The sequence below is a fragment of the Streptomyces sp. NPDC048441 genome (genome assembly GCF_043200235.1).
Taxonomy (GTDB): domain Bacteria; phylum Actinomycetota; class Actinomycetes; order Streptomycetales; family Streptomycetaceae; genus Streptomyces.
The window spans coordinates 394,549-452,219 of sequence record NZ_JBICXM010000007.1 but is presented as its reverse complement, the minus strand read 5'-3'; the positions used below and the strand labels follow the sequence as shown (position 1 = coordinate 452,219).

Genomic DNA, 57,671 nt, shown 5'->3' with positions numbered 1-57,671 from the left:
CTTCGGCCTTGGGGGCACCAGCCTGACGGCGCTGCGGATGCTGTCCCGCCTTGAACTGGAGGCGGGTGTACCCGTCGCTGTCTCCGCCTTCTTCGAGGCGCCGACGGTACGGGCTTTGGCGGCCCGCTGCGCCGAGGTCTCCGAGCGGCCCGCCCCGGCTCCCGCGCTCGCCGCCCCGGAATCCATCCCCCGTGACGACCCCGACCGGCCGCTTCCGCTGTCGCCGGGGCAACTCGGTGTGTGGCTGGCGTGCGCTCGTGGCGAGACGGGTGCCGCGTACAACGTCCCCCGCTGCTTCGAACTGACGGGTGCCCTCGATGTCGACGGTCTCCGCGCCGCGGTGTCCGACCTCGTGCTTCGGCACGGGGCTCTACGGACGACCTTCACCTCCCAGCGGGGCACGCCGGTACAACGCGTCCACCCGGAGCCCCTGACGTCCCTGGAGATCCTCCCGGCGCCCGCGACCCCCGCTGAGCGCACGGCTGTGATCGACACCCTCTGCGCCACCCCGCTCTCGCTGGAGACAGGTCCCCTGCTGCGCGTCGTCCTCGTCGAAGGGGAGCGCTCCAGGACACTCGTCGTCATCGCTCACCACATCGTGTGCGAGGGGTGGTCGATGGCACTGCTGCTGGATGACCTCGCGGCGCTGTACGAAGCCCGCACCCGGGGAACCGCGCTTCCGCGCCCGCCCGCCCTGGCCTACGAGGCCGTCGCCGCGCGGCAGGGCACGCAGGCGCATTCCGAGAGGGCGGTGCGACAACGGGCCGAGTGGCGCGAGCGCCTGTCCGGTGCCCGCGGGGTGACGTTCCCGACCGCCCCCGGCGCCACTGCCGACCCGGCGGCCGGTGGCTGCGTCACCCGCCGCTTCACCACCGTGGAACGCGACAGGCTGCACGACTTCGCCCGCGGCCGGCAGCTGAGCCCGTTCGCGGTCGTCCTCGCCGTCGTGTCCTTCGCGTTGCGCGAGGCATCCGGGCAGGAGGACGTCGTCGTCGTCTCACCCGTGTCCCTGCGGGGCGAGCCGGACCTGGACGACCAGATCGGCATGCACCTCAACATGCTGCCGCACAGGGTCGCCACCCAGGGCGCGCACACCATGGCCGACATCGTCACCCGGGTGCGGGACACCGTTCACTGGGGCCTTGACCGGCGGACCTGCCCGTACACCGACGTGCTCGCCGACCTCGGGGTGCCGGGCGCGGCCTTCCCCGTCGAACTCGACTACCGTGCCGCCGATGTACGGGCTGATCCCGCCGAGTGGGCCCTGGGAGACGTCATCGGCCGACGGCTGCCCCGACGGACGGCGGTGGCGCGCAAGTTCGGCTGGGACCTGTTGTTCACGGAGGACGAGCAGGGCCTGTGCCTCGAAGCGCTCTACGACACCGCGGCTCATACGGAGAGCTCGGCCGATGGCATCGTCACGCGCATCGCGAAGCTGCTGACCGACACTGTCGACGGACGTGACCCGGCGCTGTCGGCGGCGCCCGCCGCCAGTGACGCGACGACCGCCCTGGCCGCCCGGCGCGCGCGGCTCAAGCGCCGGATGTCCGGAGGTTCCGGGGAGGCCGCCCCGGCTGACGTACCGGCTCGGCTTCCCGAGCCCGGCCAGTCCATCGCCGAACGCCTGGAGAGCGACCGGGAGTTGCTCGACAACCTCGCCGACCACGGCGGCTTCGTGCTCTACCGCGACACCGGCGCCGACTCACCCGAGGGGTTCCGCAAGGTCCTCGACCTGCTCGGTTCCGCGCCACTTCCTTACGAAGAGCGCTCCTCCGACCGCAAAGAAGTGGCGCCGTCCCTCTACACCTCGACGGAACACCCCGCCGACCAGCCGATCAAGCTGCACACCGAGCACTCGTACGCGCAGAGCTGGCCCCTGCGCCTGACGTTCTGCTGCGTACGCCCGGCCGACTCCGGCGGCGAGACCAGCGTGGCCGACCTGTCCGAGATCACCCAGCGGCTGCGCCCCGGGACCGTCGCCAGGTTCCGTGACGAAGGCGTCCGCTACGTACGCAACTTCGGCGGTGGCCTCGGCCTCGAGTGGCCCACGGTCTTCGGCACCCACGACCGCGATGAGGTCGAGGAATACTGCCGCAGCCATGACATCGCCTACGAATGGCGGGGCGCTGACCGGCTGCGGACGACCTTCTGGCGTCCCGCGCTGCGGACCCATCCGCACACCGGGCGGGAAGTCTGGTTCAACCACGCCTACTTCTTCAGTCCCAGCAGCCTCGACCCCGCCCTCCGGGCCGAACTGCTCGACCACTGCGACGCGGACGACCTGCCCTTCCGGACGCTGTACGGCAACGGGCAGGAGATCGAGGACCCGGTGATCGAGGAGCTCGGGCGTGCCTACAACGCGACGCTGCGCACAGTGCGCTGGCAACGGGGCGACGTCCTGATCGTGGACAACATGTCGGCCGCCCACGGCCGTATGCCCTACCGGGGACGCCGCGAAGTGCTGGTCGCCATGTCGCACGGCCACACGCCAGGACCGAACGCGTAAATCCGGCGTGCCGGTGCGAAGCACGCCCCAGCGATAGCTGAAGGAGCCAGAACCCCCATGCACGCCTCGCCCACCCAGCAGCGATTCACCCACGTCTGGGGTGCCCGTACGCCCGAGACCCGGATCGTCGTCGCCCACGACGCGGCGATCGCCCCGGCCGACATCCGCGAGCGGCTGCGGTCGGCCGTCGCCCGTCACGAAGTCCTGCAAGCCGACGGCGCACACCGTGAACTGGCCCCCGACTCCTGGCGGGAGGGCGTCGTGACCTGCGCGCTGCGGTCCGGTCCCGACGGGGAGCACCGGATCGAGCTCCGCGCCCCTGCCGACCGGCTCGACGCCACCGCCGCGGCGCGTCTCGCCGCGGCCCTGATCGGGGACGCCGCCGCGTACGAAGGGCCCGCTCAGGCGGACCTCGCGGCCTGGGCGTGGGAGACACTGGCCGCCCGCGAAGCGGACGGTGTGACCCACTGGGACGGTGCCGAGCAGGGCTGCGCCGCCGTGCCGCCGCTTCCCTGGGGCCGTGAATCGGCCCCCGCGGAGCTGAGTCCCGCCGCCACGCCCATCGCGTGGGGCGACCGCGAGCAGGAGGCCCTGCACCGATGCGCCGCCGCGCTGGGTGCCTCGCCCGCGGACATCGTGTGCGCGGCGTGGTCAGCGCTCCTCGCGCGCTGGTTCGACCTCGACTCACTGCTGCTCGGCGACACCGTCGACGGCCGTGAACTGGATGAACTCGGCGCCGTACCAGGACTGTTGGAGCGCACCCTGCCGCTGTTCCTCGCATGTGACCACGACCGTGACTTCGCGACACTGGTCCGGGAGGTTGCCGAGGAACGCGGCAAAGCGGCCGCCTTCCAGGACTACTTCGTCCTGCCGTCGGGGCCGGAGACCTCTCGTTCGCTGCCGCTGGCGTTCGTCTGGCGGGACCAGAACATGGTGGCCGCGGCCGGACCGCTGAGCCGTGTGGTGTCGCTCGACTCCCTCGTGGAACCCTTCGCTCTCCGCCTCGACGCGTGGACTTCACCGGACGGCATCGACGTGCGCCTGGCGTACGACAGCACTCTGGTCCCGCAGCCACTCGCCGAGGCACTGGGGGAGTGGCTGCCGCACTTCCTGCGCGCGGTGTGTGAACGGCCCGAGACCCGGCTCGGCGACCTTCCGCTCACCGCCGGGCCCGCGTCCTGGGGCTCGGCCGAACCGGCGGACCCGGGCCCCGGCATCCGCCGACGCCTGGCGGATGTCGTGGCCGCCGCTCCTGGACGACCCGCGCTGCGCCATCACGGCGTCGTGCGGACCTACGCCGAACTCGCGGCAGGTGCCGATGAGTTCGCCGGTCGCCTGACGGGGCTCGGCGTCGTGCGCGGAGACCGCGTTGCCCTGCGGATGCCCACGACACCGGAGGCCATCACGGCACTCCTTGGCGTACTCCACGCCGGCGCCGCGTACGTACCCATCGATCCGGAGCTGCCCGAGGACCGGGTGCGGCACATCCTGAGCGACAGCGGCGCGCGGTTCCTCGTACTCCCGGACGGCGAGGGAGCCACGCGCGTCGACCGGCTCGAAGGGCCGTTCCCCGACCGCTCCGCCTCCTACGGCCACAGCCGACAACCGCTCGCCTACGTCCTGTACACCTCCGGATCGACCGGTGGGCCCAAGGGCGTTCGGGTCCCCGAGCGCGCCGTGACGAGCCTCGTCGACGCCCTCGCAGCCCCGGTCTACGACGGCCTCGGCGACGGTCTGCGCGTGGCGCTCCTCGCGTCCCTCGCCTTCGACGCCTCGGTCCAGCAGATCTTCGGCGCGCTGCTGCGCGGGCACACGCTCGTGCTGATCGACCCCGAAGTGAAGCGGGACCCGGTGCGGCTGTGCGACGAACTCGTCGAGCACGGAGTCGACGTCGCCGACTGCACGCCCAGCCTGCTCCAACTGCTCACCACCCACGCGGCACCGTCCCTGCACCGCCTGCCGCTGCGCCGTCTGCTCGTCGGCGGCGAACCACTCCTGGCCGCCGCGGTCGCCCGCTTCCACGAGCTGGGTGCTCCCGAGTCCGTCGTCGTCGTCAACGTGTACGGACTGACCGAGAGCGGTGTCGACTCCGTCGCGCAGGTCGTGCGCGGTACGGGCGGATTCCACCCCGCGCGCGAGGACGTGCCCATCGGTACGTCCCTGACGAACAGCGAGGTCCAGGTCACGGATGGCTCGGGCCGGCCTGTCCCGCGAGGGGCCGTGGGGGAGATCCGTATCGCCGGGCCTTGTGTCGCGTTGGGATACACCGGCGACGAGGCGCTCACCGAGGAGCGCTTCCGCCCGCGTCCAGGGCGCCCGGCGGAGCGCGTCCTGCGCACGGGTGACCGCGGCTGGGTGGACGAAGCGGATGCCCTGCACCTCGCCGGACGGCGCGACGGGCAGGTCAAGATCCGGGGCCACCGGGTGGAGCTCGGCGAGATCGAACGCGTCCTCGCCGCCCACCCGGACGTCGAGTCCACGGCCGTCATCGCCTTCCGTACGCCGGGCGGTGACATCGAGCCCGCCGCGTTCGTGGCGGGTGCGGCCGTGCCGAAGCGGGCCGAGATCCGCGACCATCTCAAGCGGTCGCTGCCCGCCGTGATGGTGCCCCGCCTGATCACCTCCGTGCCCGAAATCCCCCTCTCCGCCAGCGGAAAACTGGACGCTCAGGCGCTGCTCGCCCTTCTGCACCGAGGCGGGGCCGGCGGGGAGAGGCCGGACCAGGGGCTCACCGACCTGGTCCTCGATACGCTGCGCGGGGTCCTCGACGACCCGCTGCTCGGGCCCGACGAGCACTTCTTCGACGCGGGTGGGCACAGCATCCTCGCGCTCAAGGCGGTCTCCGCACTGTCACGCGCGCTCGACCGGGACGTCCCGTTGCGGGCCCTGCACGACCACCCGACCGCCGACGCGCTCACCCGGCACCTCCGTGAGCGCCGCCCTCGCGGCGCCACCCGCGTAGTACCGCTGCGACCGGCGCGACACGACGCCCTGCCCGTCTTCTTCCTGCCGCCCGCCGCGGGCATCCCGTACATCTTCACGGATCTGGTGGGCGAGCTGCCCACCTCGTACGCCCCGTGGGGAGTCGACTACCTGACGCCCGACGGATCGGTGGAGACCACGCTCCACCAGGTGGCCGAAGCCCTCGCCGAGGAACTGCTGCTCCACACCGACCACACGGTGGTGCCCCTCGTCGGCTACTCACTGGGAGCCGCCGTCGCGTTCGACCTCGCGCGTCTCCTCGAGCGGCGCGGACGCCGTCCCGCGCTGGTCCTGATCGACCGGATGCTCAACCCGCCGGCCCCCTCGGCGGAACGCGCCCAACTCATCGAGGGGGCGCAGCACACCGATGTCGCCGACCGTCTCGATGTGCTGCTTCCTCTTGCCGTGGGACACACCACTCAGGGCGTCATCGGGAGCCCCATGGCGACCCTCGAGGCAGCCGGAAACCCCGTCCCGGCAGGCATGACGTCCTGGCGGGCGCACACCACGGGCTCGTTCCACCACACGGTGATCCCCGGCTCGCACCACACGCTGCTCGCGCCGGAACACCTACCGACCCTTCGCGAACACCTCCAGCACAGCCTCAGCCTCACGACCGGAAGGTGACCCCTCATGACCACCGACACCGACACAGACACCCTCATCGATTCACGGCTACAGCCGAAGCAGCCCACCGGCGTGGCCGTCCTCGGCTGCGGCTCGGTCAGCGCGCGGTATCTGCGCATGTTGCGCCACTTCAGCATCCTGGAAGTCCGCCACTGTGCCGATCTGGACCCGGAACGGGCCCAGCGGCGCGTCCAGGAGTTCGGCCTCGGCAAGCCGTCCACCTGGCAGGAGGTGCTCGACGACCCCGACGTGGCGATCGTCGTCAATCTGACGCCGCCCACCGAACATGCCGCGACCACGGAAGCGGCCCTGCGGGCGGGCAAGTCCGTCTACGTGGAGAAGCCCCTTGCCACGGACCCCGAGGACGCGAGGCGGCTGCTCGCCCTCGCCCGCGAGTCCGGGCTGCTCCTGGCCTGCGCGCCCGACACCGTGCTCGGACGCGGTCCGCAGACGGCGATCGCCGCCGTCGCCGCGGGTGAGATCGGCACACCGGTCCACGCTCATGCGTCCATGCTCAGGTCCGGGCCCGAGATCTGGCACCCCGACGCGGACTTCTTCTACCGTCCTGGCGCCGGGCCGCTGCACGACATGGGTCCGTACTACCTGTCCATGCTCGTGCACCTCATGGGCCCGGTGACCGCGGTCAGCGCCCAGAACCGGATCAGCGACCGCGAGCGTGTCATCGGCCGCGGGCCCCGCGCGGGTGAACGTATCGAGGTCGCCGTACCCACCGTCACAGTCGCCTCCCTCGACTTCGCGTCGGGCGCGATCGCCACCCTGGTCTGCTCGTTCGACGCCTGGGCCGCGACCTCACCGCACATTGAGCTGCACGGCACATCGGGGTCGCTCGTCCTGCCGGACCCGAATCTCTTCGACGGCCCCATCCAGGTCGCCCGTGCCGGCGGAGGTGGTCTACAGGAACTCCCCGCGCCGCCGGGCTATGTGTACGACCGCGGGATCGGCGTCGCCGACCTCGCCCTCGCGCTGCGCACCGGCAGTGTCCCGAAGGCCGATCCGGGCCTGGCCCTCCACGTCGTGGACGTGATGAACGCGGCGTTCCAGGCCGCCGAGCGGCACACCACGGTCGAGGTGCACAGCACCACCACACGCACCGAGCCGATGCCCACCGACCTGTCGGTCTACGGGTGGACCGGCATCGCCGACCCCGAAGAGGACGCCCGGCTCGCGAAGATCCGCTGACCCACCCGTACCACCGAAAGGCACCCCCCATGCGACTGTGCATCTTGACCGAGCCGCAATTCGGCGCGACCTACGACGACGTGCTGCGGGTCGCGAAGGCGGCCGAAGACCTCGGGTTCGAGGGCTTCTTCCGCGCCGACCACTACACGCCCATAGGCGGCGGGGACGGCCTGCCGGGGCCCACCGACACCTGGACCACCCTGGCAGGCCTCGCCAGGGAGACCTCCACCATCCGGCTCGGCTCGCTGATGACCGCCGCCACGTTCCGCGCGCCGGGGCCGCTGGCGATCAGCGTCGCGCAGACGGACCACATGAGCGGCGGGCGCATCGAGTTCGGGCTCGGCGCGGGCTGGTACGAGCCGGAACACACCGCCTACGGCATCCCCTTCCCTGACGTGGTCGAGCGGTTCGACCGGTTCGAGGAGCAACTCGCCATCATCACCGGTCTGTGGGAGACACCCGTAGGGGAGACCTTCGACCACGCGGGCAAGTACTACACGCTGACCGATTCACCGGGACTGCCCAAGCCCTTGCAGCGTCCCCGCCCGCCCCTGCTCATCGGCGGGTACGGCACCCGCCGCACTCCTCGCCTGGCCGCGCGGTACGCCGACGAGTTCAGCCTGGCCTATCCGGGCTTCGGACAGGTCGCCGAGGCGTTCGACCGCGTACGCCGGGCCTGCGCCGATGTGGGCCGCAGCGAGGACTCCCTGGCCCTCGCCGTGTCCCAGGCCGTGTGCTGCGGGCGGGACGCGGCGGAGATCGCCCGGCGCGGGCCCGCGGGACGCACCGCCGAATCGATGCGGGACAAGTGGCTCGTGGGCACTCCGGACGAAGTCGTGGACAAGATCGGGAAGTTGGGCGAGTCCGGCACGAACCGGATCTATCTCAGGACCCACACCCTCAGCGACATCGACCAGCTGGAACTGCTTGCCCACGAGGTGCTCCGCCAGGTCGGCTCGGGGAGTTGAGGACGGTGCGCGCCTTGGAGGAATGGCGGTGGGGCGGCGACCTGAGCGTCTTCCCCTACGCCTCCGTCGTCGACGCGTACCAGCTCGTGGGGAAGCACTTCGTGGAGCGGGAGCTGCTCGCCTCTCTCGCCGAGCTCCGTGCGGACCTGCCCACACTGCGCGGGGCGGCCCGGGACCGAGAGCTGCTCACGGGGTTCCTGGACCTGGCGCTCGACAAGTGGGACGGCCGCTACGACTACCAGACCTATCTCGCGCTCGGCCTGCTCCTCGGCCCCGCGGACGATCTGGCCGTCGGTCCCACGGACACTCCGCTCGTCGGTCCCACGGACCTGCGGCGGGACCGGCTCACTGTCCAACTCGTCGCCGACATACTCGAGTTCGAGCTGGACGCCGAAGAGGGCAGGACCGCCCGGCTCCCGCTGATGCGTCCCGACCCGCGCACCGTGGCCAAGCGGTGCCGCCTGGGGATACGGGCGGCGGGTCCGGCGCTCACCCGGCTCGGCCTGGCAGATCCGGGCCGCACGGTCGCGCGGACCATCCAGGACGGCCTGCGGGAACAGACCCGCGCTCTCTGCCGCACCGTCCAAGGGGACACTCGCTCCGAAGAGAGGCGCCGCCTCGAACTCACCATGCTCCCCGCCTACACCGTCCACGACGAGTTCCTGTTCATCCGTGTTCTCCAATGCTTCGAGTCGGCCTTCGCGCTGCTTGCCGAGCACCTGGCCGCCGCGGTGGAAGGCCTCGACAGCCACCAGCCCGTCGTCGCGGCCGGACGCATCGACGCGGCGGCCACCGGACTGCGCGAGGCGGCCCCGCTGTTCTCGCTCCTGGCGACCATGAGCATCGAGGCGTTCCACGCTTTCCGCTGCTACACCGAGGGTGCGAGCGCCATACAGTCCCGCGGCTACAAGACCGTGGAAGCGCTCTGCCGGAATCCGGACCAGGACCGTGTGGAGTCCGCCGCCTTCCACTCCGTGCCCGAGGTCCGCGCACACGTACTCGAAGGCATGCCCAGTCTCGACAGTGCGTTCCGGAGTGCGGGCGTGGACGGCCGGCTCTCCCCGGAGACGCGCGGGATCGTCGGGCAGGCGATGGAGGGGTTCTCCAACGCCCTGGTCCAATGGCGGAAGACCCACTACCGGCTCGCGGCGCGGATGCTCGGCGAAACACGCTCGGGAACCGGCTACACGGAAGGTGTGCCCTATCTGCGGGAGGCCCGCTCCGTTCCCGTGTTCCGGGAGGTGCCGGGGGAGTCCGACGGACGTTGCCCCGTGGGCGCGCCCTACGCACCACCCGACAGGCTCTAGGCGCCCGACGTGTCGAGGGCCGGGCGGCAGGCCAGTCGTTCGGCCCGGTGGCGGCGACGGGCGAAGTCGCCGCGCCGCGCCTCCAGTTCGGCGAAGAGCGCCTCCCAGCGCTCGGTCGCACGGGCCGCGGAGAACCGCTCGGCCCCGGTGGTCGTGTGCGCGCCAAGAGTGTGCAGAGCCGCTCTGTCGCCCATCAGCCCGGCGAGTACGGCCGCCATCGCGTCCACGTCACCATGGGGCACGAGGCAGCCGTCCACTCCGTGCCGGATGATTTCGGCAGGGCCGTTCGGGCAGTCGTAGGACACCACGGGGACCCCCGCGGCGAGGGCCTCCAGGATGACAAGGCCGAATGATTCCGCGCGCGAGGTCAGCAGGGCGATATCGGCCTTGGCCCACTCCTGGGACATGTGCGGACTGCTGCCGTGGAACCGCACACGGCCCGATACGCCGAGTTCCCCGGCCAGCGCATGGAGCGCACCGCGCTCGGGGCCGTCGCCGAAGATGCTGAGCACCCAGTCGGGGTGCTCCGATGATGCCTTGGCGAACGCCCGGATCGCGTGGTCGACTCGCTTCTCGGCAGCGAGCCGTCCCGCGATCACCACGGTCTTTCCGGTGAGTGCCGAACGCGGACGGTGCGCTACAGGCAGTGAGTTGGGGATCGTCGCAAGCAACGGCGCGGCATCGCCGAGCGTGTCCTCGAAGTGGGCCCGGCTGCGCTCGTTGACCGTCACAAGGGCGTCGAGCAGGGGTGTGGACGGCAGCGGCGGAACCCCGGCCATACGGTGCTCATGATGCACCGTCAGAACTTCGGGCCTTGTCAGACGTACGGCGGCCGATGTGAGCGCGGGCGTCGAAGTGACCAGCACATCGCAATCGATGGCCGGGAGGAGGAGCCCGAGCTCCACGTCGGAGAGCCGCGTGAAGATGTCCCTTTCCCAGGCCGGGGCGCTGAACTCGGTGGGCAGTGCGGCCAGGGCCGCGCACTCGGCCGCGCTGAGACCCGTCGGGGACACCGGGCGCTCGGGGCCGCGGCTCCGGTCCACCAGATAGCGCACCTCGACCTGCGGGCCGATGGCGAAGAAGGGACTCTCCGCGGTCTTGAAAACGCTGACGATCCCGACGTCATGCGTGGCGGCGAGCTGTGCGGCCTGGGTGAACACCGCCCGCTCCGTGCCTCCCATCACATCCGCCCAGGTGAGCAGAAACGTGATCTTCAAAGGTCATCCCCTCGTGACGGATGTCGTCGTCAGCTGCTCGAAGACCCGTGATCCGGCCCCTGTCTCGGTGACGGCTTCCGTGAGGACGAGCAATGAGCCGTCGATCCCGAGCCCTGCCACGACGAATCGGCCGGAGCCGTCCATGGCCGCCGACGGGGTACCGACGGTGAACACATCCGGCACGGCGCACCGCACGGCCCCGCTGTCGCGCGACACATCCATCACCCACGCGTGCAATGCGCCGTGATCGGTCCGCTGCACGAGCAGCACCTGGTGTCCTTCGCCCGCGGCGAGCGCGACCGGCCCGAGACCGCCCTCGGACGGCCCCGGGAAGGCGACACGCCTCCAGCCGGTGCCGTCGAGCCGTCGGTACACGCAGGGAGTGCCGTCGGCACAGCGATACGCCAGTACCAAGGTGCCGTCCGCGGTGACCACGGCTGCGGGCGGACTCACCGGGACGGGCAGTGCGGAGGTGTCCTGCCCGACGGGGAGAGTGCCCGGCGCGGACTGTGCCCAGTGCCGGAGCCCGTGCCGCCCCGAACCGAAGAGGTGGACCATGCCCCGGACATCGGTGACCGCGGCGAGCGATTCCCTGACGTCCGATTCGGCGAGCTTGGTCCAGCGCGTCGGTTGCCCACTCGTACTCGAACTCCCGCCCTTCGTACTCGAACTCCCCGTGCTCGAACTCCCCGTGCTCGCTCTCACGGCTACCGACAGATCCTCCTGCCGGGCGAAGACGAATTGGTCGCCCCTGCCGTCAACGGCCGTCGCGGGCAGACCGAGCCGGCTGCCAGGGCCGGGGTTCCCCAGGCTGCGCCAGGCGCGGAACTCCCCTTGGGGCGACTGCTCGATGAGCCCGGTCTCCAAGGCGTCCTCGCCGACCCCGGCCGATGGCTCCGCCACCCGCGCCCCATGGATCCGGCGGCTGCCATCAGGGCCGGTGGCCACCGCGAGGACCGGCAGCAGTCCGTGCCCGCCCACCTGCCGGAGGCCGCTCCAAGCCCGGCCGTCCGCCTTCTCCTGCTGCGACATGACCACAGTGCCGCCCAGGACCCAGAACGCGGCGACCCTGCCGTCGGCGTCCGTCGTCAGAGCCGGACCGGCGCCGTCCCACCGAGGGGTGACGCTATGGGCCCATCCCGTCATCCGGGACCGGCCCTGCCCCACCCCGTAGTCCCCGCAGCCGCCTGGGTTGCCGCAGTCCGAAGTGGCGAGACCTCCGTAGACGTCCAACGCTGCGACCTTGGCGTCGAGTTGAGCCGCACTCAGATTGGCGGGCCAGCGCGCGTTGTAATAGCCGCGGTAGGCCTGGACGAAGGAACGCCCCCGTGTCCAGGCGTCGTTCCGGGAGAGCGCGGCCAGGGCGAACTTCGCGGCGACGGTGTGGTCCCGGTGGTCGGAGAAGCCGGGCTGGTCGAAATGGCGCCGGTTCGGGGCATCGTGGTTCTGATGATCGGGGAACGGATCGAGACAGTGGACGGCCCCGGGCCGATAGCGCTCCAGGAGCCATGCGATGGCGTCGATCAACTCACTGCGGGTATAGGCGGATTCCTCTGCCACGGGGCTGCCCGGTGTGCGGAGGGTCGTCGCCGTGCCACCCGGTCCGTGCCACAGTCCGGCGAGGCCTACGTACGGCGTGTCCGGGAGCGCCTCTTCCCGCAGGCCCAAGTGCACGAGCGTGACGTGCGCACCGAATTGTGCTGTCTCACCCCACGCCCCGTTCGGCATCTCCAGGGTCGAGCGCGACCAGCGGGCGCCCGGCTCCCCGGCCGACATCCAGCCGTACGCCTGGCGCAGTCCCTGCATACGGGCGCTGGCGTAAGCCGGTTGGTCGGGTTCGGCGAGTGTGTCGGCGCCGGGTACGTTGTTGCGGCCGTCGGACTCTCCGGCCGTGATGTACACCGTCACCACTCGGTGGCCCGCGCGGAGCGTGGCCACTACCTCGGGATTCATGAAGTACAGGTCGTCGTCCGGGTGAGCGACCACCTGCATCAGCGTCTTGGAAGTCTTCATCCACCTCTCCAACATCAGCTGAGCCGGGCTGTCCGCCGGTGTCCGCCATTGTCCGCGCTGTTCGCGCAGGGTCGTCAGATGTAGCCCGCGCGCACCGCGTAGGCCACCGCATGGGCCCGGTTGCGCAGTTGGAGACGAGAGGTCAGATTGTGCAGGACATTCTTCACTGTTCGTTCGGAGTACGCGAGCTTGACCGCGATCTCCCCGGTGCCAAGACCCTCTGCCACCAACCGGAGGATGTCCACCTCCCGCGGCGCCATCCCCACCGGGGCATGGCCGGCCGGACCCGGCGAGCTGTTCTGGAGCCGCCCCACCCTGGTGATGAGGGTGCCCAACAGATCGGCCGGAAGGTCACCGTTGCCTCGGTGGGTCGCGAGAATGGCCCGAAGGAGCCGCGCCGGTGTGGCCTCTCGCCGCCATACGATCGAGGTGACGCCGCACCCGGCGACATCCAGCAGGTCGGCCTCCCGCATCCGGTCCACCACCAGGACCGCCCGGACGTCCCCGGCGAGGACGAGCCTGCGCAGGCTCAGCAGAACTGTTTTGTCCACGGTGCAGGAGAGGAGCAGGGCGACTTGCCCGCCGTCCTGCTGGGGGGTGTCGTCGTCCGCCAACGCGATCTCCGGGAACTGACGGAGCTGACTCAGCACTCCGGCCCGGGAAATCGGGTCCGCTGCGTGAATCGTCACCGACACACGCTGAGTCGTAGGATCGCTCACGAGAGTCTGCTGCACGGCTAAAGCCCCTCCTGCTTTCACGGTGGCCCAGAGGCTCGGCGGCGCCACATGTACTGTTCACCAGGCTGGAGCCCGTCGCTCACGTCCCACTTACGTCCAGCTCACGTCTTGCTCATGTTCTGCTCACGTGCCGTGCGCAGCACCGGGCCTGGCCGATCGGCGATCCGGGCAACATCCGGCCGAATCGCCACACGGGAGACGCCAACACATGAGTACGCCACCATCGCCATCTGGATCGGAACGGCCGGACGGTTCATCCGTCCGGATCGGCGCTCTCGTTCCACTGACCCGGCCTGGCTGGGTCGAGGCAGGCCAACACCTGCTCGCCGGACTCGAGTTGGCCGTACGCGAAGTGAATGACGGCGGCGGGATCGCCGGACGGCCGCTCGAGCTGCTGGTCCGGGACACCGCGGCTGATCCGCACAGGGCCGAGGCGGCCGTGGACGAGTTGGCTCGCCTGGGCGTGGCCGCCGTGGCGGGGGAGTATCACAGCGTCGTCGCTCGCGCCGCCGCCACCAGGGCCGATGCCCTCGGTCTGCCGTTCCTCTGCTCGTCAGCGGTTCTCGACGCGCTCACCGAACAGCCGACGGACTCGGTCGCGCGCCTCGCCCCGCCGCAGAGCCGCGGCTGGCAGCTCTACGCGGACTTCCTCCTCCGTGCGGGCTACAGCCGGATCGCCGTAGCGGCCCAGCCGACTGTCTACTGGGCAGCCGGGACCCGCATTCTGCGGGACCACCTCTCTCCACGCGGTGGCACCGTCATCGAACTCGACATGAGCACGCTCGACCCCGCGGCCGTGTGCGAGGAACTCGTCTACCAGCGCGCGACAGCCCTCCTCCTCCTGGTCGGCCACCCCGAACCGGCAGTGCCGATCGTCAAGTCCGTCCGCGGCGACCAACGCCTCGCCGACACACTGATCGGTGCCCCGGCCGGGCAACCGGAGTTCGCCGAATGGGCGACGCTGCTGGGCGACGACGGCGCCGCGATCCCGTTCCTGCGCTACCTGCCCGAGCGCCTGAGCCCACTCGGCGCACGCGTCGAGGCGGCGCTGCGTGAGCGGCTGGCCGCAGCGCCGTCCTTCGTCGCCTTCGAGGGCTACGACACGATCACCGTCCTCGCCGATGTGCTGCGTTCTCACGGCACGGACCGGGCGCGCATCGCCGAATCCTGGCCGAGCGTCGCGGTCGAAGGCACCCGCGGGAAGATCGAGTTCTCTCGCACGCCGGGTATCAGCGTCTGGCAATGGGCTCGGACGCCTGTCCAAGTCGTCGACCGAGATCCGGCGGAACCCGAACGCTTTCGGATCCTGCACGCAGGCTGAGGCCGGAAAGACGGGCCGGTAGGGCAGGGGTCAGCCTCCCGTCACGACGTACCGGCGCAGGGTCCGGGCCGGACTCGCAGACGCACCACTCGGTTCGCGGCCGTTTTCTGTAGCAGTCCGTAGGCCAGGACCGGCAGGAGCAGGTGCGGCTTGTCGGGGAGTGCGGTGGTCAGGAGGACGGCGCTCGCGCTGCTGTTGTTCATTCCGCAGGCGAGCGTGAGCGAGGAGGCCACCGGCGCTTCCAGGCGCAGGGCGCGGGCGGTGAGGCGGCCGAGCGCGAACGAGAACGCGCAGACCAGCGCGGCCACCGTGACGGCGGCCACGAAAAGCAGCGGGCGGGGGCGGGCCAGGAACGAGCCCAGCGCGCCGCTCGCGTTGACGTACGTCAGCAGTAGCGAACCCACCAGCGCGGCGGGCACGACGGAGGCCGAGATCCGGTCCGCCCACCGCCCCGGCACCACGAGGCGGCACCCCAGGCCCGCCGCGCACGGCAGCACCACCGCGGTGAGCGCGAACCCGCCGTGCAGGCTCTGCCCGGCCGCGGCCAGGGTCTTCGCGTAGCCGCCGCCGAGCAGCGGGGCGAGCACCGCCACGGTGAGCGGGATCGTGAGAGGGCTCAGCAGTGTGGAGGCCAGGACCAGGCCCACCATGGTCGGTTGGTCGCCCTGCCCCTTGCCGGTCCATACGGTGGCTCCGGCCGCCACCGGCATCGCGACGACGAGGATCATCGCTGTGACCAGACCGCTGCCGCCGTCGGCATCCGGGGAGTGGCGCAGCAGGAACACGACGGGCGGGATGATCAGCAGGGGGGCCGCCAGGTGCATGGCGATCCCGGCGAGCAGGATGGCGGGGCGGCGCAGCATCCGCCCCAACGACCGGACCGGTACCTGGAGTCCGGCCGAGAAGAGCACCAGGGCCAGCAGGCAGGTGGTGGTGTGCAAGGGCAGTTGCCGACCGGCCCCGAGCGACACGGCATGTGGGTGGCGCAGCCACACCCCGGGGCCGGGCAGCAGCAGCGCGATGAGGTAGGCGAAGCACACGGCCGGCCCCAGTCGTCGGCGCAACATGTGGGTGGCCCGGTCACTACGGGTAGTCATGCACCTCATGCTGCGTGCGGCGGGCGCGCTGCGCAGGCGGGGCCACGCGGCAGTCAGGATGCGTTCAGGTTCCCGGTGGCAGCGTCGGGCCCCATGACATCCGAAATCTCCGACACCTCATCCGTCACCGGCGCGAACGCGGTGGTGACGCGCGGCCACCGGCTCGGCTGGAACAAGGTCCCCGAAGTCACCGCGTACTTCTGGATCATCAAGGTGCTGTGCACCACGGTCGGCGAGACCGCGGCCGACCTCCTCAACGAGAAGCTGGGGCTCGGCCTGAGCGGCGTATCGCTGCTCATGGGCGCCCTGTTGGCGGTCGTGCTCGTCGCCCAGTTCCGTACGAACGCCTACCGTGCGGGCGTCTACTGGACGGCCGTTGCCCTGATCAGCATCGTCGGCACGCTGGTCAGCGACAACCTCACCGACAACATGGGAGTGCCGCTGGAGACGAGCACGGCGGTGTTCGCCCTGTGCCTCGCCGTCGTGTTCGTGCTCTGGTACCGCAGCGAGCGGACCCTCTCCATCCACAGCATCGACACGGTACGCCGCGAGTGCTTCTACTGGCTCGCGGTCCTTTTCACCTTCGCGCTCGGCACCGCGGCCGGTGACCTGGTCGCCGAGCGGATGGCCGTGGGCTACTGGCTTTCGGCGGTCCTTTTCGTCCTGGCGATCGCCGCCGTCGCGGTGGTGCACTTCGCGCTCGGCCTGAACGCGGTATGGAGCTTCTGGATCGCGTACGTCCTGACTCGCCCGCTGGGTGCTTCGGCGGGCGACTACCTCTCCCAGCCGGCCGGGGACGGTGGCCTCGGCCTGGGAACGGTGGTGACGAGCGTCCTGTTCCTGACCGTCATCCTCGGCCTCGTCGTCTTCCTGGCCACGACGCGCAAGGACGTCACGGAGCGCGAACAGCGCGGGGCCGGGATGCCGGTCACGCGGGAGGCAGCCGGACGGTGAACCGCGCCCCCGGGGTGTGCGCGGCGTCGTAGCGCACCTCCCCGCCCACGGAGCGGGCCAGGCGCCGCGCCAGCGGCAGGCCGAGGCCCGCTCCGCCATGTGCGTCGCCGGGGTCGGCGCGCCGGCCGGGGACGAAGAGCTGCTCGGCGTACGGCGGCGGCACGCCGGGGCCGTCGTCGGTGACGTCGATGCGGACGCCGTCGGGGTCATGACGGGCGTGCACCGTCACGCGCGAGCGGGCGTAGCGCAGGGAGTTGGCGAGCAGCGGGCTGACGATGCGTTCGAGCAGGGCGGCGCTGACCCCGGTCCGAAGTCGCGGGTCCTGGGCGGTGATGACGAGCATCAGATGGGCGGGCGGGTCCAGTTGCCTGGCCGCATGACGCAACGCGGCCAGGGTCAGGGTCGTGCCGGGAACGGTGGGTACGCCCTCGCGGGCGTCGAGCAGGAGGGTGTCGCAGATGGTGTGCATGGACGCGGCGGCGTCCGAGATCACCGTGTGGGTGGCCCGGGTGTCGGCAGCCGTGCGGGGGTGGGCCCGCCACCAGTCCAGTTCGGCGATGATCCGGCTGAGCGGGGTGCGCAGTTCGTGGGAGAGCTCCGCGGTGAGCTGCCGCTCGTGGCGAAGGAGTGCGCGGATGCGGTCCAGGAGCGCGTCCAACGAGGTGCCCAGGCGGGAGAGTTCGGCAGGCAGGCGGGCCGTGCCGAAACGTTCCCCGGAGGTGACGGCGCCCTCCTGGGTGGCCTGGTCGGTCATGGCGCGGACCGGGCGCAGCGCGCGGCCGACGGCGAGGCGGGTCAGCGTGTAGGTGCAGGCGAGCATCACCGCGTCGAGCGCGAGCGAGCCGAACAGCAGGGTGTCCGCCGAACTTCGGTACGGGGCCAGGTCGAGCGCGGTGACGACGGTCGCGCCGCTCGCCGGGCCCGGGAGCGGAAGTGCGCACAGGTGCACGGGCCTGGGCCCGCCGGTGGTGGTGCAGCGCCGCCCGCCGCCGGTGACGAGCCCGTGCGCGGCCCGGCTGAGCGGGCTGTGCACGGTGGTGTTCGGTGGGCGCTCGATCAGGCGGGTGCCGCCGTAGATCCATACGTTGCTGTCGAGGAGTTCGTCATGGGCGCCTTCATGGACGCCGACGACGGGGCCGCCGGTGTCGACGGTGGTGGCGACGGCGGCCGCCCGGGTGCGCAGTTCGTCGTCCGCCTGGTGCTCGAGGTGCTGACGGGCCACCATGTTGAAGGCGACGGTGAGTACCGTGATCAGGATCGCGGCGCTGGTGAGCGCCACGAGCGACAGCCGGCCGCGCAGGGTGCGGGGCACGAGGCGGGTCAGCGGCGCGATCATGACAGGCTGTGGCCGATCCCGCGGGCCGTGCCGATGGTGCGGCTGCTTCCCGCGTCGCGCAGTTTGCGGCGTAGCCGGGTCAGGTACTGGTCGAGGGTGTTGTCGTTGACCCGTGCGCCTTCCGGCCAGCCCGCTCTGACCAGGTCGCGGCGCCGCACCAGGTCCCCGGATCCCGCCATCAGCGCGGCCAGGATCCGGAACTCGGTGGGTGTCAGCGCGAGTTCCGTGTCGCCGACGGTGCAGCGGTGCCGGACGGCGTTCAGTGTCAGGTCGCCGATGGTGGTGGCGTGCGCCACGGTGGCGTGTCCGGGGAAGGCGTCCCCGGTGGTGGCGTCCCCGGGGGTGGCGTCCCCGGGGGTGGCACGTCTGAGCACGGCACGGAGCCGGGCGGCGAGTTCGGCGAGGTGGAACGGCTTGGGCAGGTAGTCGTCACCACCCGCCGAGAACCCGGAAAGACGGTCGGTCAGTCGATGATGAGCCGTCAGGAAAAGTACAGGGAAGGTGAGTCCGTTCGCCCGCATGGCCTGGCACACGTCGCGGCCGTCCGCGTCGGGCAGCCCGACGTCCAGCACGGCGGCAGCGAGATCACCGGAGGCCAGGCGCAGCGCGGTGGCGCCGTCCGGGGCGGGCAGCGGATCGAAGTCCTCGTCGCGCAGGCCGCGCAGCAGCACATCGCGCAGCGCGTGATCGTCCTCAACGACCAGGATCTTGTGACGCATGGTCCTCCACCGGCTCGGTCGACTCGTTCGCTCCACAGGTCGACGCGCTCGCTCTACAGGGGGTGAACCGCTGGGGCAGCCACCAGGATGCGGCGCACAGGAACAGCCCGCCCCAGCCGATGGCGAACAGCCAGCCGCCGAGGACATCCGTGCTCCAGTGCACGGCGAGAAGGGCGCGGGTCAGCCCGGCAAGGAGCCCCCAGGCCACGATCACGCCGGTCAGAAGATTGCGGCCGCGCGGCGCGCGTACGCGTACGGCGAGGATGAGGATGCCCGCGGTGAGGGCGGCCGTGGTGGCGTGGCCGGAGGGGAAGGACCACCCCGAGGCGTGAGTCGCCCAGTCGGCGTGCGGCGGGCGTGGCCGCTGGACGGCGGCCATCAGGCCGTAGCGCACAGCTTGTCCGGCGGCGAGGCAGACCAGAGCGAGAGCGGCGGCGGCGACCCGCTGCCGCACCGTGCGCCCCGCGAGAACTCCCGCCAGCACGACAAGGGCGTACGGAATGATCCCTGTCCCGGTGGCGGTCACGCCACGGGCGAGTGCCACCACCTCGTCGGGGCGGTGGTGCAGGGACCAGGCAAGGACCTGGTCGTCCTGGGCCAGGGGAGTACCGTCGCGGCCGATCACGATCATGTTGAGCACGCCGAAGGCTGCCCAGGCGCCGAGGCCGACACTGCCGGCCAGATCCGCGACGTCCCGGCGGTTCATGACGCGGCGAGCAGTAGCGGGCGTAGCCGCGAGGCGACAAGCCGGGGGGCAAGGGACAGCCGCCGCAGCACGAACATGCCTGCCAGGGCGACCAGCGCCCCGACGGCGACCCCCGCCAGGGCGTCGTGCGGGTAGTGCGCCCCCACCCACACCCGGGAGGCCGCCATGGCCAGTGCGGCGACGGTGGCGATGGCGCCGAGCCCGCGCGAGACGCACCACAGCGCCACCGCGGCTGCCGCGGCGAGCGCGGCGTGATTGCTCGGGAAGGACCAGTCGCCCGGCGCCGGACACGCTTCCACGGTGGCCAGGTGCAGGCTCTGGCAGGGACGGCTCTCGCGCACCGCCGACTTCACGAGGGAGTCCACGGCGAAGGACACGACCACGAGCACCGGAGCGGCCAGCGCCGTCAGCGCGGCCTCGGCGCTCACCTGGCGAGCCCGCCACCAGCCGAGGGCCATGAGCACGGCGAACAGCAGCATCCCGTACGTCGACCAGAACGCGACCGCCGCATCCAGCCAGCCGGGCGCGCGCTCGGCCAGGCGTACGACATCGGTATACGCGGAACCGTCGACGGACGCCCCGTCGAAGGCGGCGAGCTGCGACGATAGGTGTATGGCTGTGGTCATCGCCGTGAGCCCTCGCTTCTTGGTCGTGACCGGCCGGGCGCATGTACGAGCACCCGGCGTCTGACTACAATCCTGTAGACGGTCTACTTGACTGTAGACGATGGCGGGGTGAGGAAAGTTCCATGACCAACTCCAGTACCAACGATGAACGCCGCCCGGCCGGCGAGCTGGAAGCCGCTGTCATGGCCGCCCTGTGGGCCGCCGAAGGCCCGCTCACTCCCGGGCAGGTGCAAGCCGACCTCGCGGGTGATCTGGCGCGCACCACGGTGACGACGATCCTGACGCGGCTGTACGAGAAGGGTGTCGTCGGACGTGATCGTCAGGGGCGTGGCTTCGCGTACTTCCCGGTGCAGGACGCACCGGGCCTGACCGCGCGGCGCATGCACACGGAGCTGGACCGGGACGACGACCGCGAATCGGTTCTGGCCCGCTTCGTCGACCAGCTCGCGCCCGACGACGAGCAGTTGCTGCGTCAGCTCCTCGAGGGCGACAACCCGTGACCCCGCTGCTTCTGCTCCTGGTCCCGCTCCTGCTGCCGTTCGCGGCGGCACAGCTGCCCCGGCACGCCGCGCGGCGCCTCGCCCCGGCCCCCGCCCTGTGCGTGCTCACCGCGAGCTCCCTCGCCCTGGCCGGGACGTCGGTCATCGCCCTCGGTACCCTCGTGATCGCCGGACTGCTCACCCTCCCCGGCCTCGCCGCCCTCGGCGAACTCATCCACCCCCTGCACACCCCCTCGAGCCTTCTCGTCCTGCCGGTGGCCGCCGCCGCCATGGGGGCACTCGCCATCAGCGCCTGGACCCTGACCCGCTGGGCCCTGCGTCAGCTGCGCGCCTTCCGCTCGGCGACCCGTGCGGCCGACCACCGCCCCACGGCCGGTGACCTGTGCGTCATCGATTCGCCGCACCCCGACGCGTACGCCCTGCCCGGCCGCCCGAACCGCATCGTCGTCACCACCGCGATGCTGCGCAGCCTCGACGCCGCCGAACGCGACGCCCTCCTCGCCCACGAGCGTGCCCACAACCAGGGCCGCCACCACTACATCCTCGCCGCGGCCGAACTCACCGCCCACTGCCACCCCGCCCTGCGCGAGAGCCGCACCGCCATCCGCCTCGCGGTCGAACGCGCCGCCGACGAATGCGCCGCACGGGCCACCGGCGACCGGCGCCTGACCGCCCGCGCCATCGCGAGGGCCGCCCTCGCCGGCCACGCCGCCCACTCCACCCGCCCGGACTTCGTCCCCGCGGCCACCTCGGGACCCGTCCCTCAGCGCGTCGCCGCCCTGCTCACCCCCGCCCCCCGTCCACGCGCCGCCCGCTGGATCGCCCTCCTCATCGCCTGCTGCGCGGCCCTCTCCGTCACCGCCGGGGCCATCGGAGCCATCACCTTCCACCATGAAGTGGAGGTCGCTCAGGGCGAGGAGTCCCGTTGAGCGACCGGGGCAACGGTGAACCCGATGGCCGCGCCGCCGCCTGGGCGCTCTTCGGCGAAGACCGAACCGCCGTGCGCGTCCGCCACCTTGCGCACGATGGACAGGCCGAGGCCGGATCCGGGCAGGCCACGGGCGGCCGGGGCGCGGTAGAAGCGGTCGAAGACGCGGCTTCGTTCCTCTGTGGTGAGGCCGGGGCCCCGGTCGAGGACCGTGATGCGGCCGTGAGCGACGGTGATCTCGACGGGGTCGCTGCCACCGGGGTCGAACTTGACGGCGTTGTCCACCAGATTGGACACCGCCCGCTGCAGCGCGCCCGGACGTCCCACGACCAGCGTGCTGTCCGCCTCGACAGTGATGGTGCGCGCGGTACGCCGACGGGCGATCGCCGCGACGTCCTCGGCGATCTCGGCGAGGTCGACCTCCCCCGACGGTTCGTCGTCCTGGGCCCCTGCGGCCAACTGCACCAGCTCGTTGACGAGTTCGGTGAGTTCGCGTGCCTCCCCGGACAGGTCGGCGATCAACTCCTCCCGTGCCGTGGCGGGTAGTTCATCGATACGGGTGAGGAGCGCGATGTTCGTACGCAGCGAAGTCAGCGGCGTACGCAGCTCGTGCCCGGCATCCTGGACCAGGCGGCGCTGGTCCTCCACCGACTGGGCGAGACGGTCGAGCATTCGGTCGAAGGAGTGGCCGAGGCGGGCCACCTCGTCCCGCCCCGCCACGGGCACCTCGGCATGGAGGTTGCCGGTCTCGGCCACGCTCTGCGCGGCGGCGGTCAACCGCACGAGCCGCCCGGTGATCCGGCGGGCCAGCCACCAGCCCGCGAGCCCCGCGGCCCCGATCACCCCCGCGGCGAGCAGCGCGGTGCGCCGCTGCAACTCCTCCAAGAGGTCTTCGGTGTCGCTGAATTCCTGCGCGACCTGGACGGCGCCGCGTCCGCCGCCCAGCGAGACGGTCGCAAGGCGGTACTGGCCGTCCCCGAGGCCGATGCTCCTGCGGGCCACGGACCCCGCCTCCCGCGAGGAAGCGATCCGCCGGTCGGCGGCCCGCACCGGGAGGGGCGGGCTGCCACGGTCGGCGATCTTGCCCGTGGGGTCGAGGACCTGCACGTCGGTGCGGGTGCTGCGGGTGAGGTCATCCCGTAGGCCGTCGTGATCCGGGTCCCCGGACGTGTAGTCGTCCACGGTCAGTTTCCGCTGGTCGACCTGGGATCGCAGGTCATGGACGACCTCGTCGAACACCTCCTGCTCGTCCACCCGTACCAGGTGGGCGGCCGCGTCATAGCTGAGGAAGCCCACCGTCACCGTCACTGTCACGGCCACGGCGGCGAACAGAACTGCGAACGTGGTGCGCAGACTGGAGGGAATGACGCGCACCTCACGCTTCTCTCAGGACGTAGCCGACGCCCCGCACGGTGTGGATCAAGGCGGGTGTGTCCGGGGTGTCGAGCTTGCGGCGCAGATAGCCGACGTACACGGCGAGATTCTTGGACCCGAGTCCGAAGTCGTAGCCCCAGATCCGGTCGTAGATCGTCGGATGGTCCAGGACGATGCCGCTGTTGCGGGCGAGGAGTTCAAGCAGGTCGAACTCGGTACGGGTCAGCTCCAGTTCGCGCTCCCCTCGCCAGGCCCGCCGCGCCCGCCCGTCGATCCGCAGATCCGCCACCACGAGGGGGTTCCCGGCCGACGCCTCGCCGTCCGGCCGATGGTCCGCCCGGCGCAGCAGAGCCCGTAGCCGGGCGAAGACCTCCTCGACGTCGAAGGGCTTGGCCACATAGTCGTCGGCGCCGGCGTCCAGGCCAGCGATCCGGTCCGCGGTCTCCACCCGGGCGGTGAGCATCAGGATCGGCGTACGGTCGCCCTCCGCGCGCAGCACCCGGCACACCTGTAGGCCGTCGATGCCCGGCATCATCACGTCGAGGACCAGCACATCGGGGCAGAGCAGATGGCCCTGGGCCAGTGCCTGGACGCCGTCGTCGACGGCAGTCACGTCGTAGCCCTCCAAGGTCAGGGCGCGCTGGAGGGCCTGACGGATGGCTCGGTCGTCTTCGGCGAGCAGCAGGGTGTGGGGCACATCAGGAAGTGTGCCAACACCTGAGAGCGAAGGCTTGGACGAGGGCGGCACCGGCAGGGATTCTTACCTCCCTCTCACCTGGGCCGGGAAACGCCCTTACCCCGCTCCGCGAGCGTGTGGCCATCGCCAGTGGCCCGCCGGGAGCTGCTGAGGGGGAGGGCCCGAATGAAGATCGCGTTCCTGCTGCACAACGCCTATGCCATCGGCGGCACCATCCGCACCACGCTCAACCTCGCGGCGGCGCTCGCCGACCACCATGACGTCGAGATCGTCTCGCTGATGCGCCACCGGGAGACACCGCGCTTCACCATGGACCCGCGGGTCGGCCTCGTGCCGCTGGTGGACACCCGGATCGGCACCAGCGACGGACGGTTCCCGGCGTACGCCGAACCGGCCTGCGACTTCCCCCTGGCCGACCGGCGCCACCACCAGTACACCCGCCTGCACGACCTGCGGATGCGCGGCTACCTGGCAAACTGCGACGCCGACGTGATCATCGGCACCCGGCCCGGACTCAACGTCTACCTGGCTCGCTTCGGACCGCGCCGCGCCCTGCGTATCGCGCAGGAACACCTACGGCACGACGCGCACAGCAAGAAGCTGCGCCGGGAACTCGCCCGCCACTACCGCACACTCGACGCGGTGGTCACCACCACCGAGGCCGACGCCGGGACCTATCGCGCACGGATGGTGCTGCCGGGCGTCAGCGTCCTGGCCATCCCCAACATCGTTCCCGCACCGGCCGTCGCCCCCGCCGACCACACGGCCGGCGTCGTCGCCGCGGCGGGGCGTCTGGTCCGCGGCAAACGATTCGATCTGCTCATCGATGCCTTCGCCGACGTCGCCCCCAAACACCCCGAGTGGCGTCTGCGCATCTACGGCGGTGGCGCGGAGAAGGAACCACTGCAGCAGCTCATCCACAGCCACGGTTTGGGTCAGCACGTCGCGCTGATGGGGCCGCGCGCCCCGATCGAGGCGGAATTCGCCCAGGCGTCGATCGTCGCCTCCGCCTCCGACGCCGAATCCTTCGGCATGACCCTGGTCGAAGCGATGCGCTGCGGCGTGGCTGTGGTCAGCACCGACTGCCCCCTGGGCCCGGCCGAGATCATCCGGGACGGCATCGACGGGCGTCTGGTGCCCTCCGGTGATGCCAAGGCCCTGGCAGCTGCCCTCCTGGAACTGATCGACGACGAACCCCGCCGCCGGGCCTTGGGCGCGGCAGCCGTGGAAAGCGCTCATCGCTTCGACCCCGAGCGCATCGTGCGCCGCTACGAACTCCTGCTCACCGAACTGGCTGCGACCCGTCACCGACGCGCCTGGCAGCGAACCCGCGCACGCGTCGCCGCCCGCACTCGCGGGCTGCTTCGCCGCCTCAGCGGGCTGCTTCGCCGCCTCAAGGGAATCCGCCGCCCCGACCACACTCCGGCCGTCGGCTGAGCCACGACCCGGCCTGGCCGCGGTTACGCCGTCAGCACGTCAGCACGTCAGCACGTCAGCAGGGGGGATCATGACCGCAACCGTCGTACGTGAACGGCATCCCGATGCGCCTGCCGACGCCCGCCGTCGTCGTCGCCGGGAGCCCTGGCTCGCCCTCGTGGCCTGCGGCTACGCAGCCGTCCAGCTCGTGCTGGTCGTACCGCACACCGGCCACGCGCTCGGCTGGGACGAGACCGTCTACGTCTCCCAGCTCGACCCGCGCACCCCGGCCGCCTACTTCAGCTCCCCGCGCTCCCGTGGCATCAGCTTCCTCGCCGCACCCGTCGTGGCCGCCACCGACTCGGTACTCGCCCTGCGTCTCGTCCTCGTCGTACTGGCCACCGCGGCCCTCTACACCGCCTTCCGCACCTGGCGGCCGCTGCTGGGGCCCGCCACCACAGCCCTGGCCGCGCTGCTCTTCGCCGGACTGTGGAGCGCCCAGCTCGCCGGCTCCCAGGCCATGCCCAACCTGTGGGTCGCCTTCGGTGCCGTGGCCGCCGTCGGCTGGTTCCTGCGTGCCTCCAGCGAACCCCGCGCCCGCTGGTGGCTCGCGGCCGTCCTTCTCGCCACCACCCTGGTCCGGCTGCCAGACGCGGGCTGGCTCGCGCTGCCCCTGCTGATCACCGCACTGTGCTTCCGCGCCCATCGGCGTGCCGTGCCGTTCCTCCTGGGCGGCCTGGTGCTCGGCGCCGCCCAGTGGGTCACCGAGGCGTATCTGCGCTTCGGAGGGATCACCGACCGCCTGCGCCGCTCGAGCACCACCGAGGGCGGCACGTCCTTCCACGTCAATACAGCCAATGCCTGGCACAGCCTCAACGGCCCACAACTGTGCCGCCCCTGCCACGTCCCGCTGACCCACCCCGAACTCACCCTGTGGTGGCTCGCGTTACCCCTCCTAGCAGCTGTCGCACTCCTTGTCGCCGTGCACGACCGGAGGACCCGCCCCCTCGCTCTCACCACCCTGCCTCTGCTCTGTGCCTTCGCGCTCTGCATCCCGTACCTTTTCCTGCTCACCTACTCGGCCCCGCGGTTCCTGCTGCCCGCCTACGCCCTGCTGAGCCTCCCCATAGCCGCACTCGCAACCCGTGCCGCCGTCTCCGCCGGCCGTGGTGCCGTGCCTGTCAGCACCGCAATCGCCTTGGCCGTGTGCCTCCAACTGGCCGGGCAGGCCGTGCTGTTGCCGGGGATCAGCACCCACGTCGCCGTGGTCTCCCAGCGGTACCGGGCGGCCGCGCACGACCTGCACTCACTCGGACTGCTTCCGCCGTGCCTGATCACCGGACCGCGTGCCCTGCCTGTGGCCTACGACGCGGGCTGCGCCTCCGCCGAACTCCATGGAAACAACCGCTCGACCACCAGCGGGGCTCTGCTCGACCGTGCAGGCCGAGAGCCCTTCGCCGTGCTCGTCCCCGAGGGACATCGGCGGCCCCGGTACGCACGCGGCTGGCTCACGCACCAGCTGCCGGGCACCCACTCGACCGCATACACGCCGCGCCAGGCGCCCTGAAGCGCTGAGGGCTGTCGGTGATCCGTAGGCGATGTGTCGGGGGCCGTTGGAAGCATGGGCGCTGAGTCGCCCGGCAAGGCAGCCGGGCCACAGCCGTTCGTTCCCCACCGCAAGGAGCCCTCGCCGCCATGTCACCCACGTCCTCCGCCCCCCTGCCCTGGGATGTACACCGGCTGCCGCGTGCCGACGGCCGCATCTTCCTGGTCACCGGCGGCAACGCAGGCATCGGGTACTTCGTCGCGGAGCAGCTGTCCGCGACCGGAGCCACGGTCGTACTGGGCAGCCGGAACCCCGCGAAGGCCGAAGCCGCCACGGCCTCGATCCGCACGCGTGTCCCCGGCGCGCGGGTACGGGCCGTACAGCTGGATCTCGCCGACCTCTCCTCCCTCGGAACCGCGGTGGAATCACTGGAGGCGGAACGCCTCGACGCGGTGGTCCTCAATGCCGGCGTCGCGCTCGACGACCCGCCGCGCAGGGAGACCGGGGACGGTCACGAGCTCATGTTCGGCACGAACCACCTCGGGCACTTCGCGCTGACCCACTGGCTGATGCCGCTGTTGTCGGCCGCACCGGAGGCCCGCATCGTGACCACGGGCAGCTTCGCGGCGAAGTCTGAGCGGCTCGACATCGAGGACCTGCAGTCCCGGAAGGACTACCGGCCCAAGCGCACCTACGGACGCTCCAAGCTGGCGCAGATGTACTTCGGCCTCGAACTCGACCGCCGTCTGCGCGCCGTCGACAGCACGGTGGCAAGCGTGGTGGTCCATCCCGGCGGTGCGCTGGACTCCCTGACCCCGTCACGGCCGCCGGTCCATGTACGGACTGCCCGTACGCGGCTGATCGCGGCACCAGCGGCCCTTCTCCTCCAGGGCAAGCAGGCAGGCGCATGGCCCGCGGTCCGGGCGGTGCTCGACCCGACCGTGCGCGGAGGGCAGTTGTGGGGCCCCCGCGTCTTCGGCCTGCGTGGCGAGCCCCGACGTGAACCGGTGTGGAGCCACCTCGCCGACAGCTCCGTAGCGGCGCGCTCGTGGGACGCCAGCCGTGACCTGACCGGCGTCGACCTCGGCACCGTCCCCGGATAGCCCCAGGTGTCAGTCGATGTCCCAGGCCACGCGGAAGCCGAGGTTGCCCGCCGAGCTGTCGATCGTGTTCGCGGTGCGGGCGGCGACGCGATACCGGTTGCAGTACGAGTCGTGGCAGAGGTAGGAGCCGCCTCGCATCGCACGGCGGTCGGGATCACCGTCCTGCCAGGGGTCGGCGGACCACTCCCAGACATTTCCCGCGACGTTGCAGAGGCCGAAGGCATTGGGTAGGAAGGCGTGCACGGGAGCGGTGCCCGCGAAGCCGTCAGCTTCGGTGTTGCGGAACGGGAAGGTGCCCTGCCAGATGTTGCAGCGGTGCTCCCCGCCCGGCGTCAGTTCGTCGCCCCAGGGGTAGCGGGCCTGGTCCAGGCCCCCGCGTGCGGCGTACTCCCATTCCGCCTCGGTGGGCAGCCGCCCTCCGGCCCACCGGCAGAAAGCGGCCGCGTCTCGCCACGTCACATGGATCACGGGATGGTCCGAGCGGCCGTCCAGTCGGCTGTCCGGCCCTTCCGGTCTGTTCCAGGCGGCGCCTTGGACACCGCACCACCAGGGGGTTGCCGACGGGCGTGGTGAGATCTTGCGCAGGAGGCCCGGCAGGAACGTCGCGAACACGTAGCTCCAGCCGAACTCCTCCGCTTCGGTGACGTAGCCGGTCCGCTCGACGAAGGCGGCGAAGCGGGCGTTGGTGACCGAGTAGGCGTCGATGGCGAAGGGCGGGACCGATACGTCGCGTAGGGGCCCTTCGCCGTCACCGGGGTTCGCGTCCGTGTCCTCGCTGCCCATGCGGAAGGTCGCTCCGGGGAGGGGGATGCGGTCGGCGTACTCGGCGTACTCGGCGTGCGGAGGGCGGCGGGTGGAAACGTCCCCTTCAGGCGAATTGGGGACATCGCGTACGTGCGGCTTCGGGACTTTCGGGAGCTGTGGCCCTGAAGGAGCACAACAGCTCTTCTTGCTCGGCTGCGTGCCATGTCCCGCGGTGTCGGCGATGCTGCTCATAGCTGTCGACTACTTGCTGTACACCTGCCTGTAGAGATCGCCCGTGTAGTACTCACCGGGGTCCGGGTTGTCGTCCAGTTGCTTGTTGCGGACGAAGAAGTCGCCCAGCTTCTTCAGCCACTTGTCCACCTCGCCGCTCTTGGTCTTCGCGGCCAGGTCCTTGGTGGAGAGGGTCTCGACGTGCGAGGCGTCGGCCCTGGCCTGAGCCTCGGTGACCTGGAGCATCTTGGCAGTGAGTGTGACGGTCTCCTCGGGGTGTTGCTTGCGCCAGTCGTTGGCTTGCTGCAGCACCTTGATCACCTTGCTGTTCTTCTTCTCGGGCACCTTGTTGCCTGCGACGAACGCGGTGGGGAAGGCGTCCCCGGTGTCCTTGGTGCTCGCTATCTCATCGAGGCCAGGGACCTTCTTCTTGATGGTGTCGATCGCGGGGTAGAAGAAGCCCGCACCGTCGATCTTTCCGGAGGAGAAGGCGGAGACGATGGTGGACGGGTCCATGTTGACCTTGTCGATGTCCTTCGCGGTCATCCCGGCCTTCTCCAGGGCGATGTTGAGGACCATGTCGCCGGAGGTGCCCTCGGGTACCCCGACTCGCTTTCCCTTGAGGTCCTTCATGGACGTCATGCCGGGCTTGCCGATGACCCGGTCGGCGTACGTGAGGGTGTTGATGGCGACGACCTTGGTCTTGCCGGAGGCGGGCAGCCACATCGCGCCGGGGCCGATGTAGCCGTAGTCGAGGTCGCCCGCGCTGAGTGCCTGGATCTGCACCGGACCGTTGTTGAACGGCTTCACCTCAGCGGTCAGGCCCGCCTTCTTCCACAGCCCCTCCTTCTCGGCGATCGCAAGGAGGCCGGCACCGTTGTAGTCACCGATGTAACCGAATCGGACCGTGTTGTTGTCCTCGGAAGCACTGCCGGAGCAAGCACTGACGGGGAGCGAGAGCATGAACGCGACGGGCAGCACCAGGACGGCGCGCCTGGTCGTGTTTCTGGTCATGCGGGATGTCCTCTCGGGGTGGTGCGCGGGTCGGTTCTGCTCAGTGCCCGGGGGCATGGGCTCGGACGACGACGGGTCAGGCGGCCCGGGGCGGCGCTTCCTGGTGGTACACGGAGGTCCACACCTCGTTGCGGATGTGCCGGAACTCGGGCGAGAGCCGGATCTCCTCGGTGCGGGGATAGGGCAGTTCCACGTCGATGACGCGGTGGATGCGGCCGGGCCTCGCGGCCATGACGACGACCCGGCTGGCGAGGTAGACGGCCTCGTCCACGTCGTGGGTGATGAACAGGACGGTGCGCTTCTCCTGGCTCCAGGTCTCGAGTAGCTGGTCCTGGAGCTGTACCCGGGTCAGGGCATCGAGCGCGCCGAACGGCTCGTCCATGAGCAGCACTTGGGGATCGACCGCGTACGCACGGGCGATGGCGCAGCGCTGTTTCATCCCGCCGGACAGCGTCTTGGGCAAGGCGTCGGCGAAGTCGCTCAGGCCGACGAGGGCGATGGCCTGCCCGGTGCGCCGACGTCGCTCCGCGGCGGGCACGGAGGCGAGCTTGAGTCCGAACTCCACGTTCTGCCGCACGGTCAGCCAGGGGAACAGGGCGTACTGCTGGAAGATCACCCCGCGGTCGGGTCCGGGCCCTGATACCGGCGTGCCGTCGACCAGGACGCTGCCCGAGTCGGGCTCCTGCAGCCCCGCGGCCATGCTCAGCAGAGTGGACTTGCCGCAGCCTGAAGGGCCCACGACGGTGACGAACTCCTGGTCCGCGATGTCCAGGCTCACTCCGTCGAGCGCGGTGAAGGCGGCGCCCTTCAGCGGGAAGGTCTTCACCACGTCGCGGAAGGCGATCTTGCTGTTCATCGTCGCTCCTGCCAGCCGGTGAGGCGTCGCTCGGCCAGCAGCAGTAGCCGGTCCATGACGAGCCCGAGCACGCCGATCGTGATCAGGGACACGAAGATCGCGTCCATTTCGAACCAGGTGGACGCCTTCTGCATCCGGTAGCCCAACCCCTCCTGCGCGCCGATGAGTTCGGCGGCGACCACGGTGGCCCAGGACGCGCCGAGGCCGATCCGCATACCGACGAGGATGAACGGAGTGGAGGCCGGTACGACGACCTTGGCGAAGATGGTGCGGTCCGGGGCGCCGAGCACCCGGGCCGCGTTGATCAGTGTCGTGTCGACGTCGATGACCCCCTGGAAGGAGGAGAGGACGCAGGACATGAACGAGGCCAGGAAGATCACGGCGATCTTCGGCACCTCGCCGATCCCGAGCAGCACGACCGCGAGCGGAATGAGCGCGAGCGGCGGGATGGTGCGGAAGAACTGGATGTACGGCTCGACCAGGCCGCGCACGAGGGGATACCAGCCCATGAGGAAGCCGACCGGCACGGCCACGGCCACACCGAGGGCGTAGCCGATGAAGACCCGGCGCAGGCTGGCGGACGTATCGGAAGCCAGGGTCCCGTCGGAGATCATGGTGCCGGCCTTCTGGGCCACCGCCGCCGGTGTGGGCAGGTTCTCCACCAGGCCCAGGGCGGCCACTACGCCCCATACGGCGATGCCTGCCGCCACCGCGATGGCGTTGAGGAGCAGGGGCCGGTGCCGGGAGCGGCGCGGTTGCCGCCGCCGCTCATCGGCGGCGGTCTTCTCAACGGGAGTGATCACAGTCATGGGTTCCTCGCCGGCCTCGCTGGTGGTTTCACGCGTTCTCCTCGGGGACGGGCCGCGGGTAGTGGGAGAGCAAGGGGGATTCATGGAGTACGAGGGCGATGCCGCCGAGTGCGCTGGCGGCCTCGCCGAGCGTCGCGCGCCGTACGTCCACGTGCTGGCGGGCCAGTGGCATCAGCTGCTGGCGCAGCGCCCGTTCGACCGGCCCGAGCAGGGCAGGGCCTGCCTCTGCGAGCTCGCCGCCGACGACGATGACGCCGGGGCCGACGGCATGACAGACCGCGGCGAGGACCCCGCCGATGTCGTAGCCGACGTGCTCGAGGACGCCGAGGGCGGACGGTTCGCCGGCAGCGGCAGCCTCGAGGAACGCGGCGAGGTCGTGGGCGCGGCCACCGGCCTCGCGGTAGCGGTACAGGACCGCGTCGAGCGAGGCACGGGTCTCCAGGCAGCCGGTTCCGCCGCAGGCGCAGGGTCTGCCTGCGGGGTCCACGGTGATGTGCCCGAACTCGCCGGACAGGCCGTTGCGGCCGCGATGCAGCGCGCCGCCCACGACAAGGCCGCCGCCGACGCCGTGCGACAAGCGCAGATAGAGCACGTCGCCGCTGTCCGCCGCCGCACCCCATACCGCTTCGGCGAGCGCCGCGAGCCGGGTGTTGTTGTCCAGGAGCACCGGCACACCGAACTGTTTGCGCAGCAGGTCCGGCGGGCCGTCGATGCCCTGTGCGTGGGCGTTCTCGCTGCCGGGTTCGCTGATCGGTCCGACCACACCGACGCCGATCGCGCTGAGCGCGTCGAGGTGGATGGCGCCCGACGTGGCGAGGAGGCGGCCCGCGATATCGATCCGCTCGGGCCAGGACAGGTCGGGGGCATGTGCCTCGCTCGCCGAACTGATCACCTCGTGGGCGAAGTTGACCGCTGCGACGTGCACGGCACGGCGCGCGAAGTCGATGCCGACGGCCTCGCCGGCGGCCGGATTGAGGCTGAGCTTCTCCACCGGCCGGCCGCGCTTGCGCACCTCGACGTGGGGTGTCCCCGCGACCACGGAGCCATTGCCCGCAAGCCCGGCGACGATGTCGTGGAGCGTGGTTCGGGAAAGCCCGCTGCGGTCGCCCAACTCGGCGCGGCTCAGCGGACCGTGCTTGCGGAGCAGCTCGAGTACCGCTTGCTCATGGCTGCGCCGGAGTCGCGTCAGCGGACCGTCATGTTCGTGCATGCAGGACAGCATGTGAGCGCCGAGTATTTTCGTCAATGAGTCGAAACAAATTATTCATGAGAACGCCATGTGCCAAGAAACCCTGCATCGGGGCGACTTCGACGTGCTGGCATGTGCGGTGCGAGCCGCTCCGGCATCGCATGACGGGGGCCTCTGGCTGATTTAAGTACGTACTCTTGACGTAAATGACCGTCGGGTCGGAACATGCGTCGGACGGCAACCCGCGAGCCGGACCGACCGACCCGAGAGGCCCTCTGTGCGCCACAACATGCTCTTCCTGATGACCGACCAGCACCGGGTGGACACCCTTGGCGCGTACGGCAACCCGCACACGCACACCCCGAATCTCGACCGGCTCGCGGCCGACGGCACACGGTTCGACAGCTTCTACACCCCCACCGCGATCTGCACCCCGGCGCGCGCCAGCCTGCTCACCGGGGCGGCCCCGTTCCGGCACAAGCTGCTCGCCAACTATGAGCGCAACGTCGGCTATCTCGAGGACCTCTCCGACGGCCAGTTCACCTTCTCCGAGCAACTGCGAGCAGAGGGCTACCACTTGGGCCTGCTCGGCAAGTGGCACGGCGGCGTGCGGCGCACCGCCGCCGACTACGGCTTCGAGGGCCCCGACCTGGCCGGCTGGCACAACCCCGTGGACCACCCCGACTACCTCGCCTACCTGGCGGAGAACGACCTGCCCCCGTACCGCATCACGGACCCGGTACGGGGCACCACCCCCAACGGCAGCCCCGGAAACCTCCTCGCCGCCCGCCTCCACCAGCCGGTCGAAGCCACCTTCGAGTACTACCTGGCCACGCGCACCATAGAGATGCTCCACCGCTTCGCCGCGCAGGAGAGGCACGGTGCCGGGGCGCCGTTCTTCCTGGCCACCCACTTCTTCGGCCCACACCTGCCGTACATCCTCCCGGACGCGTACTACGACATGTACGACCCCGGTCTTGTCGAACTGCCCGCCTCCGTGAGCGAGACCTTCGCGGCGAAACCGACGGTCCAGCAGAACTACAGCAAGCTGTGGGCCTTCGACACCATGCCGCCGGAGGAGTCGCGGAAGCTGATCGCCGTCTACTGGGGCTACGTCACGCTCATCGACGAGCAGATCGGCCGCATCCTCGACGCCGTGCGGGAGTTGGGCCTCGACGAGAGGACCGCGGTCTTCTTCACCGCCGACCACGGCGAGTTCACCGGCGCCCACCGGCTGCACGACAAGGGTCCCGCGATGTACGAGGACATCTACCGCATCCCCGGGTTGCTGAAGGTCCCCGGCGCCCCGCAGGGCCAGGTGCGCGAGGAGTTCGTCTCCCTCACCGACTGCACCGCCACCATCCTCGACCTGGCGAACAGCAAGACCGGTCCCGCCGTGGACAGCCGCAGCCTGCTGCCCCTCGTACGCGGCGAGCACCCGCTGTGGGACGAGCACCACCTGGCCGAGTTCCACGGCCACCACTTCCCGTACCCGCAGCGGATGCTGCGCACCAGAACCCACAAACTGGTGATCAACCCGGAATCCCGCAACGAGCTGTACGACCTCGACGCCGACCCCGACGAGCTGCACAACCGCCATGACCACCCCGAAATGCGGGGCATACGCACGGCACTGACCCGGCGGCTCCACGACCTGCTCCGTGAGCGCGGCGACAACTTCTACCACTGGATGACGCCGATGTACGACGTGGAGACGGACTACGACACCACCCTCTCCGCGTTCGAAACCACGAAGGAGACAGACTGATGACCGGATCCGAGAACGGAACACACGTCGGCCGACGGACCCTGCTGGCCGGCATCGCAGGCTCCATGGGGGTTGCCGCACTGCCCACGGTCACTGCCCAGGCGCTGCCCGCGAACGCCGCGGCGGCGAAGCAGTACCCGCCGAACTGGCCCGGCCTCGAGCCGTACGGCCTCGCGGACACCCGCAAGGACCTGTGGCCGCGCGAGGACAACTCCTTTCTCCTGCCTCTCGAACTCCGGCCCCGCGACAAGGAGTTGGGCCGCGTCTGGATGCGCGACACCTACGTCAACTGCTTCGTGGTCGATGGCCGTCCGCTCTACGTCGCCACAGGCACCACCCGCGTCCCCGGCCTCCAAGGGGCCGCTCCCTGGAACGACGGCCTCTTCGTATGGACGGCACCGTCCCTGCACGGCCCATGGCGCCTTGCCGACACCACCGGCATCCGGCCCGGCGCCGAGCGCGGAAAGGTGTGGTCGCCCGAGTTCGTGGGGGAGAACCGCCCCGGCCGTACGGTCGTCGCCCCATGGCAGGAGTACTGGTTCGACGACGAGTTCGGCAAGCGCGGCGAGGTGTGGGCGCCCGAGCTGCACCACTACCGCGGCAAGTGGTACCTCGTCGCGTGCATGGGTGACCACTCCCAGAAGGTCGGCTCGTTCCTGCTCGTGAGCGAGGGCGGGGTGGCGGGCCCGTACCGCCTGGTCGAGGGCAATCTCGACAAGCCCTTCGGCGACCCGCTCACCGACGGGCCCGAGTTCATCGAGCCCGGCGCGTACCACCACATCGACGGCAGCCTCTACACGGAGGGCGCCGACGCGTGGCTGGTGCTGCACAATCACGTCTACGCCAAGTTCCGCCAGGACATGGAGGACATCGTCCCGACGACGAACCTCCCGGCGTTCCAGCAGACGCCGTACACCCTCGAGCCGTATCTCGAAGGCGCCTACGTCTTCAAGCACGGCGGCAAGTACTACCTGGTACACGCCGCGTGGGACCGTACGTCGGCCAATGACGACGGCAGTACCCGCCACGCCTACGACCGGCCGCGCACCGGCCGGACGCAGTATCAGTACGACGCGGTCGTCGCCGTCGCGGACCGCTTCGAAGGCCCGTACTCCGAGCGTTGGACCGCGGGCGTGGGCGCCGGGCACAACAACTTCTTCAAGGACAGCGAAGGCGGCCTGTGGGCCACCTTCTTCCGCAACCCGGCCGCCGGCTACTGGGCCGACCCGTCCCGCACCCATGATGCCGCGGTGGCGGGCGTCGTACGCCTGGAGTGGACAGGCCCGAAGGGCAACCGCCTGTACGTACGACGCCAGGCCTAGAGTTTCGCTATCGGGTGTGGCGGTTCGGCGACAGGATGTCGTGGGCCCGGTTTCCCAGTACCAGGAGCGACTGGATCGTCCGGTAGGCGGTGGACCGGCTGACGTCGAGTTCGCGGGCGACCTGCGCCGCGGAGATCCGGCTGTCATCGACCAGCAGCTGGAGCGTCCGGAACTCGGTCTCGTTGAGGGGCCCGACGCTGCTGGGGGCCGCATCCGGGAGGGCGTCGGCCTGCCGGCGCAGCTCCGCACCGTGTACGGACTGACCGTGCGCACCATCACCGCCGCGCAGGACATCCCGGACCTGATGGCACGAGGGCTGCGCGAACTGGTCCCGGTTCTCGTGCTGTTCTTCGCCGTCTCGCAGTTCCTCGGCTACTTCAAATGGACCAACCTCGGACAGGTCATCGCGATCACCGGCGCCCGTGTGCTCGACTCGCTCGGCGCGCAGCCCGTGGTGATCTTCGTCGGCGCGGTGCTGCTCGTCAGCCTGCTCAACCTGTTCCTCACCAGCGGCTCGGCGATGTGGTCGCTGATCGCACCCGTCCTGGTGCCGATGCTGATGCTCCTGAGCATCCGGCCGGAGACCACCCAGGCGCTGTTCCGCATCGCCGACGCGCCCACCAACAGTCTCAGCCCGATGAGTCCGTACTTCGTCATCGCGCTGGGGTTCATCCGCCGCTACCGGCCGTCCGCGGGGATCGGCACGTTGATGACCCTGGTCCTGCCGCTCGCCGTGGTCAACCTCGTCGTATGGCTGGCGCTGTTCCTCGCCTGGTACGCACTGGGCATACCGCTCGGCCCCGGCGTCCCCGTCCGATGAATCGCTGAACCCCTGAACCCCTAAATCTCTGACCCCACACACAGATTGGCGCACCCCATTGTCCGCGAAGCCGTTGGCCATCTGGACCCGAACCCACCTCGACGACCTGCTCGCCGATCTGTCGGCGCTCGTCGACCTCGAGTCGCCCAGCACCGACAAGGCGTTGCTGGACACCACCGCAGCCTCGATCAGGTCCTGGGTGGAGGACCGGCTCGGCCCGCCGGCCGAATGGATCCGCCACGAGCAGGTGGAGCACGGTGATGTGCTGACGGCCACCTATCCCGGTACGGCGAATCCCGGTGAGGGGAATCCAGGGAAGCCGGTGCTCCTGATCTGCCACTACGACACGGTGTGGCCGGCGGGCACGCTGGCCGAGTGGCCCTTCACCGTGGACGGCGGGGCAGCCAGGGGGCCGGGCGTCTATGACATGAAGGCCGGGCTCGTCACGGGCGTCTGGGCGCTGCGGGCCTTGCGCGACCTGGGGCTGCCCCACCCGACGGTGACGTTCGTGTTCACCGGTGACGAGGAGCTCGGCAGCCCGATGTCGCGGCCCCTCATCGAAGACGCGGCACGCGACTGCGCGGCGGCGCTGGTACTCGAACCCGGAATCGGCTGGGACGCCAAGACCGAACGCAAGGGCGTCGGCACCTTCAGCATCACCACCACCGGCATCGAGTCCCACGCGGGCAACGACCCCGCGGCCGGCGCCAGCGCGGTCCACGCGCTCGCCGAGCTGGTCACCCGGCTCGCCGCGGCGGCGGACCCCGAGGCCGGGACCACGATCAACATCGGCACTTTCGACGGCGGCACCGCCCGTAACGTCGTCGCGGGCCGCGCGCACTGTCTTGTCGACGTCCGCATCAGCCGCCAGGACGAAGCCGCCCGCGTCGACGAGGTCCTCGCCGGGCTCCGGCCCAGCGATCCGCGCGTCGAGGTGCGGATCGGCGGGGAGTGGAACCGCCCGGCGATGCGCCTGACTCCGGCGAGCGAGGCTCTGTTCGGCCTGGCCGACGAGGTCGCCGCCGAGCTGCGCGGGCCGCTTGAGCCGATCAGTGTCGGCGGCGGCAGCGACGCGAACTTCATCGCCGCGCTCGGTGTGCCGGTCCTCGACGGGCTCGGCTGCAGCGGCGCGGGCCCGCACGCCCGCCATGAGCACGTGATCGTCGACGACATCCCCGACCGGGTCGCGCTCGTGGCAGGTCTCCTGCACCGGATGGCCGCCGCAGCCGTTTGACGCCTCCTTGTGTCCACGCCTCGCGTTCAATCCTCGCGTCCACGGAGCCCATCCGGCCCCCCAGGCCGGGGCATGATACTTCGTCAGCTGATGGCCGAAGTTGCCCCCTGTGAGGCCACCGCTCCCGCGCGGCATGTTTGCATAAGTCCATGATCATTAACGCAGAGCAAACATCCGCGCCCCGGACATACGTGGACCGCATCCTGGAACGCTGGGAGAAGGACGAGAACGCCGAGGCGCTCGTGCAGGGGGCGCAACGGCTGACCCGGGGGGAGGCCCGGCGGCAGCTGTTCCGGTTGGGGCACGCGCTGCGCGCGCAAGGGCTCGTACCCGGCGACGGAGTGGGGCTGTTCCTGGCCAACCGTGTGGACTCCGTCCTGGTGCAGCTCGCGGTCCATCTCATCGGCTGCCGCGTCGTGTTCCTGCCGCCCGAACCGGGTCCGGGTGAGCTCGCCGCGCTGGTCGAGCAGTCCCGGGCACGCGCCGTGGTCACCGACCCGCTCTTCGCGGAGCGGGCAGCCGACGCGGCAGGACGTAGCGTCCACGCACCCGCGCTGCTCAGTCTCGGACCCTGTGAGCAGCAGTGCGCGGACCTCCTCGCCCTGGCGGCCGAGTGCCCCGAGGCGCGCCCCGAAGGCGTGCCCGCCCCGGCAGCGGACGAGGCCGTCACCGTCCTCTACACCGGCGGCACCCTGGGCCGACCCAAGCTCGCCGCGCACACCCACCGGCTCTACAACGTGCTGGTGGGCCTGGTGGAGGACACCCCGCAGGACTCCAGCGCCACGGGCTTCTTCCCGACCATGACCCCGGGCACGGACAGGGTGCTCGCCGCCACGCTGCTCACGCACGGCAGCGGCCACCTCACCTCGATCCAGGCGCTGGTGACAGGGTCCACCCTCGTCGTGCTGCCCGAGTTCGAAGCGGGCGCGGCCCTCGCGGCGCTGCGCGAGGAGCGGATCACCGCCACCATGTTCGTACCGCCGATGCTGTACGCGCTTCTCGACCACCCGGAGTGCGTGCCGGGCGCCCTCCCCGCGCTGCGGCGCATCGTCGTCGGCGGCGCGGCCTCGTCGCCCAGTCGGCTACAGCAGGCGGTCGAGGTCTTCGGGCCCGTGCTCAGTCAGGGCTACGGGCAGTCGGAGGCGCTCGGTATCACCGCGTTCGGCGCGGAGGACCTCGCATCGGAGGGAGCCCGGAGGCCCGAACTCTGGCGCAGCTGCGGTCGAGCGATATCCGACACCGAGATCGAGATCCGCGGTGAAAGCAGCACGGAGGCGCTGCCCGTCAGGCGGGTCGGCGAGGTGTGCGTCCGGGGCGAGGCGGTGATGCTCGGCTACTACGAAGACCCGGAGCGTACCGCGGAGGCACTGCACGACGGCTGGCTGCGTACCGGAGACATGGGCTATCTGGACGCCGAGGGTTACCTCTATCTCGTCGACCGGGCCAAGGACATCATCGTCACCGGCAGCACCAGCGACAACGTCTACTCCAGGGTCCTCGAGGATTTCCTGCTCACGCTGCCGGGTGTGCGCAACGCGGCGGCGCTCGGGGTGCCGGACGAGGAGTACGGGGAGGCCGTACAGATCTTCCTCGCCACGGCCGAGGGCGCCGACGTCGACCCGGACGCGGTCGGGGCGGCGGTGACAGCCGAGTTGGGGGAGTTGTACACGCCCCAGAAGACGGTGCTCCTCGATCGGCTGCCGACGACCAAGGTCGGCAAGGTGGACAAGAAGGCGCTGCGCAGCGAGTGGACGAGCGCGGCTCTGGCCACGCCGTAGGCGCAGGGGGAGGGCGGGCGGCGGACGTGGCGGGGCAGCGCACGCCTGGGGCGCAGGTCAGCCTCTTGACCTGGGCGGCCCCCAGCCGCTAACTTCCGGTAATCGCCGACCCATGACTACCGGAAGGAGGCGACCAGCGGATGTACACCAGCTCTGACCTCGGTCGCCTCGCCCAGTGCACGGTCTGGGTTCCGGGTCGAATCGCGCACGGCAGCTGACCACGCCGTTCGGATGTGCCCCTTCGCGGCACATCCCGGATTCCCCGTCACCACCTTCCAGACCTCGCGGTACGTCGCTGTCGCGTGCCGTCCTGCGCCCGCTCCTCTCCCGCGGCGCGTCTGAACACAGAAAGCTGCCTGAAATTGGCGAACATGACGAACCGACCGATCGCGCACCGAAACGAAGGCCTGTCATGACAGGGGCGCGGATCACGGTCAACGGGAAAGAAACACCGATCTCACCGGCTTCGCCCCACACCACAGCGCTGGATCTGCTGCGCGAGCGTGGCCTCACCGGAACCAAGGAGGGCTGCGCCGAGGGTGAGTGCGGCGCCTGTTCGGTCCTGGTGGCCCGCCCCGGGGTGAACAAGCCCACCGACTGGGTGGCGGTCAACGCCTGCCTGGTCCCGGCCGCGGCACTCGACGGCCAGGAGGTCATCACCTCCGAAGGCCTCGCCACCGTCGGCGAACCCGGCACACCGGCCACCCTGCACCCGGTGCAGGAGGAGATGGCGGCTCGCGGCGGCTCCCAGTGCGGATACTGCACACCGGGATTCATCTGCAGCATGGCCTCCGAGTACTACCGGCCGGGCCGCTGCGAGCACGCCGACACCACTGATGCCGACACCGCCGACGCCGACGCCGAGCACGGTCCGAACGGCTTCGACCTGCACGCGCTGAGCGGCAACCTGTGCCGCTGCACCGGCTACCGCCCGATTCGCGACGCCGCGTTCGCCGTCGGTACGCCCACCGATGAGGACCCCCTGGCCCAGCGCCGCGAGCAGTCCCCGCCCGCGCCGGTCGCCACCGAATACACCCGGGACGACAGCACGTTCGTACGCAAGAACACCCTGGCCGAAACGCTGCGGTTGCTGCGTGAGCGGCCCGAAGCAGTGGTGGTGGCCGGCTCCACCGACTACGGCGTGGAGGTGAACATCCGCTCCCGCAGGGCGGATTGCGTCGTCGCCATCGACCGGCTGCCCGAACTGCGGGAGCTGCGCGTCGAATCCGACCACATCGAGATCGGGGCGGCGCTGACGCTCACCGAGATCGAACGCCGCCTCGATGGTGAAGTCCCGCTCCTCGCAGAGCTGTTCCCGCAGTTCGCATCGCGGCTCATCCGCAACAGCGGGACCCTCGGCGGCAACCTGGGTACCGGCTCGCCCATCGGGGACAGCCCGCCGGTGCTGCTCGCGCTCGAGGCATCGTTGGTGCTCACCGACGCCGATGGCGAGCGCGTGGTCCCCCTGTCCGACTACTTCACCGGCTATCGGCAGAGCGTGCGCCGTACCGGCGAACTGATCCGCGCCGTGCGCATCCCGCTGCCGCTGTCGCCGGTCGTGGCCTTCCACAAGATCGCCAAGCGGCGCTTCGACGACATCTCCAGCGTGGCGGTCGCTTCCGCACTCGAGATCGAGGACGGGATCGTCCGCAAAGCACGCATCGGCCTGGGCGGCGTGGCCGCCACCCCGATCCGCTCCCTCGCCACCGAGGCCGCCCTGGAGGGCAAGCCGTGGTCGTCGGAGACCGTCGAGGCCGCGGCCCGGGTGCTGCGGGGCGAGGGCACACCGATGGACGATCATCGCGCCAGCTCCCTCTACCGTTCCGCGATGCTCGGCCAGAGCCTGCTGAAGCTGTACGCGCAGACCACCGAGGCGGTTTCCTCATGAGCCAGTTGTCCGAACGCCCCGAAAAGCCCGTCGTCGGCGTCTCGATGCCGCACGAGAGTGCCTTCCAGCACGTCACCGGCGCCGCGCTCTACACCGACGACCTGGTCCAGCGCACCAAGGACGTACTGCACGCGTACCCGGTCCAGGTCATGAAGGCCTGCGGCAGGATCACCGCGCTGCGCACCGAGCCCGCGCTCGCCGTGCCCGGCGTGGTCCGCGTGCTGACCGGCGCCGACGTGCCCGGCGTCAACGATGCCGGTATGAAGCACGACGAGCCGCTGTTCCCCGACGAGGTCATGTTCTACGGCCACGCGGTCGCCTGGGTGCTCGGCGAGACCCTGGAGGCGGCTCGCCTCGGCGCCGCGGCCGTCGAGGTGGAACTCGACGAAAAGCCGTCGCTGATCACGCTTCAGGACGCGATCGCGGCCGGGAGTTTCCACGGCGCCCGGCCCCTGATGGTGACCGGCGACGTCGACGCCGGCTTCGCCGACTCCTCGCACGTGTTCACCGGCGAGTTCCAGTTCTCCGACCAGGAGCACTTCTACCTGGAGACACATGCCGCGCTCGCTCTCATCGACGAGAACGAGCAGGTGTTCATCCAGAGCAGCTCTCAGCATCCTTCGGAGACCCAGGAAATCGTCGCGCACGTCCTCGGTCTGCACAGTCACGAAGTGACCGTGCAGTGCCTGCGCATGGGCGGCGGCTTCGGCGGCAAGGAGATGCAGCCGCACGGGTTCGCGGCAGTCGCCGCGCTCGGCGCCAGGCTGACCGGCCGCCCGGTCCGGCTGCGGCTCAACCGGACGCAGGACCTGACCATGTCCGGCAAGCGGCACGGGTTCAACGCCACCTGGAAGATCGGCTTCGACGCCGACGGCCGTATCCGGGCCCTGGACGCCACCCTGACCGCCGACGGCGGCTGGAGCCTGGACCTCTCCGAGCCGGTCCTCGCCCGTGCGCTGTGCCACATCGACAACACGTACTGGATCCCCAACACGCACATCGCGGGTCGTATCGCCAAGACCAACAAGGTCTCCAACACCGCCTTCCGCGGCTTCGGCGGACCTCAGGGCATGTTGGTGATCGAGGACATCATGGGCCGGTGCGCGCCGCTGCTCGGGCTGGACCCGATGGAGCTGCGCGAGCGCAACTTCTACCAGCGGGGCCAGACGACGCCGTACGGGCAGCCGGTCACCCAGCACGAACGGATCTCCGCCGTCTGGCACAAGGTCCGGGAGAACGGCGGCGTCACCGACCGCAAGCGCGAGATCGCCGCCTTCAACGCCGCGCACCCGAACACCAAGCGGGCCCTCGCGATCACCGGCGTCAAGTTCGGCATCTCCTTCAATCTCACCGCCTTCAACCAGGGCGGCGCGCTGGTCCTCATCTACAAGGACGGCTCGGTCCTGATCAACCACGGCGGCACCGAGATGGGCCAGGGCCTGCACACCAAGATGTTGCAGGTGGCCGCGACCACGCTGGGCATCCCGTTGCACAAGGTGCGCCTGGCCCCGACGCGAACCGACAAGGTGCCCAACACCTCTGCCACCGCCGCCAGTTCGGGGGCGGACCTCAACGGTGGGGCGGTGAAGAACGCCTGCGAGCAACTGCGCGAGCGGCTGCTTCAGGTGGCCGGCACCCAGCTGGGTGCGAATGCCGCGGACGTGCGCATCGTCGAGGGCGTCGCGCGCACCCTGGGCAGCGACAAGGAGCTCGCCTGGGACGACCTGGTGCGTACCGCGTACTTCCAGCGCGTCCAGCTGTCGGCGGCCGGTTACTACCGGACCGAGGGGCTGCACTGGGACGTGAAGAGTTTCAAGGGCTCGCCGTTCAAGTACTTCTCCGTCGGCGCCGCCGCGGCCGAGGTGGAGGTGGACGGCTTTACCGGTGCGTACCGCATCCGACGGGTGGACATCGTGCACGATGTCGGCGACAGCCTGTCCCCGATGATCGACATCGGCCAGGTCGAGGGTGGCTTCGTACAGGGCGCGGGCTGGCTGACGCTCGAGGACATGCGCTGGGACGCCACGGACGGGCCGCATCGCGGCCGTCTCCTCACCCAGGCGGCGAGTACGTACAAGCTGCCGAGTTTCTCGGAGATGCCGGAGGAGTTCAACGTCACGCTGCTGGAGAACGCCACCGAAGAGGGCGCCGTATACGGGTCGAAGGCGGTGGGCGAGCCGCCGCTGATGCTGGCGTTCTCGGTGCGCGAGGCGCTGCGGCAGGCCGCCGCCGCGTTCGGGCCGAGCGGGGTCAGTGTCGAGCTGGCCTCGCCCGCGACGCCGGAGGCGGTGTTCTGGGCGATCGAGGCGGCTCGCCGGGGCGATGCCTCCCAGAACGGCCACGTCCGCGACGGGTCTGCCGCAGGCGGCAGGATCCGGTCCGACGCAGAAGCGTTGAGCGGTGCCTGACATGACGTGGATCGCCGCGGTCGCACGGTTGCGGGCACGCCGGGAGCCCGGCGTCCTGGTGACCGTCGCGACCGTACGCGGTCATGCCCCGCGTGACGCCGGTGCGAAACTCGTCGTGGGGCAGACCGAGGCGTGGGGCTCGATCGGTGGCGGCAATGTCGAGGCCGTCTCGATCGAACGGGCCCGGGAGATGATCGCCGCGTCCAAGGCGGAGCCGGAGCTGATCGATTTCGCCCTGAACGACAAGGTGACCAACGAGCATGGCGTGCAGTGCTGCGGCGGCACGGTCACGGTACTGCTCGAACCGCTGCCCGTAGTACGGGCGGTGGCGGTCTTCGGCGTCGGGCACGTCGGCCTTGAACTGGCGCGCATCCTGGCCCGTCAGGACCTCGACCTCCACCTGATCGACAGCCGCTCCGACATGTTCACCGAGGAGCGGCTCGGCGTCCTGGCGGACGCGGCGGCGCACGTGCACGTGCATCACACCCCGCTACTGCCCGAGGAGGTGCTGGAGGAGTTGCCGCACGGCACCCACGTCCTGATCATGACCCATGATCACGCCGAGGACGCCGCTCTGTGCGACGCCGCCTTGCGCACCACCCGTCTCGGCTCCATCGGGCTGATCGGGTCGGCAGTCAAGTGGGTGCGCTTCCGCAAGCGCCTCGCCACCGAAGGCGGTCACGACGAGGCCACCATCGACCGGATCAAGACCCCGATCGGTCTTGCCGACATCACCGGCAAGGAGCCCGCGACCATCGCCCTGAGTGTCGCTGCCGATCTGCTGCGCACCTTCGAAGCCGAGGGGGACTGACTTCCAACTCTCGGTGGCGGTACGGGGCGGGGCAACGTGCGATCGCACGCGAAAACCCGGGCGACGTGGACGGGAGTCGTCCCGGATACTGGTCGCCATGGATACGGTCAAGGTCGTCGTCGCGCATTCCGAGCGCGTGACCCTGCGCGTCGGCGATGTGTTCCTGAAGGTGGACGCCGATCAGGCGCGCATCGACGTCGAGGTCGAGGCGATGGCCTCGGCGCCGGTCCCGACCCCGGACATCCTGTGGCGCAAGCCGCCCGTGCTCGCGATCGCCGCGCTCCGGGGGGCGCCGCTCGGCCGCCTGGGCGAGCCGGCGACGGCATCGCCGGCGGCGTGGGCCGCGGCGGGTGCCGCCATCCGGAAGCTGCATGACGGTCCGTTGCCGCCGCGGCCCGGCCGGGCCGGCCGGAGCCTCGACGCATTGGCCGCGGAACTCGACGGCGAGTGCGAACTGCTCGTGACGAACGGTGTCCTGCCCGCCGACCTGGTCACCCGCAACCGCCGTGTCGCCGAGGCCGCGTTCAGGCCGTGGACTCCGGCGTTCACCCACGGCGACCTGCAGATCGCGCATGTGTTCGTCGACGGCGACGAGGTCACCGGCATCCTCGACTGGTCGGAGGCGGGCCAGGGCGATGCCCTGTACGACCTCGCCACCGTGACGCTCGGACACGAGGAGCACCTGGGCGACATCGTCGCCGGCTATGGCACCGACGTCGACCTCCAGGTGATCCACGCGTGGTGGTCGTTGCGCAGCCTGCTCGGGGTGCGCTGGCTGATCGAGCACGGCTTCGACCCGCACACGCCGGGCTGTGAGGTCGACGTGCTGAAGGCCCGGATGTGAGGAGTACCGACGCCACGGACTGGGTCCAGTCCACGCGGTCGGCAGCGCCGTCACCAATGTCTCCGAGGGCGACAAGGCCATCGTGCACCCGCTGATCACCTGCGGACTGTGCCGGGCTGCCGGGCCGGTGACGACGTGCACTGCGAGAACAGCCTCTTCCCCGGCATCGATACGGCCGGCGGTTATGCCGAGTACCCGAAGACCTCCGCATGCAGTGTCGTGCGGATCGACGACTCCCTCGAACCGGCCGATGTCGCGGCTCTGGCCGACGCGGGGCTGACGGCGTATCACGCCGCGGGCGGGCTCGGACACATCGACGTCCCGTCCCGACCGTCGACATCCAGGCACCCAACGTGAGGCCCTGGAAGACCCCAAGCTTCCTCGGGCCGTACGAAGTAAGAATGTTCTTCGGCTGCTTGCAGTGCAGCCGCTGAACCCACGCTGACCTGGCAAAACGATAGTTGGCGCAACCTTTGGTCCGGTGGCAGCACCTTTGGAGGGCACGGGAAAGCAGGCGAGGGTGCTGATGCGGTGAGTGCGACAGGGGCGGCGTCCGTTTCGGATGCCGCCCCTGAAGTGACTGACCGGGGTTACTTGACGTTGACGCCGGTCCAGGCAGCGGCCACGCGCTTGTACTCGGTGGAATCTGCGCCGTACAGGTCCTTCGCGGCGCGCAGCGTGCCCTTGCGGGCCGCCTTGTAGTCGGTGGTCGTCGTGAAGTACGTCGTCAGGGCCTTGAACCAGATCTTCTCGGCCTTGCCGCGTCCGATGCCCAGCACCTTGGAGCCGTCGGCAGTCGGTGAGTTGTACTCGACGCCGTTGATCCGCTTCTTGCCGCTGCCCTCGGACAGCAGGTAGAAGAAGTGGTTGGCAATGCCCGAGGAGTAGTGGACGTCGACGTTGCCGGCGTTGGCGTTCCACTTGTCCAGGGAGGCGCCGTCCTTGCTCGGCTTGTCCATGTAGCGCAGCGGGGTACCGTCGCCGTTGATGTCGATCTTCTCGCCGATAAGGTAGTCGCCGACGTCCTTGGGGTTCTTGGCCTTGAACTCCACGGCAGCGGCGAAGATGTCCGAGGTGGCCTCGTTCAGGCCGCCGGACTCGCCGTTGTACTCCATGTTGCCGGTGGCCGAGGTGACACCGTGCGTCATCTCGTGGGCGGCCACGTCGATCGAGGTGAGGGGCTTCTTATTGCCCTCGCCGTCGCCGTACGTCATGCAGAAGCAGCTGTCGTCCCAGAAGGCGTTGACGTAGTTGTTGCTGAAGTGGACCCGCGAGGTCGCGCCCTTGCCGTCACCGTTGATGCCATTACGGCCGTGCACCGACTTGTAGTAGTCCCAGGTGAGCTGGGCGCCGTAGGCGGCGTCGACACCGGCGGTCTGCGCGCTCGTGGGCTTGCCGTTGCCCCAGATGTCGTTGGCATCCTTGAACAGCTTGCCGGCGCCGCTCTCCGCGTGCTTCAGGTCGAAGGTGCGGTGGCCGCCTCGGGCCTTGTCGGTCAGCTCGTAGCCGCTCGTGCCCTTCTTGGAGCCGACCGTGACCTTGCCGCTGTACTGGCTGTTGCCCGTACCGTTCTCGATGGCCTCGTACTGGTACAGCTTCTTCCCGCTCGCGGCGTCCGTGATGACGTGGAGCCTGCTGGGCGTGCCGTCCTTCTGCACACCGGTGACGACCGTCTCGTATGCGAGGACGGGCTTGCCGGAGGCGGCCCAGATCACCTTGCGCGGAGCCTGCGCGTCGGCCTGCGCGGTCTTCGCGTTCGCGGCGGTCGACTCGGCGGACTTGGCGACGGAGGATCCGCTCAGCTTCGCGTCGGTGGAGGTGACCTTGACTGTGTCCTCGGTCGCCTTGGTGACGCCCTTCAGTTCGCCGCTCTTGGCGGTGTGCACGACGAGGTCGCCGCCGAGGACAGGCAGGCCGTCGTAGGTGCGCTCGTAGCGGGTGTGGGTGGTTCCGTCGGCGTCCTTGACGACGTCGCGGACGACGAGCTTCTCCTTCGCACCGAGGCCGATCCGCTCGGCGGTCGCCGATCTCTCGACGCTCGCGTCCCGGAGGAGGTCCGCGCGGGCCGACGCCGAGAGGGCGACGGGAGAGCCCGACGGCTCGTTGTCCTTGTCCGGCTGGGCGGAGGCGCCGGTGGTCAGTCCGGCGGCGAGCAGCGCTCCGGCGGCGACGGCGGTGGCGATCGCGAGCGTCGAACGCTTACGGGATATGTGAGAGGTCACACGGGCTCCATCTGTGGGGGCCCGGGAGGCATGGAGGGCCGCCCGGAGCAGAAAATGACGCGATGCGGGCGTGCAGCGTGGTGCCGTACGTGCAGCGTGTTGCGGGGAAGAGTGTCATTCCAACCAGGTACATGTCAGCATTTTGGCTGGATGTTGGCCGGATATGGTCCGTTGAGTGATGGTCGACATACGCAATACGAACAAGTCATGAACGCGGGCGGCATCGGCAACGCGCTTTCCACGCCGCAGAGTTGATCGACCGCGGCGGCGATATGGCTCGGCGAGGGCGCTGCCCAGGGTGAGACTTACGGGTGGGTCACCTTTCAACTGTTAATGCAGCGCGTCGTTGACCGCCGAGGTGACCGCGGCGCCGGAGTCCAGAAGGGCGAGGTCCGCGGCGCTCTGGAAGGTCCTGCCACCAGAAACTGCCCAACCATCAGCACAAGGACCGTTGCAGTACTAGTCCTTCACGAGGTTGGAAAACGCTCACTGCGGAACCGAGTTGGTCAGTGCCTGGGCCGGATCGTGGTGCGTGGTGCAGGCGGGCACTCGCGGTACTGTCACGCGTCTCGCATGATGACGCGCCCAGACATGCTTTCAGAGGAAGACGCGCGCCACCTCCAGCCACTTCTGAGCGTCCTCGCCGTTCGCCGTCATGTTGGTCTCGGACCAAGGGCGACGCCGGGTGACACACAGGCAGAAGTCGATTGCGCCGCCCCGTACCCGTTGCGCGGCAGCCTCGGGGCCCCACACCCAGGTCCGTCCGTCAGGTGCTGTCAGCTCGACGCGGAAGGGGTCCGCCGGCTCAGGCAGTCCCACGGCGGCGAACGACAGCGCCCGCCCCAACACCCCCAGCGACGCCACGTGCTGCAGTCGATCCGTCGGGCGGTGCGCCACGCCCACAGCATCGAAGACGTCCTGCCCGTGTGCCCAGGTTTCCATCAGACGAAGGGGTGCCATCAGGGCCGGGGTCACCTTCGACATGTACCAGGGGAACGCGTGGTGCCATGGCGTGTCCCGCAGTGCCGCCGCCAGTTCCGCTCGACCGGCCCGCCACTCGTCCAGAAGTACCGGCCGTGGTGTGGCCGTTCCAGTAGCGGCGGCCTCGTCCGCGTACCCGCTGCCTTCGGTTTCCGCCCGACTGAGCTCGGCGCCGAACGCGCCCGGAGTGCCGCATCGACGACGAGCTGTGCCGCCAGCACCGGATCGGGGAAGGACACGACGCTGAGCCGAGCCAACGACAGGGCGGAAGAGACACGTGAGCCTCAGGTCCTTCGGGTCGCGCGGTGATGCGGCGCAGGTCTTCACCGCGATGACGTCATGACCTGCAAAGGCGGAGGCGGAGTCCGATCTTTTCGCACGACGTTTGGTCCGCGACTGGTCCGGGAGACGCTCCCTGACGTGGCGACCGGCAGCGCGGGAAGATCAAGCGACTGCAGACGGTAGCCGCTTGTTCGGGTTGTCTGGCGGGCAAAGAGACGCCAGACAACCCGACTTCAGCCTCTAGAAGAACCCAAGTTTCTTCGGGCTGTATGAAACCAAAAGGTTCTTCGTCTGCTGATAGTGCTCCAGCATCATCTTGTGCGTCTCGCGCCCGATTCCGGACTGCTTGTACCCGCCGAAGGCGGCATGTGCGGGATACGCGTGGTAGCAGTTCGTCCAGACCCGGCCAGCCTGGATCGCACGGCCCGCACGGTAGGCGGTGTTCATGTCGCGCGTCCACACTCCGGCGCCCAGGCCGTAGAGCGTGTCGTTGGCGGTCTTGATCGCGTCGTCGAAGTCGTTGAACGACGCGACCGCGACGACCGGGCCGAAGATCTCCTCCTGGAAGATCCTCATGCGGTTGTCGCCCTCGAAGATCGTCGGCTGGACGTAGTAGCCACCGGCCAACTCGCCGTCGTACGTGATCCGCTGACCGCCCGTCAGGACCTTGGCTCCCTCCTGCTGGCCGATGTCCAGATAGGAGAGGATCTTCTCCAGCTGGTCGTTGGAGGCCTGGGCGCCGATCATCGTGTCGGTGTCCAGCGGGTGCCCCGGCACGATCTGCTCCGTGCGGGCTACCGCCGCCTCCATGAACTCGTTGTAGTGACCCCGCTGGACGAGGGCGCGTGATGGACAGGTGCAGACCTCGCCGTTGTTGAGGGCGAACATGGTGAAGCCCTCGAGCGCCTTGTCGCGGAAGTCGTCGTTGGCGGCCCACACGTCGTCGAAGAAGATGTTCGGCGACTTCCCGCCCAGCTCCAGCGTCACCGGCTTGATGTTCTCCGAGGCGTACTGCATGATCAGCCGCCCCGTCGTGGTCTCACCGGTGAAGGCGACCTTCGCGACGCGTGGGCTGGAGGCGAGGGGCTTGCCCGCCTCGACGCCGAAGCCGTTGATGATGTTGACGACGCCCGGTGGCAGCAGGTCGGCGACCAGGCTCATCCAGTAGTGGATGGAGGCCGGGGTCTGCTCGGCGGGCTTGAGGACCACCGCATTGCCCGCGGCGAGGGCCGGGGCCAGCTTCCATGTCGCCATCAGGATCGGGAAGTTCCACGGGATGATCTGCGCGACGACGCCGAGCGGCTCGTGGAAGTGGTACGCGATGGTGTCCTCGTCGACCTCGCTCAGCGACCCCTCCTGTGCGCGGATGACGCCCGCGAAGTAGCGGAAGTGGTCGATGGCGAGCGGGATGTCGGCCGCCAGGGTCTCGCGGACCGGCTTGCCGTTCTCCCAGCTCTCGGCCACCGCGAGCTGTTCGAGGTTCGCCTCCATGCGGTCGGCGATCTTCCGCAGGACGTCCGCGCGTTCGGTCGCGGAGGTGCGGCCCCAAGCGGGTGCGGCGGCATGTGCCGCGTCCAGTGCACGCTCGACGTCCTCGGCCGTACCGCGGGCGATCTCCGTGAAGGGCTGTCCGTTGATCGGGCTCGGGTTCTCGAAGTACTGGCCTCGGGCGGGCGGCACATACTCTCCGCCGATGAAGTGGTCGTAGCGGGCTTGGTAGGAGACGACTGCGCCGTCGGTGCCGGGCGCTGCGTAACGGGTCATCTTGGTGGCCTCCCGGGGAAGGCTGCCCGCCGTTGGGCAGCTCTCGCCCGGAGGTTAGGAGGGCGGACGTTGCATGTACGTTGCGTGCGCCGGCCGCCAGCGGGTTCGCCCACGTCGTGTGCGCTGCCCGGCGGTTCGTTGGCCTGCTTGGCAAGCCGTATGCAGCCCGTCGGTGTCGCGTACCTGCTCGGCAGGGTCGGCTCTCCTACCTCGTGTCCGCCAACTCCGAGTCCAGCTCGCGGAGGCGGGCAAGCACCGGCGGCGTCGCCCGTACCTGCGCCAGCGCGCGCCATACCGCGAGGTCGTCCTCGCCCCACGGGGTGTGCGCCCAGTCGGCCAGGAGGTCGGGGTCGCGACGTGCGACGAGCGCCGCCCGCAGCTGGTCGGCGAGCCTGCGCCGCAGCCGCGCCACGGCAGGAGCCTGCGAAGCGGGCAGCAGCGGCCCCGCGTACGCGGCGGCGGCAGCGGTGACCGCCCCCGTACCGAGCCGCCGCTCGACGGTGTCGACGTCCGACTCGACCGGCACCGCGAGCCGGTACGGGCGCGACCTCAGCAAATCCGGCCCCAGAACGCGCCGCAGCCGGGCCAGCTCGGCTCGCAACGTCACCGGCGTCACCGACTCGTCCTCATACAACGCGCACAGCAGCTCGTCACCGGTGAGGCCTTCCGGGTGGCGGGCGAGCAGGACAAGGATCTCGCTGTGCCTGCGGCTCAGCCGCACCTTGCGGCCGCCGGTCAGCAGCATCGCCTCATCACGGCCGAGCGCGGTGAGCACCACGGTGTCCCCGACCTCCAGCGGCGGGGTCAGCAAGGCCAGTTGGGACTCCGCCGCCCGTGCGACCGCCTGCACGAAGGCGAGACTGTGCGGGTGCGCGAGACCATCGCCCCCGGTGATGTCCACGGCCCCGATCAGCCGCCCGGTACGTGGATCATGAACTGGAGCTGCTGCACACGTCCACGGCTGGACATGTCGGATGAAGTGCTCGGCCGCGAACACCTGCACCGGCCGATCCACCGCCACCGCCGTACCCGGAGCATTCGTCCCCATCGCGGACTCAGCCCACCGCGCACCCGGCACGAAGTTCATCCGCCCCGCCTTCTGCCGAGTCGCGGAGTGGCCCTCGACCCAGAGCAGCCTGCCGTGCGCGTCGCACACCGCGAGGAGATGCTCACCGTCCATCGCGAACGTGCCCATCAGCTCACGGAACAGCGGCATCACCCCGGCCAGCGGATGCTCGGCCCGATACGAACCGAGGTCCCCGTCGGTGAGGTCCACCGCCGCGCCGGTGTCCTCCGGGCTGACCCGAGCCCTGGCCGAACGCCGCCACGAGTCGGCGACCACGGAACGCACCGGCCGCGCGACGGTCCCCGCCTCGGTGAACCTCTCGTGGGCGCGACGCAGCACTCGCACCCGTTCGGAGGGATCGGCGCCGGTTTCCAGGGCCACCCATGGTTCGGTCAATTCGGCCTCCCGGGACGGCGATGCGGTGTTGCCATCGTCGCCCCGTGAGCGTTCGCCGACAAGCGGCGCGGCATGACCGAGAGGTGTCAGGCGTCGTTGACGAGACGGATGTAGCGCGTCCAGTCCCAATGTGGTCCCGGATCGGTGTGGTCGGTTCCGGGCACTTCGACGTGCCCGATGATGTGATCGCGGTCCTTGGGAATGCCGTACTTGATGCAGATGGCCGAGGTCAGCAGCGCGGACTGCTCGTACATCGCGTCGGTGAAGTACTCGGGCTGATCCACCCATCCTTCGTGCTCGATGCCGATGCTGCGGGTGTTGTAGTCCCAGTTGCCCGCGTGCCAGCCGACATTGCGTTCGCGGACGCACTGGGCGATGTGGCCGTCCTTGGAGCGGACCACATAGTGGGACGACACCTTCTTCGCCGGGTTCTGGAAGATGGCCAGGGCGTCGGCGTAGGTCTCCTGGGTGACGTGGACGATCACGTAGTCGACGGGGTAGGTGCTGGGACGGTTGGCGGCCGTGTAGTTGGAGGTGCTTGCGGGAACCGACTCGGCGAGCGGGTAGTCGACGGCGCGGGGGCCGGCCGAGGCGCGGGGGGCGGGGAGGAGCGCGGCGGGGACGGCGGCCAGGGCCGCGCCCTGCAACAGCCGGCGCCTGCTGGGGAATCGTCTTGCTCGATCCATGGCTGACCTACCTCTCGGTGGGGGGAACAGCTGGACTCTTCAGTGGGGGAGCAGCACGGCGGTCTCACGCAGCCGTGCGTGCAGCCCCCGGTGAGTTTCGCGCGGGGGCAGCCACTCCTTGCGGAGCTTGGCCACGCACGTGTAGTTGGTGTCGCAGACGTTGGCCAGCGGTGACTCGACGGTCTGCGTCGCGAACTGGTAGGCGTCGAGCTCGCTGAAGCCGTAGTCGCGTACCAGCCATTGCACCAGGTCGAGTTGGGATATTCGGAAGGCGTCCTCGAGCGGGCGTGCCGAGCCGGTCGAGATGATGTGGGTGTCGGACTCCAGACGCGGCCAGGGCGTGGCGATCCCCTTCAGGAGCTCGACGATCACGACGGTGTTCATGGCGCACTCGACGGCGACACCACAGGTCTCGCCCTCGCCCTGCCGTGCGTGTCCGTCGCCCAGGCTCAGGAGCGCACCGTCCACATTCACCCCGAGGTAGCAGGTGACTCCGGCCCGCATCTCGGGTGTGTCCATGTTGCCGCCGTGCGCGTCGGGCACGAGCGCCGAGCGCACCTCCAGATTGGCCGGCGCCACGCCCACCGTGCCGTGCATCGGATCCATCGGCAGCGCGACCTCGAAGTCACTGTCACGCGCGCTGAAGTGCGCGGTGCGCCGCTCCCGGTCGAGCTGCCATATCCACACGGTTTCGGGCAGCGGTGGCTGAAGCGATGCCGTGGAGTGAGTGGAGGTGAGGGCCCCGAACAGAGGGACCGTCGTGGACGCCGCCCAGTCGCGAGCCGGTTCGATCGACGCGAAATGGACGGCAACCGTGTCGCCCGGCTCCGCGCCCTCGACATAGAAGGGGCCGGTCTGCGGATTCAGGAACGGGAACTGACAGACCTCGGACACCAGATCCTTCTCGGAGCGCACCTTCCCCGCGAAACAGTCCTCCGTGTACAGGTCGAGGACTGTGCCCGGAGCGATCCGCGCCACGGGTGGCGCACCGCCGAACGTCCAGGCGAACTCGCCCGGCTCGGGCCGTACGGTCAGGATCCGGGACTGGCTCATGGCAGGGGTGCTCCGCTCTGTCCGATGGTTCCGCGACGCAGCCCCGGATTCGTATCCCCTTGACATCTGAATCCCCCCGATCCACATGGGCGCGACCCCGTCGCCAGGGGTGGCGTCTCGCGTGAATTACGTTACGGCGCCTGCTCGTTGGGGCGGAAGGGCGCGATCTGAATCTGTGCACAGCACCGTGATTGTGGATAACGCGGCCACTCTTGAGGGGGACACGGGGGATGAATGAGGGAACGGCGACCAGGGCCGCACGCTCAGGGCGGGCGAGCTCACCCCGGTCGATGGCACGCGGTCGGACTCAGCCCAAGGCGGCGGCACCGGCAGCAGCCTGTTCCTCGGCACGGGTCCGGGCGGTCGCAGCCTGGACCGTGTCACCGAGCTGATCGGCAAGGCGGGCCCGCGCCTGCCAGTTGTAGGGGCAGATGGGGCGCAGGCTGATGCGTTCGCTGAGCAGGGTGCGTGCGAGATCGTGTCGACCGGAGCGAATGGTTCCCTCCACCAGCGTGCGCTGGATGGCATCGCGCTGTGCGTGGCTGCCACCAAAGGAGTTGAGGTGGTTCCGGATCGGAGCGAGTAGCTCCACCACCCTGGCGTACTGCCGCTGGCGGTAGGCGATGAGGGCCCGGCACACCGGGAGCCCGATGTCGCGTGTCATCGCGTGGTTGGACACCGACGGGTCGGCCCGGGTGAGCCACTGCTCGCGGTCCTTCACCAGCCGCTCGGCATCGGAGAGCCGCCCGGACCCCGCGTACGCCATCACGGCATGGACATCATTGAAGGCGTAGTACGCGCGGTCCTCGCGCCCGGCCCATGCCTCGGCGATCGCCGCCCAGCGGGTCTCGACGTCGACGTCGGCGAGGAGCAGCCGCCACAACAGGGCGGAGGCGTCCAGGAGTTCCATCGCGAGCCCCTGCGAATCCTCGTTGTGGAGCGTGTTGTCGTAGACAGCGAGAACTCGTTCGATGCTCCCCGCCTCCAACGCGTACAGGGCGTAGTGCCACGAATTGTGGACGGAAAGGTAGTTGCCGTCAGCCCAGTCCTCGGTGCGCGCGTCCAGATATCGGATCCCCTCGCCGAACAGTCCACGCATCTCGTACGTGTGGACCACCGCATGGATGCCCCACACATCCCGCGGATGCCGTTCGACCGCCTGCAGACCGGTCTCCTCAGCCTGGCCGTAGTGCCCGGATTCCTCGAGCCCGAAGGCGTACATCCCCAACAGCGGGCCGAGGTGCGGGTCATCTCCGTCCCACGAGGAGAGCGCGCCACCGATCCGGTCACGCAACCGCTGGGCGTCGCCCGAGAGGAAGTCGATCTGGTGCCCGACAGCCAGGGCGAGGCCGTCACGGGGAAACTCGGTGCTGATCTCACCGAGGATATCTCCGGCGCCGAGCATGTCTCCGTCCAGCCACGCCTCGGCAGCCCTCGTGTGCATCTTCTCGCGAGGCGAGAGCCCCGAGAGGTCGATCGCACCGTGGAAGGCTCCGAAGGACCGCCGGGCCTCGGCGGCATCCTTCTCCTCGGTGCCGAGAAGCGCGAGGTAGGCGTGGAAGACGTGACCCATTGCGGAACCCGGAGAGGCGGTCACCATTGCCTGAGCCTCGTCGGCGACTTCCGCACGGAAGAACAACAGCGCGTCGAGCGCCCGTTCGTAGTGGCGTACGGCTTCGTCGCTGGTGCCGCTCATCGCGTGGGTGTGCCGGTCCGTCTCCATCGCTGTCCCTGCTCCCGTCGGCTTTGTCGCAGTCCCGCGATTCTGCCCGCGCCGCACGAAGGTGACGCTCGGTTCACCGGAACGACATACTGCCGCCGTGCACCCCTTCCGCTTCGAGCGCGTTCACAAGAGCGGCGTGAACATCCATCGCTACACGCCTGGCAAACAGCGAGCCGTGACCCGCAACTGGCCAGGCCTGTTCCAGGATTGGCCAGAAGCCGCCACACCGTTCACCGAGTACGCCGTGAACAACGACAACATGGAGGAGGTGGCCGTCTACGTGGGTCTGATGTGGCGCCTCACCGAGGGCCTGTCCCGCTACGCGATCCCGGCGTACTACCGACAGGATGCCGAGTGGTTTCTCCAGCAAACACCCGTCCTCGTCGACTGGGAATACGAAGTCGAAGCCGAGGCGCTGACGGCCGCATCACGTGACAAGGGGTTCGTCCCTGGCCGCTCCACTCATGGGGCCCGACCGGGACTCACCTCCTGGCGTGCGGAGGATGCCCGGCGCGCCGGTCTGTTCCGCCTGGCCACACCACGCGACCTTGTGCGGATGCTGCGCGCTGTGCTCCTCGATGCGTCATCAGAGATCACCCTCTTCGCCGTCGCGCCCGGCCAAGCGCGACACGCCGCTCTGGTCCGTGCGCTGTGCGGAGCGAATCGCCCGAACCTTGCCGACGTCCTTACAGATGCCGACGTACTTGCCGAATCCGACGTCCTTTCCGGTACGGGCGTCCCAACTGAAGAGGACGTCTTTGTCGACCTGACCATCGGCTCGGACATCGGGTACTACGACTCGATCATGATCGCGTCACGCGCCGACCTGCGGCCACGTATCGAGACTCTGGTTGCCGATTACCAGAACAGGATCACCGCCTACGAGGGCAGAGCGGAGGACTTTCCCGATATGGCTGCCTTCTTGCGTGCGATGCGGCGTCTCTCCGGGATCTCACTGGACGCCGAATGACGCCTGGCGCTCCGCGCAGGGCCACACCGGTCGCAAACCTTGTCACGGCTTCCGGGTTCGAGCGTTCCAGCCGAGTGCGGCGGCCGACAGGGCGACCGCCGGTATCAGCAGCAGCGCTGTCCTGCTTCCCTTCACCTCCGCGACGTATGCGAACACCGCAGCGCCTGTCGCGCCGCCGACCATGTCGAGGCTGCTGAGCCAGGCCATGGTCTCGGTGACGCGCCCCTCAGGGGCCAGGTCGCCGCCCGCCGTACGCAGCGTCGCGAAGACGGAGCCGATGACCAGCCCGGCCAGCGGGCAGACCAGGAGCACCGCGAGTGGCGACCAGCGTGTGGCCAGAGCCAGCGCGACCGCCCCCGCCGCGAAACCGCAGAGCAGTACGGACGTCTTTGGCCCGGCGAGCAGCAGATTCGGTACGGCGCCCAGAGCGAGGCTGCCCAGGACGCTGCCGATGGACAGGACTCCCAAGTACAAGCCGGTGAATCCGGCCGCGTGGTACTCCCGCGCATAGATCGGCAGCACCACGTCCAGGGCGGTCACCGCCATGACGAAGAGGGCGTCTGCGGCCAGCAAGCGCCGCAGGGGAGCGGATGACAGGGCGCCAAGCCGCCGCCCGGCGCGAGCCGAACGTGGCGGTGGTCCCGGTGTGCTGATCAGTAGGCCGACCGCACCGGCCGTCAGTACCGCCACGGCCGCGAACGGCGCGACCGGTGAGACCGAAGAGCTCAGCCAACTGGCGAGCACAGGGCCGGTGATCAGCGCGGTGCCCATCATGGAGGAGTCCAGGGCCATCGCCGTGGCAAGCGTCCCAGTGTCCGTGGAGTGGTGCCACACCGAGCGCATCATCACGGCAACGGGAGGGGCGCTCGCCCCCATGACCGCGGCGAGCCCCAGGATCGCGGCGACGGACCCGCCGCCGCGCACCACCAGGA

47 protein-coding genes (2 of these 47 only partly in view) are annotated in these 57,671 nt (G+C 70.0%); 23 read left to right on the top strand and 24 right to left on the bottom strand.

The window, feature by feature from the left end; all coding sequences use genetic code 11:
• The 5 genes in view from ACGFSB_RS20740 to ACGFSB_RS20720 are tightly spaced (at most 57 nt apart) and all read left to right on the top strand, a layout consistent with a single transcriptional unit that may run on beyond the window.
• Positions 1-2,506, top strand: partial view of an AMP-binding protein gene (locus ACGFSB_RS20740; RefSeq protein WP_393401114.1) — the 3' portion only. It extends 2,111 nt beyond the left edge of the window; 2,506 of the gene's 4,617 nt are visible here — the last part of the coding sequence; the start codon falls outside the window, past its left edge; its stop codon occupies positions 2,504-2,506.
• 57 nt (positions 2,507-2,563) lie between these two features.
• A complete protein-coding gene (locus tag ACGFSB_RS20735; protein ID WP_393401111.1) occupies positions 2,564-6,115 on the top strand; it encodes an amino acid adenylation domain-containing protein in 3,552 nt (1,183 codons plus the stop codon).
• Between the two features lie 6 nt (positions 6,116-6,121).
• Positions 6,122-7,315 (top strand): Gfo/Idh/MocA family protein, encoded by a 1,194-nt coding sequence (locus tag ACGFSB_RS20730; RefSeq protein WP_393401108.1) that lies wholly within the window; start codon positions 6,122-6,124, stop codon positions 7,313-7,315.
• A gap of 29 nt (positions 7,316-7,344) precedes the next feature.
• Positions 7,345-8,283, top strand: a complete 939-nt coding sequence (locus ACGFSB_RS20725; protein WP_393401105.1) for an LLM class F420-dependent oxidoreductase — start codon at positions 7,345-7,347, stop codon at positions 8,281-8,283.
• 5 nt (positions 8,284-8,288) lie between these two features.
• Positions 8,289-9,590 (top strand): tryptophan 2,3-dioxygenase, encoded by a 1,302-nt coding sequence (locus ACGFSB_RS20720; RefSeq protein ID WP_393401102.1) that lies wholly within the window; start codon positions 8,289-8,291, stop codon positions 9,588-9,590.
• On the opposite strand, the gene ACGFSB_RS20715 is transcribed toward ACGFSB_RS20720, so the two are convergent.
• From ACGFSB_RS20715 to ACGFSB_RS20705, 3 genes are all read right to left on the bottom strand, one after another.
• Complete coding sequence (locus ACGFSB_RS20715) at positions 9,587-10,807, bottom strand: glycosyltransferase (RefSeq protein ID WP_393401100.1); 1,221 nt, start codon at positions 10,805-10,807, stop codon at positions 9,587-9,589. The two genes, ACGFSB_RS20720 and ACGFSB_RS20715, sit on opposite strands and share 4 nt — an antisense overlap.
• A gap of 3 nt (positions 10,808-10,810) precedes the next feature.
• Positions 10,811-12,820 (bottom strand): PIG-L family deacetylase, encoded by a 2,010-nt coding sequence (locus tag ACGFSB_RS20710; RefSeq protein ID WP_393401098.1) that lies wholly within the window; start codon positions 12,818-12,820, stop codon positions 10,811-10,813.
• Between the two features lie 74 nt (positions 12,821-12,894).
• A complete protein-coding gene (locus tag ACGFSB_RS20705) occupies positions 12,895-13,509 on the bottom strand; it encodes a response regulator transcription factor (protein WP_393401096.1) in 615 nt (204 codons plus the stop codon).
• 256 nt (positions 13,510-13,765) lie between these two features.
• Between ACGFSB_RS20705 and ACGFSB_RS20700 the strand changes: the two genes are divergently transcribed.
• Complete coding sequence (locus tag ACGFSB_RS20700; RefSeq protein ID WP_393401093.1) at positions 13,766-14,878, top strand: ABC transporter substrate-binding protein; 1,113 nt, start codon at positions 13,766-13,768, stop codon at positions 14,876-14,878.
• Positions 14,879-14,919: 41 nt separating this feature from the next.
• Here the strand turns inward: ACGFSB_RS20700 and ACGFSB_RS20695 are convergent, their stop codons facing one another.
• Positions 14,920-15,975: a sodium-dependent transporter gene (locus tag ACGFSB_RS20695; protein WP_393401091.1), complete on the bottom strand. Its 1,056-nt coding sequence runs from the start codon at positions 15,973-15,975 to the stop codon at positions 14,920-14,922.
• Positions 15,976-16,068: 93 nt separating this feature from the next.
• Between ACGFSB_RS20695 and ACGFSB_RS20690 the strand changes: the two genes are divergently transcribed.
• Positions 16,069-16,929 (top strand): hypothetical protein, encoded by an 861-nt coding sequence (locus tag ACGFSB_RS20690; protein WP_393401088.1) that lies wholly within the window; start codon positions 16,069-16,071, stop codon positions 16,927-16,929.
• On the opposite strand, the gene ACGFSB_RS20685 is transcribed toward ACGFSB_RS20690, so the two are convergent.
• Genes ACGFSB_RS20685 through ACGFSB_RS20670 form a run of 4 tightly spaced genes read right to left on the bottom strand, consistent with a single transcriptional unit; the run spans position 16,904 to position 20,316 of the window.
• Positions 16,904-18,265 (bottom strand): sensor histidine kinase, encoded by a 1,362-nt coding sequence (locus tag ACGFSB_RS20685; RefSeq protein WP_393401086.1) that lies wholly within the window; start codon positions 18,263-18,265, stop codon positions 16,904-16,906. The genes ACGFSB_RS20690 and ACGFSB_RS20685 overlap by 26 nt on opposite strands.
• The gene (locus ACGFSB_RS20680; RefSeq protein WP_393401083.1) at positions 18,262-18,984 is read right to left on the bottom strand and encodes a response regulator transcription factor; all 723 of its coding nucleotides are present in this window, start codon (positions 18,982-18,984) and stop codon (positions 18,262-18,264) included. Before ACGFSB_RS20680 ends, ACGFSB_RS20685 begins: the two co-directional genes overlap by 4 nt.
• Positions 18,959-19,690 carry a phosphatase PAP2 family protein gene (locus tag ACGFSB_RS20675; protein ID WP_393401080.1) on the bottom strand — a complete coding sequence of 244 codons (732 nt, stop codon included), beginning with the start codon at positions 19,688-19,690 and terminating at the stop codon, positions 18,959-18,961. Before ACGFSB_RS20675 ends, ACGFSB_RS20680 begins: the two co-directional genes overlap by 26 nt.
• Positions 19,687-20,316, bottom strand: a complete 630-nt coding sequence (locus tag ACGFSB_RS20670; protein ID WP_393401078.1) for a phosphatase PAP2 family protein — start codon at positions 20,314-20,316, stop codon at positions 19,687-19,689. The genes ACGFSB_RS20675 and ACGFSB_RS20670 overlap by 4 nt, the downstream gene beginning before the upstream one ends.
• A 122-nt stretch (positions 20,317-20,438) precedes the next feature.
• Here ACGFSB_RS20670 and ACGFSB_RS20665 point away from each other — a divergent pair, with 122 nt between their 5' ends.
• Together ACGFSB_RS20665 and ACGFSB_RS20660 are read left to right on the top strand one after the other, a co-directional pair.
• Entirely contained in the window at positions 20,439-20,816 is a 378-nt protein-coding gene (locus tag ACGFSB_RS20665) for a BlaI/MecI/CopY family transcriptional regulator (protein WP_393401076.1), read from the top strand.
• Complete coding sequence (locus ACGFSB_RS20660) at positions 20,813-21,745, top strand: M56 family metallopeptidase (RefSeq protein ID WP_393401074.1); 933 nt, start codon at positions 20,813-20,815, stop codon at positions 21,743-21,745. The genes ACGFSB_RS20665 and ACGFSB_RS20660 overlap by 4 nt, the downstream gene beginning before the upstream one ends.
• Here the strand turns inward: ACGFSB_RS20660 and ACGFSB_RS20655 are convergent.
• Together ACGFSB_RS20655 and ACGFSB_RS20650 are read right to left on the bottom strand one after the other, a co-directional pair.
• Positions 21,724-23,118, bottom strand: a complete 1,395-nt coding sequence (locus ACGFSB_RS20655; protein WP_393401071.1) for an ATP-binding protein — start codon at positions 23,116-23,118, stop codon at positions 21,724-21,726. The genes ACGFSB_RS20660 and ACGFSB_RS20655 overlap by 22 nt on opposite strands.
• 1 nt (position 23,119) lies before the next feature.
• The gene (locus ACGFSB_RS20650) at positions 23,120-23,815 is read right to left on the bottom strand and encodes a response regulator transcription factor (protein WP_393401068.1); all 696 of its coding nucleotides are present in this window, start codon (positions 23,813-23,815) and stop codon (positions 23,120-23,122) included.
• Positions 23,816-23,980: 165 nt separating this feature from the next.
• Between ACGFSB_RS20650 and ACGFSB_RS20645 the strand changes: the two genes are divergently transcribed.
• From ACGFSB_RS20645 to ACGFSB_RS20635, 3 genes are all read left to right on the top strand, one after another.
• Positions 23,981-25,252, top strand: a complete 1,272-nt coding sequence (locus ACGFSB_RS20645) for a glycosyltransferase family 4 protein (protein ID WP_393401065.1) — start codon at positions 23,981-23,983, stop codon at positions 25,250-25,252.
• Positions 25,253-25,322: 70 nt separating this feature from the next.
• On the top strand, positions 25,323-26,798 hold the full coding sequence (locus tag ACGFSB_RS20640; protein ID WP_393401061.1) for a hypothetical protein: 1,476 nt from the start codon (positions 25,323-25,325) through the stop codon (positions 26,796-26,798).
• A gap of 128 nt (positions 26,799-26,926) precedes the next feature.
• Complete coding sequence (locus tag ACGFSB_RS20635; RefSeq protein ID WP_393401058.1) at positions 26,927-27,880, top strand: SDR family NAD(P)-dependent oxidoreductase; 954 nt, start codon at positions 26,927-26,929, stop codon at positions 27,878-27,880.
• Between the two features lie 9 nt (positions 27,881-27,889).
• Here ACGFSB_RS20635 and ACGFSB_RS20630 read toward each other — a convergent pair whose 3' ends face one another.
• From ACGFSB_RS20630 to ACGFSB_RS20610, 5 genes are all read right to left on the bottom strand, one after another.
• Entirely contained in the window at positions 27,890-28,876 is a 987-nt protein-coding gene (locus ACGFSB_RS20630) for a formylglycine-generating enzyme family protein (RefSeq protein ID WP_393401056.1), read from the bottom strand.
• 9 nt (positions 28,877-28,885) lie between these two features.
• Positions 28,886-29,869 (bottom strand): aliphatic sulfonate ABC transporter substrate-binding protein, encoded by a 984-nt coding sequence (locus ACGFSB_RS20625; protein WP_393401054.1) that lies wholly within the window; start codon positions 29,867-29,869, stop codon positions 28,886-28,888.
• 76 nt (positions 29,870-29,945) lie between these two features.
• Entirely contained in the window at positions 29,946-30,725 is a 780-nt protein-coding gene (locus ACGFSB_RS20620) for an ABC transporter ATP-binding protein (RefSeq protein WP_393401051.1), read from the bottom strand.
• On the bottom strand, positions 30,722-31,534 hold the full coding sequence (locus ACGFSB_RS20615) for an ABC transporter permease (protein WP_393401048.1): 813 nt from the start codon (positions 31,532-31,534) through the stop codon (positions 30,722-30,724). The genes ACGFSB_RS20620 and ACGFSB_RS20615 overlap by 4 nt, the downstream gene beginning before the upstream one ends.
• A gap of 28 nt (positions 31,535-31,562) precedes the next feature.
• On the bottom strand, positions 31,563-32,756 hold the full coding sequence (locus tag ACGFSB_RS20610) for an ROK family protein (RefSeq protein ID WP_393401045.1): 1,194 nt from the start codon (positions 32,754-32,756) through the stop codon (positions 31,563-31,565).
• 256 nt (positions 32,757-33,012) lie between these two features.
• Here ACGFSB_RS20610 and ACGFSB_RS20605 point away from each other — a divergent pair, with 256 nt between their 5' ends.
• Together ACGFSB_RS20605 and ACGFSB_RS20600 are read left to right on the top strand one after the other, a co-directional pair.
• Positions 33,013-34,491, top strand: a complete 1,479-nt coding sequence (locus ACGFSB_RS20605) for a sulfatase-like hydrolase/transferase (RefSeq protein WP_393401206.1) — start codon at positions 33,013-33,015, stop codon at positions 34,489-34,491.
• A complete protein-coding gene (locus tag ACGFSB_RS20600; RefSeq protein WP_393401042.1) occupies positions 34,491-35,813 on the top strand; it encodes a family 43 glycosylhydrolase in 1,323 nt (440 codons plus the stop codon). Before ACGFSB_RS20605 ends, ACGFSB_RS20600 begins: the two co-directional genes overlap by 1 nt.
• A 7-nt stretch (positions 35,814-35,820) precedes the next feature.
• On the opposite strand, the gene ACGFSB_RS20595 is transcribed toward ACGFSB_RS20600, so the two are convergent.
• Positions 35,821-35,949 (bottom strand): HTH domain-containing protein, encoded by a 129-nt coding sequence (locus tag ACGFSB_RS20595; protein WP_393401204.1) that lies wholly within the window; start codon positions 35,947-35,949, stop codon positions 35,821-35,823.
• Positions 35,950-36,063: 114 nt separating this feature from the next.
• Between ACGFSB_RS20595 and ACGFSB_RS20590 the strand changes: the two genes are divergently transcribed.
• The 8 genes from ACGFSB_RS20590 (at position 36,064) to ACGFSB_RS20555 (ending at position 45,953) form a co-directional block, all read left to right on the top strand.
• On the top strand, positions 36,064-36,633 hold the full coding sequence (locus tag ACGFSB_RS20590; protein WP_393401201.1) for an AbgT family transporter: 570 nt from the start codon (positions 36,064-36,066) through the stop codon (positions 36,631-36,633).
• Positions 36,634-36,706: 73 nt separating this feature from the next.
• On the top strand, positions 36,707-37,867 hold the full coding sequence (locus ACGFSB_RS20585; protein WP_393401039.1) for a M20 family metallopeptidase: 1,161 nt from the start codon (positions 36,707-36,709) through the stop codon (positions 37,865-37,867).
• Positions 37,868-38,016: 149 nt separating this feature from the next.
• A complete protein-coding gene (locus ACGFSB_RS20580; protein ID WP_393401036.1) occupies positions 38,017-39,645 on the top strand; it encodes a class I adenylate-forming enzyme family protein in 1,629 nt (542 codons plus the stop codon).
• A gap of 412 nt (positions 39,646-40,057) precedes the next feature.
• A complete protein-coding gene (locus ACGFSB_RS20575) occupies positions 40,058-41,533 on the top strand; it encodes a xanthine dehydrogenase small subunit (RefSeq protein ID WP_393401034.1) in 1,476 nt (491 codons plus the stop codon).
• Entirely contained in the window at positions 41,530-43,941 is a 2,412-nt protein-coding gene (xdhB, locus tag ACGFSB_RS20570) for a xanthine dehydrogenase molybdopterin binding subunit (protein ID WP_393401032.1), read from the top strand. Before ACGFSB_RS20575 ends, xdhB begins: the two co-directional genes overlap by 4 nt.
• A 1-nt stretch (position 43,942) precedes the next feature.
• Positions 43,943-44,752 carry a xanthine dehydrogenase accessory protein XdhC gene (gene xdhC / locus ACGFSB_RS20565; protein ID WP_393401198.1) on the top strand — a complete coding sequence of 270 codons (810 nt, stop codon included), beginning with the start codon at positions 43,943-43,945 and terminating at the stop codon, positions 44,750-44,752.
• Between the two features lie 97 nt (positions 44,753-44,849).
• A complete protein-coding gene (locus ACGFSB_RS20560) occupies positions 44,850-45,596 on the top strand; it encodes a phosphotransferase family protein (RefSeq protein WP_393401029.1) in 747 nt (248 codons plus the stop codon).
• A 108-nt stretch (positions 45,597-45,704) separates the two neighbouring features.
• Positions 45,705-45,953, top strand: coding sequence for a hypothetical protein (locus tag ACGFSB_RS20555; protein ID WP_393401027.1), 249 nt, complete (start codon positions 45,705-45,707; stop codon positions 45,951-45,953).
• A 233-nt stretch (positions 45,954-46,186) separates the two neighbouring features.
• Here the strand turns inward: ACGFSB_RS20555 and ACGFSB_RS20550 are convergent, their stop codons facing one another.
• The 7 genes from ACGFSB_RS20550 to ACGFSB_RS20520 form a co-directional block, all read right to left on the bottom strand.
• The gene (locus tag ACGFSB_RS20550) at positions 46,187-47,818 is read right to left on the bottom strand and encodes a M4 family metallopeptidase (protein WP_393401024.1); all 1,632 of its coding nucleotides are present in this window, start codon (positions 47,816-47,818) and stop codon (positions 46,187-46,189) included.
• Between the two features lie 597 nt (positions 47,819-48,415).
• Entirely contained in the window at positions 48,416-49,126 is a 711-nt protein-coding gene (locus ACGFSB_RS20545) for a maleylpyruvate isomerase family mycothiol-dependent enzyme (RefSeq protein WP_393401022.1), read from the bottom strand.
• 195 nt (positions 49,127-49,321) lie between these two features.
• Positions 49,322-50,845, bottom strand: a complete 1,524-nt coding sequence (locus ACGFSB_RS20540; protein WP_393401019.1) for an aldehyde dehydrogenase family protein — start codon at positions 50,843-50,845, stop codon at positions 49,322-49,324.
• 205 nt (positions 50,846-51,050) lie between these two features.
• Entirely contained in the window at positions 51,051-52,307 is a 1,257-nt protein-coding gene (locus tag ACGFSB_RS20535) for a GAF domain-containing protein (RefSeq protein ID WP_393401017.1), read from the bottom strand.
• An 86-nt stretch (positions 52,308-52,393) separates the two neighbouring features.
• A complete protein-coding gene (locus tag ACGFSB_RS20530) occupies positions 52,394-52,993 on the bottom strand; it encodes an N-acetylmuramoyl-L-alanine amidase (protein ID WP_393401015.1) in 600 nt (199 codons plus the stop codon).
• Positions 52,994-53,032: 39 nt separating this feature from the next.
• Positions 53,033-54,046, bottom strand: a complete 1,014-nt coding sequence (locus ACGFSB_RS20525; RefSeq protein ID WP_393401012.1) for an acetamidase/formamidase family protein — start codon at positions 54,044-54,046, stop codon at positions 53,033-53,035.
• A 307-nt stretch (positions 54,047-54,353) separates the two neighbouring features.
• Positions 54,354-55,769, bottom strand: a complete 1,416-nt coding sequence (locus tag ACGFSB_RS20520) for a tetratricopeptide repeat protein (protein WP_393401010.1) — start codon at positions 55,767-55,769, stop codon at positions 54,354-54,356.
• 97 nt (positions 55,770-55,866) lie between these two features.
• On the opposite strand from ACGFSB_RS20520, the gene ACGFSB_RS20515 reads away from it, so the two are divergent.
• On the top strand, positions 55,867-56,739 hold the full coding sequence (locus ACGFSB_RS20515; RefSeq protein ID WP_393401008.1) for a hypothetical protein: 873 nt from the start codon (positions 55,867-55,869) through the stop codon (positions 56,737-56,739).
• Positions 56,740-56,781: 42 nt separating this feature from the next.
• Here ACGFSB_RS20515 and ACGFSB_RS20510 read toward each other — a convergent pair whose 3' ends face one another.
• On the bottom strand, positions 56,782-57,671 hold the 3' portion of the coding sequence (locus ACGFSB_RS20510) for an MFS transporter (RefSeq protein WP_393401006.1). 370 nt of this gene lie beyond the right edge of the window; only the last 890 of its 1,260 coding nucleotides appear in the window; its start codon lies off the right edge, out of view; it ends in the stop codon at positions 56,782-56,784.

Excerpts from the sequence above, each read along its gene's own strand:
- ACGFSB_RS20735 (WP_393401111.1), top strand. The coding sequence starts at position 2,564 with ATGCACGCCTCGCCCACCCAGCAGCGATTCACCCACGTCTGGGGTGCC.
- ACGFSB_RS20730 (WP_393401108.1), top strand. The coding sequence starts at position 6,122 with ATGACCACCGACACCGACACAGACACCCTCATCGATTCACGGCTACAG.
- ACGFSB_RS20725 (WP_393401105.1), top strand. The coding sequence starts at position 7,345 with ATGCGACTGTGCATCTTGACCGAGCCGCAATTCGGCGCGACCTACGAC.
- ACGFSB_RS20710 (WP_393401098.1), bottom strand. The coding sequence starts at position 12,820 with ATGAAGACTTCCAAGACGCTGATGCAGGTGGTCGCTCACCCGGACGAC.
- ACGFSB_RS20700 (WP_393401093.1), top strand. The coding sequence starts at position 13,766 with ATGAGTACGCCACCATCGCCATCTGGATCGGAACGGCCGGACGGTTCA.
- ACGFSB_RS20695 (WP_393401091.1), bottom strand. The coding sequence starts at position 15,975 with ATGACTACCCGTAGTGACCGGGCCACCCACATGTTGCGCCGACGACTG.
- ACGFSB_RS20690 (WP_393401088.1), top strand. The coding sequence starts at position 16,069 with ATGACATCCGAAATCTCCGACACCTCATCCGTCACCGGCGCGAACGCG.
- ACGFSB_RS20685 (WP_393401086.1), bottom strand. The coding sequence starts at position 18,265 with ATGATCGCGCCGCTGACCCGCCTCGTGCCCCGCACCCTGCGCGGCCGG.
- ACGFSB_RS20680 (WP_393401083.1), bottom strand. The coding sequence starts at position 18,984 with ATGCGTCACAAGATCCTGGTCGTTGAGGACGATCACGCGCTGCGCGAT.
- ACGFSB_RS20675 (WP_393401080.1), bottom strand. The coding sequence starts at position 19,690 with ATGAACCGCCGGGACGTCGCGGATCTGGCCGGCAGTGTCGGCCTCGGC.
- ACGFSB_RS20670 (WP_393401078.1), bottom strand. The coding sequence starts at position 20,316 with ATGACCACAGCCATACACCTATCGTCGCAGCTCGCCGCCTTCGACGGG.
- ACGFSB_RS20665 (WP_393401076.1), top strand. The coding sequence starts at position 20,439 with ATGACCAACTCCAGTACCAACGATGAACGCCGCCCGGCCGGCGAGCTG.
- ACGFSB_RS20645 (WP_393401065.1), top strand. The coding sequence starts at position 23,981 with ATGAAGATCGCGTTCCTGCTGCACAACGCCTATGCCATCGGCGGCACC.
- ACGFSB_RS20640 (WP_393401061.1), top strand. The coding sequence starts at position 25,323 with ATGACCGCAACCGTCGTACGTGAACGGCATCCCGATGCGCCTGCCGAC.
- ACGFSB_RS20635 (WP_393401058.1), top strand. The coding sequence starts at position 26,927 with ATGTCACCCACGTCCTCCGCCCCCCTGCCCTGGGATGTACACCGGCTG.
- ACGFSB_RS20630 (WP_393401056.1), bottom strand. The coding sequence starts at position 28,876 with ATGAGCAGCATCGCCGACACCGCGGGACATGGCACGCAGCCGAGCAAG.
- ACGFSB_RS20625 (WP_393401054.1), bottom strand. The coding sequence starts at position 29,869 with ATGACCAGAAACACGACCAGGCGCGCCGTCCTGGTGCTGCCCGTCGCG.
- ACGFSB_RS20620 (WP_393401051.1), bottom strand. The coding sequence starts at position 30,725 with ATGAACAGCAAGATCGCCTTCCGCGACGTGGTGAAGACCTTCCCGCTG.
- ACGFSB_RS20615 (WP_393401048.1), bottom strand. The coding sequence starts at position 31,534 with ATGACTGTGATCACTCCCGTTGAGAAGACCGCCGCCGATGAGCGGCGG.
- ACGFSB_RS20610 (WP_393401045.1), bottom strand. The coding sequence starts at position 32,756 with ATGCTGTCCTGCATGCACGAACATGACGGTCCGCTGACGCGACTCCGG.
- ACGFSB_RS20605 (WP_393401206.1), top strand. The coding sequence starts at position 33,013 with ATGCTCTTCCTGATGACCGACCAGCACCGGGTGGACACCCTTGGCGCG.
- ACGFSB_RS20600 (WP_393401042.1), top strand. The coding sequence starts at position 34,491 with ATGACCGGATCCGAGAACGGAACACACGTCGGCCGACGGACCCTGCTG.
- ACGFSB_RS20580 (WP_393401036.1), top strand. The coding sequence starts at position 38,017 with ATGATCATTAACGCAGAGCAAACATCCGCGCCCCGGACATACGTGGAC.
- ACGFSB_RS20575 (WP_393401034.1), top strand. The coding sequence starts at position 40,058 with ATGACAGGGGCGCGGATCACGGTCAACGGGAAAGAAACACCGATCTCA.
- xdhB (WP_393401032.1), top strand. The coding sequence starts at position 41,530 with ATGAGCCAGTTGTCCGAACGCCCCGAAAAGCCCGTCGTCGGCGTCTCG.
- xdhC (WP_393401198.1), top strand. The coding sequence starts at position 43,943 with ATGACGTGGATCGCCGCGGTCGCACGGTTGCGGGCACGCCGGGAGCCC.
- ACGFSB_RS20560 (WP_393401029.1), top strand. The coding sequence starts at position 44,850 with ATGGATACGGTCAAGGTCGTCGTCGCGCATTCCGAGCGCGTGACCCTG.
- ACGFSB_RS20540 (WP_393401019.1), bottom strand. The coding sequence starts at position 50,845 with ATGACCCGTTACGCAGCGCCCGGCACCGACGGCGCAGTCGTCTCCTAC.
- ACGFSB_RS20530 (WP_393401015.1), bottom strand. The coding sequence starts at position 52,993 with ATGGATCGAGCAAGACGATTCCCCAGCAGGCGCCGGCTGTTGCAGGGC.
- ACGFSB_RS20525 (WP_393401012.1), bottom strand. The coding sequence starts at position 54,046 with ATGAGCCAGTCCCGGATCCTGACCGTACGGCCCGAGCCGGGCGAGTTC.
- ACGFSB_RS20520 (WP_393401010.1), bottom strand. The coding sequence starts at position 55,769 with ATGGAGACGGACCGGCACACCCACGCGATGAGCGGCACCAGCGACGAA.